The organism is Luteibacter sp. NPDC031894 (assembly GCF_050273135.1).
Taxonomy (GTDB): Bacteria; Pseudomonadota; Gammaproteobacteria; order Xanthomonadales; family Rhodanobacteraceae; genus Luteibacter.
Window position 1 is genome coordinate 55414 of sequence record NZ_JBNNMV010000001.1, and the last position, 57671, is coordinate 113084.

At 65.6% G+C, this 57671-nt stretch carries 47 protein-coding genes, 1 tRNA gene and 1 pseudogene (2 of these 49 only partly in view); 30 read left to right on the forward strand and 19 right to left on the reverse strand.

Annotation, left to right across the window (positions count from 1 at the left end; genetic code table 11):
• The 4 genes from pheT to ACQKIE_RS00325 all read left to right on the forward strand — a co-directional run.
• Window positions 1-121, forward strand: partial view of a phenylalanine--tRNA ligase subunit beta gene (pheT, locus tag ACQKIE_RS00310; RefSeq protein WP_427454890.1) — the 3' portion only. It extends 2261 nt beyond the left edge of the window; the window shows 121 of its 2382 coding nt (coding positions 2262-2382); its start codon lies beyond the left edge, outside the window; it ends in the stop codon at window positions 119-121.
• Window position 122: 1 nt separating this feature from the next.
• Entirely contained in the window at window positions 123-422 is a 300-nt protein-coding gene (gene ihfA / locus ACQKIE_RS00315) for an integration host factor subunit alpha (protein ID WP_036114917.1), read from the forward strand.
• Window positions 403-759 (forward strand): MerR family transcriptional regulator, encoded by a 357-nt coding sequence (locus ACQKIE_RS00320; RefSeq protein ID WP_036114913.1) that lies wholly within the window; start codon window positions 403-405, stop codon window positions 757-759. The genes ihfA and ACQKIE_RS00320 overlap by 20 nt, the downstream gene beginning before the upstream one ends.
• Window positions 760-806: 47 nt before the next feature.
• Window positions 807-883: transfer RNA gene (locus ACQKIE_RS00325), tRNA-Pro, on the forward strand.
• Here the strand turns inward: ACQKIE_RS00325 and ACQKIE_RS00330 are convergent.
• From ACQKIE_RS00330 to serA, 3 genes are all read right to left on the reverse strand, one after another.
• Window positions 884-2335, reverse strand: coding sequence for a nitrilase-related carbon-nitrogen hydrolase (locus tag ACQKIE_RS00330; RefSeq protein WP_427454891.1), 1452 nt, complete (start codon window positions 2333-2335; stop codon window positions 884-886). It abuts the tRNA gene before it with no gap.
• Window positions 2319-2900 carry a TetR/AcrR family transcriptional regulator gene (locus ACQKIE_RS00335; RefSeq protein ID WP_427454892.1) on the reverse strand — a complete coding sequence of 194 codons (582 nt, stop codon included), beginning with the start codon at window positions 2898-2900 and terminating at the stop codon, window positions 2319-2321. Before ACQKIE_RS00335 ends, ACQKIE_RS00330 begins: the two co-directional genes overlap by 17 nt.
• Window positions 2901-3007: 107 nt before the next feature.
• Window positions 3008-4243 carry a phosphoglycerate dehydrogenase gene (serA, locus tag ACQKIE_RS00340; protein ID WP_427454893.1) on the reverse strand — a complete coding sequence of 412 codons (1236 nt, stop codon included), beginning with the start codon at window positions 4241-4243 and terminating at the stop codon, window positions 3008-3010.
• Between the two features lie 113 nt (window positions 4244-4356).
• Here serA and ACQKIE_RS00345 point away from each other — a divergent pair, with 113 nt between their 5' ends.
• Entirely contained in the window at window positions 4357-5739 is a 1383-nt protein-coding gene (locus ACQKIE_RS00345; RefSeq protein WP_427454894.1) for an FAD-binding oxidoreductase, read from the forward strand.
• A 142-nt stretch (window positions 5740-5881) separates the two neighbouring features.
• Complete coding sequence (gene pip, locus ACQKIE_RS00350; protein ID WP_427454895.1) at window positions 5882-6838, forward strand: prolyl aminopeptidase; 957 nt, start codon at window positions 5882-5884, stop codon at window positions 6836-6838.
• Window positions 6839-6944: 106 nt separating this feature from the next.
• Here pip and ACQKIE_RS00355 read toward each other — a convergent pair whose 3' ends face one another.
• The 4 genes from ACQKIE_RS00355 to ACQKIE_RS00370 form a co-directional block, all read right to left on the reverse strand.
• Window positions 6945-9683, reverse strand: coding sequence for a lamin tail domain-containing protein (locus tag ACQKIE_RS00355; RefSeq protein WP_427454896.1), 2739 nt, complete (start codon window positions 9681-9683; stop codon window positions 6945-6947).
• A 142-nt stretch (window positions 9684-9825) separates the two neighbouring features.
• Window positions 9826-10464 carry a uracil phosphoribosyltransferase gene (gene upp, locus ACQKIE_RS00360; protein WP_427454897.1) on the reverse strand — a complete coding sequence of 213 codons (639 nt, stop codon included), beginning with the start codon at window positions 10462-10464 and terminating at the stop codon, window positions 9826-9828.
• Window positions 10465-10535: 71 nt separating this feature from the next.
• Window positions 10536-10847 (reverse strand): PsiF family protein, encoded by a 312-nt coding sequence (locus tag ACQKIE_RS00365; protein ID WP_427454898.1) that lies wholly within the window; start codon window positions 10845-10847, stop codon window positions 10536-10538.
• A 210-nt stretch (window positions 10848-11057) separates the two neighbouring features.
• Window positions 11058-12554 (reverse strand): aminotransferase class III-fold pyridoxal phosphate-dependent enzyme, encoded by a 1497-nt coding sequence (locus ACQKIE_RS00370; RefSeq protein WP_427454899.1) that lies wholly within the window; start codon window positions 12552-12554, stop codon window positions 11058-11060.
• 213 nt (window positions 12555-12767) lie between these two features.
• Between ACQKIE_RS00370 and ACQKIE_RS00375 the strand changes: the two genes are divergently transcribed.
• From ACQKIE_RS00375 to queA, 5 genes are all read left to right on the forward strand, one after another.
• A complete protein-coding gene (locus ACQKIE_RS00375) occupies window positions 12768-13676 on the forward strand; it encodes an ABC transporter ATP-binding protein (RefSeq protein ID WP_427454900.1) in 909 nt (302 codons plus the stop codon).
• Window positions 13673-14452, forward strand: coding sequence for an ABC transporter permease (locus ACQKIE_RS00380; protein ID WP_427454901.1), 780 nt, complete (start codon window positions 13673-13675; stop codon window positions 14450-14452). The genes ACQKIE_RS00375 and ACQKIE_RS00380 overlap by 4 nt, the downstream gene beginning before the upstream one ends.
• A gap of 36 nt (window positions 14453-14488) precedes the next feature.
• Window positions 14489-15670, forward strand: a complete 1182-nt coding sequence (locus ACQKIE_RS00385) for a sensor histidine kinase (RefSeq protein WP_427454902.1) — start codon at window positions 14489-14491, stop codon at window positions 15668-15670.
• Window positions 15667-16269: a response regulator transcription factor gene (locus ACQKIE_RS00390; RefSeq protein WP_427454903.1), complete on the forward strand. Its 603-nt coding sequence runs from the start codon at window positions 15667-15669 to the stop codon at window positions 16267-16269. Before ACQKIE_RS00385 ends, ACQKIE_RS00390 begins: the two co-directional genes overlap by 4 nt.
• 61 nt (window positions 16270-16330) lie before the next feature.
• Window positions 16331-17362, forward strand: coding sequence for a tRNA preQ1(34) S-adenosylmethionine ribosyltransferase-isomerase QueA (gene queA / locus ACQKIE_RS00395; RefSeq protein ID WP_427454904.1), 1032 nt, complete (start codon window positions 16331-16333; stop codon window positions 17360-17362).
• Between the two features lie 10 nt (window positions 17363-17372).
• Here the strand turns inward: queA and ACQKIE_RS00400 are convergent, their stop codons facing one another.
• Window positions 17373-18152 carry an IclR family transcriptional regulator gene (locus tag ACQKIE_RS00400; RefSeq protein WP_427454905.1) on the reverse strand — a complete coding sequence of 260 codons (780 nt, stop codon included), beginning with the start codon at window positions 18150-18152 and terminating at the stop codon, window positions 17373-17375.
• Window positions 18153-18254: 102 nt separating this feature from the next.
• Here ACQKIE_RS00400 and fucP point away from each other — a divergent pair, with 102 nt between their 5' ends.
• Both fucP and ACQKIE_RS00410 read left to right on the forward strand, forming a co-directional pair.
• On the forward strand, window positions 18255-19553 hold the full coding sequence (gene fucP, locus ACQKIE_RS00405; RefSeq protein ID WP_427454906.1) for an L-fucose:H+ symporter permease: 1299 nt from the start codon (window positions 18255-18257) through the stop codon (window positions 19551-19553).
• Entirely contained in the window at window positions 19550-19900 is a 351-nt protein-coding gene (locus ACQKIE_RS00410; protein ID WP_427454907.1) for an L-rhamnose mutarotase, read from the forward strand. The genes fucP and ACQKIE_RS00410 overlap by 4 nt, the downstream gene beginning before the upstream one ends.
• 141 nt (window positions 19901-20041) lie before the next feature.
• Here the strand turns inward: ACQKIE_RS00410 and ACQKIE_RS00415 are convergent, their stop codons facing one another.
• From ACQKIE_RS00415 to ACQKIE_RS00440, 6 genes are read right to left on the reverse strand one after another with little or no spacing between them, the layout of a single operon-like run.
• Complete coding sequence (locus ACQKIE_RS00415; protein WP_427454908.1) at window positions 20042-21184, reverse strand: alpha-hydroxy acid oxidase; 1143 nt, start codon at window positions 21182-21184, stop codon at window positions 20042-20044.
• Window positions 21185-21188: 4 nt separating this feature from the next.
• Window positions 21189-22508, reverse strand: a complete 1320-nt coding sequence (locus ACQKIE_RS00420) for an enolase C-terminal domain-like protein (RefSeq protein WP_427454909.1) — start codon at window positions 22506-22508, stop codon at window positions 21189-21191.
• Complete coding sequence (locus ACQKIE_RS00425; RefSeq protein ID WP_427454910.1) at window positions 22502-23362, reverse strand: fumarylacetoacetate hydrolase family protein; 861 nt, start codon at window positions 23360-23362, stop codon at window positions 22502-22504. The genes ACQKIE_RS00420 and ACQKIE_RS00425 overlap by 7 nt, the downstream gene beginning before the upstream one ends.
• A gap of 12 nt (window positions 23363-23374) precedes the next feature.
• Entirely contained in the window at window positions 23375-24136 is a 762-nt protein-coding gene (locus ACQKIE_RS00430) for an SDR family oxidoreductase (RefSeq protein ID WP_427454911.1), read from the reverse strand.
• The gene (locus ACQKIE_RS00435; protein ID WP_427454912.1) at window positions 24133-24957 is read right to left on the reverse strand and encodes an amidohydrolase family protein; all 825 of its coding nucleotides are present in this window, start codon (window positions 24955-24957) and stop codon (window positions 24133-24135) included. Before ACQKIE_RS00435 ends, ACQKIE_RS00430 begins: the two co-directional genes overlap by 4 nt.
• Complete coding sequence (locus tag ACQKIE_RS00440) at window positions 24954-25979, reverse strand: aldo/keto reductase (protein ID WP_427454913.1); 1026 nt, start codon at window positions 25977-25979, stop codon at window positions 24954-24956. The genes ACQKIE_RS00435 and ACQKIE_RS00440 overlap by 4 nt, the downstream gene beginning before the upstream one ends.
• A gap of 346 nt (window positions 25980-26325) precedes the next feature.
• Between ACQKIE_RS00440 and ACQKIE_RS00445 the strand changes: the two genes are divergently transcribed.
• The 3 genes from ACQKIE_RS00445 (at window position 26326) to ACQKIE_RS00455 (ending at window position 31772) form a co-directional block, all read left to right on the forward strand.
• On the forward strand, window positions 26326-29025 hold the full coding sequence (locus ACQKIE_RS00445; RefSeq protein ID WP_427454914.1) for a TonB-dependent receptor: 2700 nt from the start codon (window positions 26326-26328) through the stop codon (window positions 29023-29025).
• A 72-nt stretch (window positions 29026-29097) separates the two neighbouring features.
• Complete coding sequence (locus ACQKIE_RS00450) at window positions 29098-30720, forward strand: alpha-L-fucosidase (RefSeq protein WP_427454915.1); 1623 nt, start codon at window positions 29098-29100, stop codon at window positions 30718-30720.
• The gene (locus tag ACQKIE_RS00455) at window positions 30717-31772 is read left to right on the forward strand and encodes a glycosyl hydrolase family 18 protein (RefSeq protein ID WP_427454916.1); all 1056 of its coding nucleotides are present in this window, start codon (window positions 30717-30719) and stop codon (window positions 31770-31772) included. The genes ACQKIE_RS00450 and ACQKIE_RS00455 overlap by 4 nt, the downstream gene beginning before the upstream one ends.
• A gap of 84 nt (window positions 31773-31856) precedes the next feature.
• On the opposite strand, the gene ACQKIE_RS00460 is transcribed toward ACQKIE_RS00455, so the two are convergent.
• The 5 genes and pseudogenes from ACQKIE_RS00460 to ACQKIE_RS00480 all read right to left on the reverse strand — a co-directional run bounded on the left by ACQKIE_RS00460 (window position 31857) and on the right by ACQKIE_RS00480 (window position 43083).
• Window positions 31857-33227, reverse strand: coding sequence for an alpha-L-fucosidase (locus ACQKIE_RS00460; protein ID WP_427454917.1), 1371 nt, complete (start codon window positions 33225-33227; stop codon window positions 31857-31859).
• 27 nt (window positions 33228-33254) lie between these two features.
• Window positions 33255-35090 (reverse strand): glycoside hydrolase family 35 protein, encoded by a 1836-nt coding sequence (locus ACQKIE_RS00465; RefSeq protein WP_427454918.1) that lies wholly within the window; start codon window positions 35088-35090, stop codon window positions 33255-33257.
• Between the two features lie 40 nt (window positions 35091-35130).
• A complete protein-coding gene (locus tag ACQKIE_RS00470; protein WP_427454919.1) occupies window positions 35131-37719 on the reverse strand; it encodes a glycoside hydrolase family 3 C-terminal domain-containing protein in 2589 nt (862 codons plus the stop codon).
• Window positions 37716-40001 (reverse strand): annotated as a pseudogene (locus tag ACQKIE_RS00475) (beta-N-acetylhexosaminidase); the annotation flags it as partial. The gene ACQKIE_RS00470 and the pseudogene ACQKIE_RS00475, both read right to left, overlap by 4 nt.
• 61 nt (window positions 40002-40062) lie before the next feature.
• Entirely contained in the window at window positions 40063-43083 is a 3021-nt protein-coding gene (locus ACQKIE_RS00480) for a TonB-dependent receptor (RefSeq protein ID WP_427454920.1), read from the reverse strand.
• A gap of 745 nt (window positions 43084-43828) precedes the next feature.
• Here ACQKIE_RS00480 and ACQKIE_RS00485 point away from each other — a divergent pair.
• From ACQKIE_RS00485 to ACQKIE_RS00550, 14 genes are all read left to right on the forward strand, one after another.
• Entirely contained in the window at window positions 43829-44575 is a 747-nt protein-coding gene (locus ACQKIE_RS00485; protein WP_427454921.1) for a hypothetical protein, read from the forward strand.
• A gap of 335 nt (window positions 44576-44910) precedes the next feature.
• Window positions 44911-45201 (forward strand): hypothetical protein, encoded by a 291-nt coding sequence (locus tag ACQKIE_RS00490; RefSeq protein WP_427454922.1) that lies wholly within the window; start codon window positions 44911-44913, stop codon window positions 45199-45201.
• A gap of 144 nt (window positions 45202-45345) precedes the next feature.
• Entirely contained in the window at window positions 45346-45663 is a 318-nt protein-coding gene (locus tag ACQKIE_RS00495) for an STAS domain-containing protein (RefSeq protein WP_427454923.1), read from the forward strand.
• A 10-nt stretch (window positions 45664-45673) separates the two neighbouring features.
• Window positions 45674-46036: a response regulator gene (locus ACQKIE_RS00500; protein WP_331544887.1), complete on the forward strand. Its 363-nt coding sequence runs from the start codon at window positions 45674-45676 to the stop codon at window positions 46034-46036.
• A 39-nt stretch (window positions 46037-46075) separates the two neighbouring features.
• Window positions 46076-48043, forward strand: coding sequence for a chemotaxis protein CheA (locus ACQKIE_RS00505; protein WP_427454924.1), 1968 nt, complete (start codon window positions 46076-46078; stop codon window positions 48041-48043).
• Between the two features lie 228 nt (window positions 48044-48271).
• Entirely contained in the window at window positions 48272-48787 is a 516-nt protein-coding gene (locus ACQKIE_RS00510) for a chemotaxis protein CheW (protein ID WP_427454925.1), read from the forward strand.
• Window positions 48788-48871: 84 nt separating this feature from the next.
• A complete protein-coding gene (locus ACQKIE_RS00515; protein ID WP_427454926.1) occupies window positions 48872-50584 on the forward strand; it encodes a methyl-accepting chemotaxis protein in 1713 nt (570 codons plus the stop codon).
• 3 nt (window positions 50585-50587) lie between these two features.
• Window positions 50588-51463 carry a CheR family methyltransferase gene (locus tag ACQKIE_RS00520; RefSeq protein ID WP_427454927.1) on the forward strand — a complete coding sequence of 292 codons (876 nt, stop codon included), beginning with the start codon at window positions 50588-50590 and terminating at the stop codon, window positions 51461-51463.
• Window positions 51460-52119, forward strand: coding sequence for a chemoreceptor glutamine deamidase CheD (gene cheD / locus ACQKIE_RS00525; RefSeq protein WP_427454928.1), 660 nt, complete (start codon window positions 51460-51462; stop codon window positions 52117-52119). Before ACQKIE_RS00520 ends, cheD begins: the two co-directional genes overlap by 4 nt.
• Before the next feature lie 81 nt (window positions 52120-52200).
• The gene (locus ACQKIE_RS00530) at window positions 52201-53298 is read left to right on the forward strand and encodes a protein-glutamate methylesterase/protein-glutamine glutaminase (protein WP_427454929.1); all 1098 of its coding nucleotides are present in this window, start codon (window positions 52201-52203) and stop codon (window positions 53296-53298) included.
• A gap of 16 nt (window positions 53299-53314) precedes the next feature.
• Entirely contained in the window at window positions 53315-54493 is a 1179-nt protein-coding gene (locus ACQKIE_RS00535; RefSeq protein ID WP_427454930.1) for a methyl-accepting chemotaxis protein, read from the forward strand.
• Between the two features lie 10 nt (window positions 54494-54503).
• Window positions 54504-54809: an STAS domain-containing protein gene (locus ACQKIE_RS00540; protein ID WP_427454931.1), complete on the forward strand. Its 306-nt coding sequence runs from the start codon at window positions 54504-54506 to the stop codon at window positions 54807-54809.
• Window positions 54810-55112: 303 nt separating this feature from the next.
• The gene (locus ACQKIE_RS00545; protein WP_427454932.1) at window positions 55113-56639 is read left to right on the forward strand and encodes a collagen-like triple helix repeat-containing protein; all 1527 of its coding nucleotides are present in this window, start codon (window positions 55113-55115) and stop codon (window positions 56637-56639) included.
• A 68-nt stretch (window positions 56640-56707) separates the two neighbouring features.
• Window positions 56708-57671, forward strand: the 5' portion of a protein-coding gene (locus ACQKIE_RS00550) for a ShlB/FhaC/HecB family hemolysin secretion/activation protein (RefSeq protein ID WP_427454933.1). It continues 701 nt past the right edge of the window; only the first 964 of its 1665 coding nucleotides appear in the window; it begins with the start codon at window positions 56708-56710; its stop codon lies beyond the right edge, outside the window.

Genomic DNA, 57671 nt, shown 5'->3' on the forward strand with positions numbered 1-57671 from the left:
CGCTATGGGCTTGATTTTACAGGACGCTTCACGCACCCTTACCGACGACGATGCCGACGCTCGCGTGGCAGATGCGGTGGGGGCATTGGAGAAATCATGCAAGGCGAAACTGCGAGGATAAGATGGCGCTGACCAAGGCGGAAATGGCCGAGCGGCTTTTCCTCGACGTGGGCCTCAACAAGCGTGAGGCCAAGGAATTCGTTGACGCGTATTTCGAAGTCGTGCGCGAGGCACTGGAGCGAGGCGAGCAGGTGAAGTTGTCGGGCTTCGGCAATTTCGACCTGAGGCAGAAGAATCAGCGGCCCGGTCGCAATCCGAAGACCGGCGAAGAAATTCCGATCTCTGCCCGGCGGGTGGTCACCTTCCGTCCCGGCCAGAAACTCAAGGTAAGAGTCGAGGGTTATGCTGGATCCAGGGAATAACACCGAACTTCCCGCCATTCCGGCGAAGCGCTACTTCACCATCGGTGAGGTCAGCGAGCTGTGTGGCGTGAAGCCGCATGTCCTTCGTTACTGGGAGCAGGAATTTCCCGCCCTCAAGCCCGTCAAGCGCCGCGGTAACCGCCGCTATTACCAGCGCCACGACGTGCTCATGATTCGCCAGATCCGCTCCTTGCTGTACGACGAGGGCTTCACCATCACGGGCGCCCGCGCCCGTCTGGAAGGTCCGCAGGCGCGCATGGAAGCCAGCATGTCTCACCAGATCGTCCGCCAGGTCCGCCTGGAACTGGAAGAAGTCCTGACCCTCCTTCGTCGCTGATCCGCCTTCCGCAGATCGCGGCGATGCTGTTACAATCGTTCGCTCGTCGGGGTGTAGCGCAGCCTGGTAGCGCACTACGCTGGGGGTGTAGTGGTCGCGAGTTCGAATCTCGCCACCCCGACCATTATTTCGAAAAGCGTCCTTCGGGGCGCTTTTTTTGTGCCGCAGGCGCCAACACCAGCCCGACCAGCGCCAGCCATGCCGCGCCATCGAGCCAGGCGAACCAGTTGCCCCAGCGCGCATAGAGCGTGCTCGTCTCGCGCAGCGGGACATTGCCGACCAGTTCCGCATCGTCCTGCTCGCTCGAGGCCTCCGCCAGCACGCGGCCGCGGTCGTCGCTCAGGGTGAGGCGGCCGGAGCGCGCCACGCGCGCGATGGCGAATCCGCCTTCGACACCCCGCATGATCGCCATGCGGCTGTGCAGCCAGCCATCGGCGACGAAGTCCCAGGCCGGTACCAGGAGCAACTGCGCGTGACGGCGACCGTACGCGACGGCGATGTCCTGGAAATCCATGTCCTTGCAGATCGCGAGGCCGACACGTGGCGTGCCGGAAAGCATGCGATCTTCCGTACCCGGGGTGAAGCGATCTTCGAATCCGGGGATGAGATGACGCTTGTTGTAGGTCGTGGGTGCGTTGATGCCGGGCTGGAAGGCCATCGCCATATTGCGCTCCAGGCCCGGTTCGCCCTGAAAGTCCACGCCGACGTCCACGACGATGCCCTCGCGCTCCGCCCATGCCGCGAGCCCCGGCAGGGAGTGGGTGGTGGCGAACGTACCTTCCGGCAATACGACGGCCTGGGCACCTTTGGCAGCGAGGCGCGACAAGGCCTCGAGGTAGCGATCCTGCCGCGCCCTGCCTTCCGGCGTCTCGATCGACACGAGGCGGCCCGTTTGCTCGAGGGCAACGAGCCCGGCACGAAGGGTCGACTCGGCCGGCGCATGCAGGCGCCAGAAGCCGTAGGTGAGGCTGGCTATCAGCAGCAGTGACGATGCCGTGGCGATGGCGATCCGTGACGCGATGGGAACCTGGGCGGCGCCCGACATGGCCACCGCTGTCGCGACGAGCATCAGCAACGCGCCGACGCCCCAGATACCGGTGATCGCCGCCACCTGGATCACCGGCAGCGCGTCCATCTGCGTATAGGCGATATCGAAGAACGTCCCGTGCGGAGAGAGCAGGTTGTTCGCGTACGCCGCCGCCACCCAGGTCACCGGAACCGCCAGCGCCGCCGCGATCGGGCGCCCGCGAAGCAGCAGGCGTTTATGGAACAAGACGCACAACGCGAAGATCGCGCCCGGCAGGACCATCGCATAGACGACGATCGGTAGCGGAAGCCGGATGTGATCGTGCAGGTAAGCCCAGAGGTTGCCCGACCCAAGGCTCATCGCGACGAACGCGGCGGCGACGGCCCAGGCGGTGCGCACCCGCGAGGCCAGCCATAGCACGGGAATGGGTGCCAGCCACGTAGCCCACCATACGGGGTGGGTGCCGCTTCCCAGCCACCAGCCGGTTGCCGTGAAGACGGTGGCCACTAGCCAGCCCAGGACGAAGGAACGCTCAGTTCGCGACGGCATCGATCAACCTTCCTATGGATGCGAGGTAAAAGGTGCGGAACCGCTTTTCGTCGTAACTGAAGCGGCCTGCGCGATAGAGGACGATGAGGCCATGGGCATGCGCCCACACGTCCATCGCCAGGTCCCATTCGTCCACCTTGCGCAACTGGCCCTTCGCGATGCCTTCCACGATCGCATCGGCGATGAGGTTCAGCGTGGGCGACCGGCGTGCGCGGAAATCCTCGGGGAAGCGACGTGCGCCATCACGAGGCAGCCCGAAGGCGTGGTCGAACAGATGCGGATGGAGGAGGGCGTAATCGAGGTAGGAGCCAAGCATGGCCAGCAGGCGTCGACGAGGGTCGCGCTGGCGCGCGTGGCTCGCCCAATGGCGGGCGGCCTCCTCGAAACTGTCGTTGGACAGCCGTTCGAGGAGAGCCTCGCGGCTGGGAAAGTGGCGGTAGATCGCCATTGCCGAGAGGCCGATCTCGGCAGCGACGCGGCGCATGGTCACGGCGTCGGCTCCCTCGGCGTCGAAGAGCGCGTGTGCGGCGGCGAGGATGCGGCTGGCGGTGTTGTCGGACGACATGTTTACACTGTAAACATGATCGGCGGCCGAAGGCAATCCCCTTTTTCCGGGGAGTGGTCCGCCGGGAACGGAAGGGCGGCAGGCAAGTGCCCTGCCGACAGGCGACCCTAGTAGAGGACGCGCGCCCTCAGGGTGCCGTCGATGGCCGCCAGTTCGTTACGCAGGGCCACGGCCTGTTCCTCGCTGCTGGTCACGTCGATCACCACGTAACCCACCTGGGCCGACGTCTGCAGGTACTGGCCGTCGATGTTCACCGCCGCGCGCGAGAACACCTCGTTCACGCGCGAGAGCACACCGGGGATGTTGCGATGGATGTGCAGCAAACGGCGGCTGGTGGGGTGCCCGGGCAGGGATACTTCGGGGAAATTGACCGCCGAGAGCGTGCCTCCGTTATCGCTGTAGCGGACCAGCTTCGAGGCGACCTCGATGCCGATGTTCTCCTGTGCCTCGGCCGTGCTGCCGCCCACGTGCGGCGTGAGGATCACGTTGTCCATGCCGACCAGCGGCGACACGAAGGGATCGTCGTTGCCTTTCGGTTCCACCGGAAAGACGTCGATCGCCGCGCCGGCGAGGTGCTTCGTGCGCAGTGCGTCGGCCAAGGCGTCGATGTCGACGACGGTACCGCGCGAGGCATTCACCAGCATCGCGTCGGGACGCATGCGGGCGATCTCGGCGGCACCGATGAGGTTCTTCGTCTGCGCTGTTTCCGGTACGTGGAGGGTGACCACGTCGGCGCGTTCGAGCAGGTCCTCGAGACTGGCGGCCGCCCGCGCGTTACCCAGCGAGAGTTTGGCCTCGATGTCGTGGAAGATGACGCGCATGCCGAGCGATTCGGCCAGCACGCCCACCTGCGTGCCGATGTGCCCGTAGCCGACGATGCCGAGTACCTTGTCGCGCACCTCGAAACTGCCGGCGGCGGACTTGGACCAGCCGCCACGATGGCACTGAGCATTCTTTTCCGGGATGCGCCGCACCAGCAGGATCGTTTCGGCGATGACCAGTTCAGCCACGCTGCGGGTATTCGAATAGGGCGCATTGAACACCGGGATCCCGAGGCGTTCCGCTTCCACCGTGTCCACCTGGTTCGTGCCGATGCAGAAGCATCCCACCGCGATCAGGCGACGCGCCTCGGCGAGTACCGGCGCAGTGAGTTGGGTGCGGGAGCGGATGCCGACGATGTGCGCGTCCGCGATGCGCTCGAGCAATTCCTCCTCGGGCAGCGACTTTTCATGGAACTCGATCTGGGAATAGCCGGCCTGGCGGAAGGTATCCAGGGCACTACGGCTCACGCCTTCGAGCAGCAGGACCTTGATGTCTTCCTTCGGGTACGAGGTACGCGTCATGGCCGGAGCTTCTGTTCCACGGGAGGGAAGGCCACTATGCCAGAACGCCGGGGCCATGTTGCGGCGCACCCAAAGGGCTGGCACCCTCGGCGTGACCCCCAAACGAGCTGCCCATGACCGACCCGCGCCTGGACGAGCTGACCCGCCAGTTTCCCGACCTCAAGGTATCGGTGGAGCCCGGCGACCTGGAGCACCATGGCCGTGACTGGACGCGGCGCTGGACGCCGGCGCCACGTTGCATCGCCTGGCCCGCGACTGTCGAAGAAGTCCAGGGGATCGTACGGTGGGCGAACCGCCATCAGGTGGGGATCGTTCCGTCGGGTGGGCGAACGGGGTTATCGGGCGGGGCCGTCGCGACGGATGGCGAGGTCGTACTGAGTCTCGACCGGATGAACCGCGTACTCGCTTTCGACCCGATCGACCGAACGCTCACCGTCCAGGCCGGCATCGCACTGGAGGCGGTGCAGGGCGCGGCACGCGAACGGGGATTGCTGTATCCCGTGGATTTCGCGGCGCGCGGCTCCTGCCAGATCGGCGGGAACATCGCGACGAATGCGGGAGGCATCCGCGTCATCCGCTACGGCAATACGCGGCAATGGGTGGCCGGGCTCAAGGTGGTCACGGGGACGGGCGACCTGCTCGACCTCAACCGCGGTCTGGTGAAGAACGCGTCGGGTTATGACTTCCGTCACCTCGTGGTGGGTTCCGAAGGAACGCTCGGCATCGTCGTCGAGGCCACGCTCTCGCTTACCTCGCCGCCGCCGCCCTCGCAGGTCATGCTGCTGGCGGTACCGGCAATGGATGCATTGATGAAAGTCTTTGCGGAGGCACGGCATCGCCTGTCACTGGAGGCGTTCGAGTTCTTCACCGACCGGGCGTTGCGCCATGTGCTCGCGCACGGCGCGCAGCGACCGTTCGAAGGCGACCATCCGTTTTACGTGGTGACCGAGTTCGATGCCGCCGATGCCCGGGCCGAAGCCGCCGCGCTGGCGTTTTTCGAGTCGTGCATGGACGAGGGCTGGGTGGTGGACGGCGCGATCGCGTCGAGCGAAGCACAGGCCGCCGCGCTGTGGCGGTTGCGCGAAGGCATCACCGAAAGCCTCGCTCCCCATAAGCCTTACAAGAACGACATCTCCGTGCGTATCTCCGCCGTCCCCGCCTTCATGGAAGAGATGCAGCAATTGCTGACGACGGGCTACCCGGACTTCGAGGTCGTGTGGTTTGGCCATATCGGCGACGGCAACCTGCACATCAACGTGCTCAAGCCCGCCGACCTGGACAACGCGCTGTTCGTCGAGCAGTGCGAGCACGTCACGTCGCTTCTGGTGGACACGCTGGCTCGGCACGGCGGCAGTATTTCGGCGGAACACGGCATTGGCCTGGTCAAGAAGCCGTGGCTTGGGAGCGTGCGCAGCGAGGCGGAAATCACGCTCATGCGGGGCATCAAGGCGGTGTGGGACCCCAACGGCATCATGAACCCGGGAAAGCTGTTGTGACCGATGTTGCTGTCACCAGTGTAGGAGCCGCTATAGCGGGGAGAAGACCCTTGCCACGGCGTTTCGAGGTTTCCTCGCCGCTATAGCGGCTCCTACAATGGCGGCCGCCATCCTTCCCTTCCCCCGCCTATAGGACCCTCCCATGGCCCAGGAATCCCCCGACCTCTACCCGCCGATCGAGCCGTACAACAGCGGCATGCTGCGGGTCTCGCCGCTGCATACCCTTTATTTCGAGGAGAGCGGGAATCCCAAGGGCAAGCCGGTGGTCTTCCTCCATGGCGGTCCCGGCGCGGGCACGAACCCGCGCTGCCGTCGCTTCTTCGACCCGAAGAAGTACCGCATCGTCCTGTTCGACCAGCGCGGTTGCGGCAAGTCCACGCCGCATGCGGAACTGGCCGAGAACACCACGTGGGACCTCGTGGCGGACATCGAGCGCCTACGCGAGCACCTGCGCATCGATAGCTGGCAGGTCTTCGGTGGATCCTGGGGCTCGACCCTGGCGCTGTCCTACGCCGAAACTCATCCCGACCGCGTGACCGAGCTGGTGCTCCGCGGCATCTTCCTGCTCCGTCGCTCGGAATTGGAATGGTTCTACCAGGCTGGCTGCGACGCGCTTTATCCGGACGCGTGGGAGAGCTACCTCGCCGCGATCCCGCAGGCCGAGCATGGCGACCTGATCAGCGCTTACCACCGTCGCCTGACCAGCACCGATCCGGCGGTACGTGTCGCCGCGGCGCGTGCGTGGTCGGTCTGGGAGGCCGCGACCAGTTACCTCTACCAGGACGAAGGCCATATGGCGTCCAACGGCGAGAACGAGTTCGCGCTCGCCTTCGCGCGCATCGAATGCCATTACTTCGTCAACGCGGGATTCTTCGACGCCGATGGTCAACTGCTACGCGACGTGCACACGATCCGGCACATCCCGACGGTGATCGTGCAAGGCCGCTACGACGTGGTCTGCCCCGCACGCAGTGCGTGGGACTTGCACCGTGCGTTCCCGGAAGCGGAGCTGCGCATCGTGCAGGACGCCGGGCATTCGGCGTTCGAACCCGGCATCACGAAGGAACTCGTCAAAGCCACCGACCGCTTCGCCGGCTGAGCGAGCGCATCGCCGACAGGGTCGGCTCGCACCAGGCAGCGAGAACCTGCTTGGTGGGAGCGGACCCTGTCCGCGGTCCGGGGTGCCTTAGGCACCCCGGCCTACCTCAGAACAACCCCAGCGGCAGAGCCAGCATGTCCACCACGAAGCCGTCGTGGTCGGACGAGCCGATCGCTTTCTGCACGCCAGTCGCCGACGCCGAATCGTCGAGCGTCTGCACCGGCGCGTCGAGATTCCCGCGTCCGTACTGCATCTTCAGGAACAGGCCGCGCGCGACGCTGTTCAGTAGCGCGTGGTCGAGCACCTGGTGCGTCGGGACCTGGCGTGGCGCCTGGCCCTGGATGTTGCCGAAGTTCTCCGTGAACAGGAACGAGTAACGATCCTGCGCGGGCACCGAATCCACGGCATTCCACAGCGTCGGTTTCACCAGGTTCTTGCCCAGCTTCAGCAGGTTATTGCTGTCGTCGTATTTGCCGGAGATGAGCCCCACCACGTCGGTGAAGCCGTCGCTGAACTGGTACGCATTGAAGTCGCCCACGACCAGCAGCGGCGCGAGCAGGTTCTTCCGGTCCGTCTGGATGGCCTGCACCTGGGTTGCCAGCGACCGGGCCTGGAGGAAGCGCTTTTCACGATCGCGCTCGGCCGTGCTGCCCGTCTTGTCGACGTTCTGCCGCGCCTTCGGATGCACCGAGATCACGTTGATCCGCATGCGTCCGACGATCGATGGGACATCGGCCGTCAGCAGCAGCGGCGGGTGGTCGTGCACGAAGGCCGTCGCACCTCCGTCCTGCCACGTCTCGTCGGCGCCGAGCTGGCGCACGTCCAGCACTCGCACGCGGTCGGTCCGCACCAGGAAGCCCACGTTGATGCCACTGGGATCGTGGCCCGGCTGCAGGATCGCCTCGTACTGCGCCGGGTAGTCGTCACCCAGTTGCTTCGCGAGCCCCTGGAGCACCTGCAGGCTCTTCACTTCCTCGACGGACAGGATGTCCGGCAGCTTCAGCACGCTGCCGATATACGCCGACAGCCGCTGCGTTTTGAGCTTCACTTCGTCCGCGGTGGGCTCGCTGTCGCCGCCACTGCAGGTAAAGGTGGTGTTGAAGTCGGTGTCGCAGAACCGCTCCGTGTTCAGCGCGCCAACTCGCACGGCATAGAACGGGCGCGCATCGACCGCACGCGGCAGCGTCGCCGCCTTCTTGATGTCGATCTTCGTCGGGATGAACGTGTACATGCCGAACGCGTACGACATCACGCCTTCCGCGCGGAACGTCGTGCCGGCGTTGAACGGCGTGTTCGCAGGGACCGCGCCGAAGTCGGCGGTGTTCATCTTGAACACCTGCGGATTGCCGGACCAGTTCGGCAGGTTTACGCCATCCGGTACCGGCACGGTGTAACGCACGCCCGGCTCGCGCAGGGACCGTTTGCCGTTGGCGGTGATGTACACCTCGGCGAAGGGTTCGTTGCTGAAGCGCAGGTTGCCGGTGGTGATCATGCCGTTGTCGATCGACACGCGCATGCCCACGTAGCACTGGAAGTTCGTGTCGCCGCAGGAGAGCGTGTTGGGGTCGGAGGAGGGCACGTTGTCGCCGAACAGCACGGCCTTCGGCAGGCGTACGCCACGCCTTGTGGTGGCGACGGTGGCGTTCTTCAGTTCCGGCAGATTGAAGTAGTTGTCGACGGTCGCTTCGACATCGACCATGTCGCCTGGCTTCACCGACGGCGCCGTGCTGGTGAACACGTAGATGCCGTTCGAGGTGAGGCGATCGTCGTCGGCGCGGTCGTCCGGCGTCTGCATCGTAAAGCCCGCGGGCCCGACGGCAGTGACGATATTGCCGTGCGTCGACACCCGCTTGCCGAGCAACGGCGAGACTTGCCCGCGCCCGGTGACCTGCCAGATCTCGGCGGCAACCGGGATCTCGTTGAGGATGGCGCCGACTGCCGAACCCTTGGCGATCGTGACGTCGCCGCCGCTGGCGTCGCTGAGGTTGACGCGGAACGCCTCGTCCGGACCGGCGTCCTTCGCGCCGTGCACGCTGACGTTGAGCGTCGTGCCCGTGGCACCTGCCGGGATGGTCAACGTGGTGTCGACGGCATCGTAGTCGCCGGCGGCCACGGTCGCGGTGTCGTCGGCCGTTGCTGCATGGACGGTGACGTCGGCCGAGGCAGGTTCGCTCAAGGTGATCGCGAACGGCATCGACTGGTCGTCGCCGTTGCGCACGCTGACGGTTGCATCGGCGATCGAGAGGCTCAGCCCCTGCACGGTACACGGCGAGGTGCTGGCGCGCGGTGCCGTCGGGGCGACCTTCACCCAGTCGGCCGCGTTGTCGCCGCTGTTCTGCGGCAGGCCAGCCCCATTCACTTTTCTGCCGTAGCCCTGGTCGGCGTTCGCGCTGCCCAGGCTGGCAAGCGGGGTGCCTTGCTTATAGGCCGAGCCGGCGCTCAAGCCGACCTGGTCGACGATCGCACCCGAGGCATTCAGGAGGGCGAGGCCACCATCGTCCGTGATGCCCGTCGCGTACTTGAGGTCTGGCGCGACGCTGCCGGAGTAGCCGGAGGAAGCACCATTCGCCACCAGGAGGAAGCACCCCGGGGCCACGGATGTGCCGGCCGGGAACGTGAAGCGGGTTCCCGTCGTGCCGCTGGCATTGGAGGCATTCAACCTGTAGCCGGAAACGTCCAGGGCCGCGGTGCCGGTGTTCTGCACTTCGACGAATTCGTCGTTGCCGCCGCCGGGGCCGCGCACGCGGAACTGGGTGATGGAAAGGTCCGCCGCTTGCAACGGCAGGACGGCCATGAGGCTTGCCAGCGCCGCCCATGAGGCGCGCCGTGAGGTCGTCAAACGCATTCGAATGTCCCTCGAGTCGTTAGGGTTGTGTGCGACCCGAAGCACCCCGCATCCCCTGCGCGGCGTATCCCCCTGTCGGGCCCACCCGCCGAGTGTGCCCCGATTTTATGACAGCGGGATGTGACGGAACCGGCGCCTTCGATCAGCCCGCCTTCTGCTTCGTCCCAAAGATCTTGTCCCCGGCGTCCCCAAGCCCAGGCAGGATGTACCCAAGTTCATTCAGTCGGTCGTCGATCGAAGCGACGTAAATCTCGATGTCCGGATGCGCCGCCTCGATACGCTTCAGGCCCTCGGGCGCGGCCACGAGGAACAACCCCTTGATCCGTCGCGCGCCGGCGGCCTTCAGCATGTCTACCGTGGCCACGAGCGTGCCGGCCGTCGCGAGCATGGGATCGACGATGATCGCGGTGCGCTCGTCCATGCCGCCGCTCAGCTTTTCGTAATACGCCACGGGTTCGAGCGTCGCCTCGTCACGCTGCAGGCCCACGACACTCACCTTCGCCGCGGGGATCATCTCCAGCACGCCGGTCAGCATGCCCAACCCCGCACGCAGGATCGGCACGATGGTCACCTTCTTTCCCTTGATGTGCGTGACCTCGACGGGGCCGGCCCAGCCGTCGATCGTCTTCCTCTCCGTCTCCATGTCCGCCGTCGCCTCGTAGGTCAGCAGCGCGGCGACTTCGGACGCGAGCTCGCGGAATTCCTTGGTGCTGATCCCGGCCCGGCGCATCAGGCCGAGCTTGTGCTGGATGAGGGGATGGCGAACTTCGACGATCTTCATGGGGTGAGGGCTTCGGCTGGCGACGACGGGTCCATTGTCGCAACCTTCGTACGGGAGCGCAGCCCGAACGATCAGTTCTTGAGACAGTTGCTCATGAAGCTCTTCCGCTCGTCTCCCTTCAGGCTCTTCGCGGATGCGTCCTTGTTGCAGGACTTCATCTTGTCCTGCTGGGACATTTTCGCCGGCGAGTCACCCTTGAGGCAGCTGCTCATGAAGGCTTTTCGTTCGTCGCCCACCTTGCCCGACGCCTGCGAGTTGCAGGTGCTCATCCGCTGCTGCTGCGGTGTGAGGTCCTTGTGGGGAGGCATCTGCTGCGCCGCGACCGTGCCGGCGGCGAAAACGGAGAAAGTGGCGAGGGCAAGGACACGAAGCTGCGTACGCATGGCGAACCCCAACGTGACGCCGGGCGAATCCGGCTGGTGGAGCTTACCGCAAGCATCCATCGCCGACAGGGTCGGCTCCCACCGAGCCGGCCAGCGCACCGGGGACGGATTCTTCCCCAAACCAGTGAGACCTCATCACCTGCGGGCGGGAAGCGGCCTGGTGGGAGCCGACCCTGTCGGCGATGCCGGCCGGGGGCCGGCGCCTCCTAGTCAGGCAGCCTTGGTCGAGGCCCGGCGGGGGCCTTCCTTCAGCGCGTGCCGGATTTCTTCCACGATCAGGTCCACCTCGGCGCTGGTCACGCGGAAGTGCGGCGTGAAGCGCAGCGAATTCGCGCCGCCGTGGATCACGCCGATGCCGCGTTCGCGCATGTATTCCTCGGTGGACCCTTCGCCGTAGCACTTGAACTCGGGGGCCAGTTCGCAGGAGAACAGCAGGCCCGTACCCTGGACCTTCGTGATGAGGCCGCCGAGTTCGCCCTTCAGCGCCTCGATCTTCTTCAGGAATTCCTGGCCCTTCTCGCGGATGTTGGCGCGGACATCGTCGGTCAGCTCGGCCAGCGTGGCGACGGCCACGTCGAGTGCGCGCGGGTTCGCCGTCATGGTGTTGCCGTAGATGCCCTTGCGGTACAACCCGGCCACGCGATCGGTCACCGCCAGCACGGACAGCGGGTACTGGCCGGCGTTGAGCGCCTTCGAGAAGGTTTCCATGTCCGGCGCTTCCATCGCTTCGAAGCCCGGGTAATCCACGATGGACAGCACGCCGTGCGCGCGCAGGCCGGCCTGGATCGAATCGACGAGCAGCAACGTGCCGTGCTCACGGGTGAGTTCGCGCGCGGCGGCGTAGAACTCCGGCGTGAGCGCGCGGCCCGGGTCGCCTTCGCCCATCACCGGCTCGAGGAACATCGCCTCGATGAACCAGCCCTGGCGATCCGCTTCGGCGAACGCGGCCTTCAACTGGGCCACGTTGTACGGTTCCACCGTGATCAGGCTGTCCTCGTTGCGGAAGCTGGCGAGGTGTTGCTGGTAATTGCGACGCGACGAATCCGAGTAGAGGGCGGGGCGCTCGGTGCGGCCGTGGAACGCGCCCTTCACGGCGAGCCGCTTGATCGTGCGCCCGGCATGTCGTGCGCCCGGGTCCGTCATCAGGCGCGCATTGACGTCCGCAATGCGGCCGGCCAGCGTCACCGACTCCGACCCGGAATTCAGGCACAGGAAATGGGAGTAGGGACTACCGCCGCGGTTATGACCGAGCTCCTTGCGCAGTGCCTCCGAAAGGCGCAGCTGCGAAACGTTGGCCGTCATCACGTTGGCCATCACCTGCGGCCGCGACATCGCCTCGAGCACCTGCTCCGGATTGTGGCCGAAGCCGAGCATGCCGTAGCCGCCGTCGTCGTGCAGCACGGCACCCTTGAGCGTGACGATCCACGGGCCGCGCGCGGCGGCGGGAAGATACGGATTCACGCCGTCGTCGGGATAGAAGTTGACCAGACCCGACTGCACGCGATGGATTTGTTCGGACTCGTCCAGGCGAAGGAGGTCTGCCATGTCCTCGCGCAGGGCACGGTGGTAGGCGACGGCGTCTTCGATGGCCTTGACCAGTGACGCGTCCGTCGCGGCGAAGCGCGCAATGGTGGCGTCCGGCAGGCCGCGAGTACGCGGTGCACCGCCGAAATCGCGCAACTCACGCAAAAGACCGATGACGTCCATAAACCCACTCCTCGCACTGGTGACGCGGCATTGACTGAAACGATCCCTTAAGAGGCCGCTAAGTATCTATATGTAAAGGGATTATCAGGCCAGCATAGCACGCGTATTTTGGCCGCGTAACCCCCGGGTGACGCTTGTCACATCCGCACAATGACGCAAGCGACTGCCGCCAATGGGTTGCGAAGGAATATGTTGCGCTGCAAGGAGGGGACCATGAACGACACTCGCATCGCAGGCCTCGTAAAGGCCCGGAAAAACTATGGGACGGTGACCGCGCTCGACGGCATCGACCTCGACATCCATCGTGGCGAGATCCTCGCCTTGCTCGGGCCGAATGGCGCCGGCAAAAGCACCTGCATCGGCCTGTTGCTCGGCCTGCACCGACCGGACGGCGGCACGGCCACGCTTTTCGACAAGGATCCCCAGGACATCGCCGCGCGCCGTCGCATCGGGGTGATGCTGCAGTCCGCCACCCTGCCGGCCACGCTCAAGGTGGGCGAGTTGCTGCGGTTGACGGCGAGCTATTACCCGGAACCGCGTCCTGTCGTGGAATGCGCCGGCATCGCCGGCATCACCGATCTGCTCGGCCGTCGCTATGGCGCGCTTTCGGGCGGGCAGCAACGGCGCGTGCAGTTCGCGCTCGCCATGGCGGGTCGCCCGGACATCCTGTTCCTCGACGAGCCGACCGTCGGCATGGACATCGACGCGCGGCAATCGTTGTGGACCGCCATTCGGAAGCTGGTCTCGGAGGGCACCGCGGTGGTGCTCACCACGCATTACCTCGAGGAAGCCGAGGCACTGGCCGATCGGGTCTGCGTCGTCGCGAAAGGACGCGTCGTGTCGGAAGGCAGCGTCGACGCATTGCGTGCCCACGTATCGCTGAAGCGGATCCGCTGCATCACCGCCATCGACGTCTCGATCGTACGGGGCTGGCCGGAGGTCGTATCGGCCGAGTCGAGGCAGGAACGCACCGTCATTGCGACGGCACAGGCCGAGGACGTCGTGCGGCGCTTGCTCGACGCGGACCCCGGCTTGAACGAACTCGAAGTCCAGCGCGCCGGCCTCGCCGAAGCGTTGCAGGAAATCACCCGCAACACCGACGTTGTTCCGGAGGCCGCATGAGCACGATCGAAGGTACCGCCACACCCGTCATGACGACGGGTCGCGTGGTCAACGCCTATCGGGAAGAAGCACGGGCGGAATGCCTGCGCTACCTGCGCAACCCTGGATTCCTGCTGCCGACGCTTCTTTTCCCGTCGGTGTTCTACCTCATGTTCGGCATCTTCCTTGGCCATGCCAACAGCGTCGATGCGCCGCGCTACCTGTTGGCCTCGTACGGCACCTTCGGCGTCATGGCACCTGGGCTGTTCGGCTTCGGTGTGTCGCTGGCGCTCGAGCGGGACACCGGCTTGCTCACGCTCAAGCGCGCGTTGCCGATGCCGCCGGGCGCGTACCTCCTCGGCAAGATGTGCATGGCCTTGCTGGTGGCGGCGATCGTCTCGGTGATCCTGCTTTGCCTCGCCATCTTCCTCGCCGGAGTGAGCCTGCCGCCGTCGCGCATCGCGGCATTTTTCGCGGTCGAAGTGCTCGGCGTGCTGCCCTTCGCGGCACTCGGGTTGTTGGTCGGCACGCTCGTGAAAGGACAGGGCGCGCCGGGCATCGTCAACCTCATCTACCTGCCCATGGCCTTCCTCTCGGGGCTCTGGTTCCCACTCTCGGTCATGCCGGCTTTCCTGCAATCGATCGCGCCCCTGTGGCCGGCATACCACCTCAACCGGCTCGCGCTCTCCGCGCTGGGCCTGGGGCAGGGTGGCGACGCTTTGCACGTCATGGTCCTTGCCGGCTTTACGATCGCCTTCGTCCTGCTCGCGACGCGTCGCCTGCGTCGCCACGGTTGAAGTAGCATGACCGCACGTCTTTCAAGGGATAGCTACATGCCCGGATCGTGGTTCCGTCCCACCCCCGATTCGCTCTGGAATCGCTTCCGGGAACGGCCGCGACTGCGCGTGGCGAGCCTGTTCAACCTGGTTTGGGCGGTGTACGTCTTCGGCGACCTGATCTTCGCCGAGCAGCTGGGGCCGCACTGGGGCCTGGCCACGGCGATCTCGTTCCCGATCTTCCTCCTGCTCTACGCGGCCGCGTACATACGTCCTTTGCGGCACGTGCCGTGGTACGCGGGCGGCGTCGCCTTGCTGGCGTATGCCACCCTCGACTTCAACCACAGCGGCGGTGCGTCGTATGTGATCTACGCATGCGCCATGTTGGGATTCGAAGGCGACCCGAAGAAGTGCATCGCCGGCATGGCCATCACCATCGGCGGCTTCCTCGGTGTCGCGTATCTGCTTGCCGGATGGCCCCTCGCCATCATCGCGACCATCGCGTTCATCGCGATGTCCGTCGGCACGATCAACGTCGTCTATCGCTTCAACGCGCAACGCGACGTGGAACTGAAGCTCTCGCACGACGAGGTTCGCCGTCTCGCCGCCACGGCGGAACGCGAGCGCATTGGCCGCGACTTGCACGACCTGCTTGGTCACACTTTGTCGTTGATCACGCTCAAGCTGGAATTATCGCGCCGCCTGATCGATCGCGACACGGCAGCGGCTCGCCGCGAGATCGAGGAAGCCGAGCAGGTCGCGCGGCATGCGTTGGCGGAAGTTCGCTCGGCCGTCACCGGCATCCGCGCCTCTGGGGTGGTGGCCGAGTTGGCCGCCGCGCGTCTGTTGCTGAACACTTCGATGATCGATTTCGTCTACGGCGCCGAGGTGCCTGCACTCCCTGCGCGTCTCGACAACGAGCTCGCGCTTGTCTTGCGCGAGGCGGTGACGAACATCCACCGCCACGCTGGCGCCTCTTTCGCCGAGGTGAACATCTCCATGGAAGACCGCACCTGCATCATGACCATCGTCGACAACGGACGCGGTCTCGTCGGCGGTGAAGGCAACGGTATCTGCGGCATGCGTGAGCGCGTCCGCGCCTTGGGTGGCATGGTGAGCTTCGCGTCCACTGCACAGAAGGGTACGGTCGTACGGATCGAGGTACCCGTGACACCGGAAGATCGCTTGCCGGCACCCGGCGTGCCTGTTCCACCCGGCCGCCTGGAGGGCCTCGCATGATCCGTGTGTTGCTTGCTGAAGACCAGGCCATGGTGCGGGGCGCGCTGACCGCGTTGCTGAACCTGGAGTCGGATATCGAGGTGCTGGGATCGGCCGCCGATGGCGAGAGCGCCTGGCGAGAACTCCAACGGCTGAAGCCCGACGTCCTGGTTACCGACATCGAGATGTCCGGACTCACCGGGTTGGAAATTGCGCAGCGCGTGCGTCGGCACGAGTTGCCGGTGAAGGTCATCATCGTCACTACCTTCGCCCGCCCAGGCTTCCTGCGTCGTGCACTCGATGCGGGTGTCGGGGGCTACCTGTTGAAGGACGCCCCGGCTGAGAACCTGGCGGAAGCACTGCGTACCGTGCATCGCGGCGGGCGCGCCATCGACCCGCAACTTGCGCTGGAAGCCTGGTCCGACGCCGACCCGCTCAACGACCGCGAGCGCCAGGTCCTCCGTCTGGCCGGCGAGGGGCATTCCGCCAGCGACATCGGCACGCAGTTGAACCTCTCGCACGGTACCGTCCGCAACTACCTGTCCGAGGCCATCGGCAAGCTTGGCGCGGCCAATCGCATCGAGGCATACCGCCTGGCCCGGCAGAAGGGTTGGCTCTGAGAGGAGGATGGATCGCTCGCGATAGGCGATAATCGCCGCATCGATCCATCCGGCCGTACCTGTGAAGAAATCCGACTTCGACTTCGACCTTCCGCCTGAACTCATCGCGCAGGTGCCGCTTGCCCGCCGGTCGGGCAGTCGGCTGCTCGTCGTCGACGTCGCGGCGCATACGAAGAAAGACCGCAAGTTCTACGACCTGCCGGAGATGCTCCGCCCCGGCGACCTGCTGGTGTTCAACGACACGCGCGTGCTTCCCGCGCGCCTCTACGGTCGCAAGGAGTCCGGCGGCGCGGTCGAAATCCTGATCGAGCGCGTTACGGGCGCCCACGAGGCGCGTGCGCAGCTCGGCGTGAGCAAGAAACCGAAGGAGGGCGGCCGGATCGAGCTCGCCGACGGCAGCATGGTCACCGTGCTTGGCCGCGATGGCGAGTTCTTCGTGCTCCGCTTCGACACCGAGGAACCGCTGGAACGCCTTCTCTCCCGCCTGGGCGAGATGCCGTTGCCGCCCTACATCGAGCGCGGCGCGGATACGTCGGACAACGAGCGCTACCAGACGGTGTTCGCTCGCGAGCCCGGTGCCGTCGCGGCGCCCACGGCGGGACTCCATTTCGACGAAGAGCTGCTCGACCGTCTGCGCGAGCGCGGCGTGGACATGGGCTACGTCACCTTGCACGTCGGCGCCGGCACGTTCCAGCCGATGCGGGCCGACGACGTCCGCGACCATGTGATGCATCGCGAGTGGCTCAATGTCGGCGCGGGGCTGGTCGAAAAGATCCGGGCCACGCGTGCCGCCGGTGGGCGTGTCGTGGCCGTGGGTACGACCGTGGTCCGCGCGCTTGAAAGCGCCACCGTGGATGGCGTGCTGCGGCCCTTCGCCGGCGAAACGCAGATCTTCATCTTCCCCGGCTACAAGATCACGAGCGTCGACGCGCTGGTCACCAATTTCCACCTGCCGCAGTCGACGCTGCTGATGCTGGTCTCCGCGCTGGCGGGCAAGGAAGTGATCCTGGATGCGTACCGGTACGCGGTGCTACAGCGTTATCGCTTCTTTTCGTACGGCGACGCGATGTTGATCGTACCGCCGAAGCACTGAAGCCGCGAACTCAAACCATCGCGCCGCCAGGCGCTCCGTGCGAAAGCTCCCGCGATACATCCGCCGCCGCAGCGATGAGACGTTTCGCCGTGCCCTTCATGTCGATCTTCGCCCCGCGTCGTTCGATGAAGGGCACGGTCAGGGCGCAGACCGCATGGTTCCCTTCGATGACCGGTGCCGAGAGATCGGTCACGCCGTCCACCACTTCGCTGGGGATCGTCGCGAGGCCCGCCTCACGGATCTCCTTGACCGAGGCCTCGACCCGTGCGCGCTTCAGCGTCGGTTCGTGCTCCAGCATCGTGCGGAACCAGCGTTCCCGCGTTTCGTCCGTCTGCCAGGCGAGCAGCACGTAACCTGAGGCGGAGTGCGACATGGGCCGGCGATGGCCGACGCGCACCACCAGTCCGGTCTCGCCCGGTGGGTCGACGCGCGCGATCACCACGATCTGTTCCTGCGAGGGCACCACGAGGTGACAGGACTGGTCGATGTCGTCGGCCAGCCGGTGCATCACGGGCATCGCCGTTTCGACGAGGTTCCGCACCGGCGGTTGTTCCATGCCGAGACGGAAGAGGCGGGGCGTGATGGAGTAGGCCCCGTCGCCGTCCGCACGCGCGATGTAATCCCGTTCCTCGAGCACCTGGAGCATCCGGAAGATCTCGCCGCGCGAGCGGCCGACGCCGTCGGAGATCTCGGCGATCGACAGCGGCTGGGTTGCCCGGGCGAGCAACTCCAGGATGTCGAGGCCCTTGTCGAGGGCGGGAGCGCGATACTTCGGCGAATCGGACGGCATGGCATTCCTTTATGCTGCACCGCAGCTTGTTATGCTGGTGAATATTGAGTTCATATTTGTACACGACGAGGCGGGGTCGTGTCACGGTAGAGGAGGGCAAGCATGCAGCAATACACGCCGCTCGCGGCACCAGCCACGCGCGCACTCGCGCGCACTCCCCTTGTGCCCCTGGTGCTGATCGTAAGCCTGTTTTTCCTCTGGGGCGTGGCGAACAACCTCAACGACGTGCTGGTCGCGCAGTTCAAGAAGGCCTTCACACTCTCCGACCTCCAGGCTGGCCTTGTCCAGAGCGCGTTCTACCTCGGTTATTTCATTCTTGCCATCCCCGCCGGCATCTTCATGCGCCGCTTCGGTTACAAGTCCGCGGTGGTCCTCGGCTTGATGCTCTACGGCGCCGGCGCGCTGTTGTTCTGGCCCGCGGCCGCGACCGCCACATACGCCACCTTCCTCGTCGGGCTCTTCGTTATCGCCGCAGGCCTCGCTTTCCTCGAGACATCCGCCAATCCCTGGGTCACCTTGCTTGGCCCTCGCGAGTCGGCCGCGTCCCGCCTGAACCTGGCGCAGGCGTTCAATCCCCTGGGCTCGATCACGGGTGTGCTGATCGGGCAGCACTTCATCTTTACGGGCGTGGAGCGCACGCCGGCCGAACTGGCGGCCATGGACGCCGTGGCACGCACTGTCTACATGAGGAGCGAAGCGTCGGCTGTGCAGATGCCGTACCTCGTGATCGGACTCGGAGTGATTGCCTGGGCGGTCATCATCGTCGCGACGCGTTTCCCGCGCACGACGGCGGAAGACGACGGCAGCGACGCGGCGGAGCGTGGCGTGCTGGGCCATCTCCTACGCGATGGCCGCTTCATGTCGGCGGTGCTGGCGCAGTTCTTTTATGTCGGTGCGCAGGTCGCGATCTTCAGTTACATGATCCGCTATGCGCAGGCGACGATGCCGGGAACAACGGACAAGGTCGCCGCGAATTTCATCACGGCCGGGCTGCTGTGCTTCATGGCGGGCCGCTTCGCCGGCGCCGCATTGATGAAATACCTGCGTCCGGCGCACGTGCTGCGCACCTTCGCCCTGGTGAATGTGGCATTGGCCGCCGTCGCGGCTTTTGTGCCGGGCAACGTGGGCATCTACGCACTCGTCGCCTCGAGCTTCTTCATGTCCATCATGTACCCCACCATCTTCGCTTTGGGTGTGGAAGGACGAAGCGACGCGGAGCGCAAGCTTGGTGCCTCGCTGCTGGTGATGTCGATCGTTGGCGGCGCGGTGCTCACCGCGGCGATGGGGGCGACGTCCGACCGCTTCGGCATCGCGCACGCGATGTCGGTCCCGATGCTCTGCTTCGTGGCCATCTTCCTTTTCGCGTGGCGTCGGTCGGCGGGCAGGGAGGCTGTCGCATGAGCTGGCAGTGCCTTGCCCTGGACCTGCGCGACGATCCCGCACTCATCGCCGAATACGAACGCTGGCATCGCAGTGAGTTCATCTGGCCGGACGTGGTGCGCTCTATCCGCGAGGCAGGCATCCTCGACATGCAGATCTTCCGGACGGGTAACCGCCTGGTGATGCTGATGCGCGTGGCACCGGAATTCGACCCCGCGGCCAAGGCGAGGACGGATGCGGCGAACGAGCGCGTGCAAGCGTGGGAGGCGTTGATGTCGACGTTCCAGCAATCCCTGCCTTGGGCGGAAGCGGGGCAGAAGTGGGTGCCGATGCAGCGGATCTTCGATCTGGCGGGCTGTCCGGGCTGACACGTTTATCGCCGACAGGGTCGGCTCCCACCGTGCTGCCTTTGCATGCTGCTCAATAAGAGTGTGGGGAGCGCGCTGGTGCGCGGAGGGATAACGGCAAGGCCGTTCGCACGCCAGCGCGCTTCCCACAGCAAACGGTGCTCATCCTCTCCATAGGATGTCGGGCGATACATGGGTGGCATCGAGGGCGCCGGTGAGGGCCATCGACACGCTGAGTTCCTTGCGGATCAGTTCGATGGCCTGGGTGACGCCGGCTTCCCCGTTCGCACCCAGGCCGTAAAGGAACGCCTTACCGATGAGGCCGGCGCGCGCGCCGAGCGCGAGGGCCTTGAGCAGGTCCTGCCCGCTGGTGATCCCGCTGTCGAACAGGACCTCGGTGCCGCCGGCAACGGCGTCGACGACGGCGGGCAGCACGTCGATGCTCGCCGGAGCACCGTCGAGTTGGCGGCCGCCGTGGTTGGAAACGACGATGGCGTCCACGCCATGCGCGACGGCCAGCTTCGCGTCTTCGGGGTCGAGGATGCCTTTGACGATGAGCTTTCCCGGCCATAGATCGCGAATCCACGCGAGGTCGTCCCAGGTGATGGTCGGATCGAATTGGGCGGCGATCCATTGTGCGAGGGTGGTCAGGCTGTCCGCACCCTTGATGTGGCCGTCGAGGTTGCCGAACGAGCGACTGGGCGCGCGCAGGACGTTCCAGGCCCAGCGCGGCTTGCTGGCGATGTCGAACAGGTTGTGCAGCGTGATTTTCGGCGGCACCGACAAGCCGTTCTTGATCTCGCGGTGCCGTTGGCCCTGGACGGTCAGGTCGGCGGTAAGCATCAGCGCGGAGCAATCGGCCGCTCGCGCGCGTTGGATCAGTTCGCGCGTGAAGCCGCGGTCGCGCATCACGTACACCTGGAACCAGAAAGGCGTGTCGCTCGCCGCGCGCACCTGCTCGATCGAGCAAATGGAAACCGTGCTCAGGCAGAACGGAATGCCGGCCCTCGCGGCGGCGCGTGCGCCGTGGATTTCGCCACTGCCGTGCTGGAGGCCGGCCATGCCGGTCGGCGCGATCGCCAGCGGCATGCTGGTGGGCTGGCCGACGATCGTGGTGGCGAGTGAACGGCGATCCACGTCCCGCATCACGCGCTGGCGGAAGCGCAGGCGCTCGAAGGCGCGGCGGTTCTCTCGCAGGGTCACTTCGTCGTAGGAGCCCCGGTCGGCGTACTCGAAGAAGGCACGCGGCACGCGGCGCCGCGCGAGTTCGCGCAGGTCGGCAATGTTCGTGACCGGTGCGGCCATCGTGTCAGCCGCCTTCCGCCAGTGCTACACCTTGCCAGACGATGCCATCCGGGTAGAGGTGGTCGCGTATCGACGCCTGATGCATCTGCGCGGAGAAGCCCGGCGCCGTGGGCGCCCGGTAACGACCCTTCACGATGCGCACGGGATCGACGAAGTGTTCGTGCAGATGATCCACGAATTCGATGGCGCGGTCTTCTTTCCTGCCGGTGATGGCCACGAAGTCGGCCATGGCGAGGTGCTGCACGAGTTCGCACAAGCCCACGCCGCCCGCATGCGGAAACACCCGCACCCCGAAGTGCGCGGCGAGCAGCAGGATGGCGAGGTTCTCGTTGACGCCGCCGACGCGCGCGGCGTCGATCTGGACCAGGTCCACCGCACCGGCCTGGAAGAGCTGCTTGAACAGCACCCGGTTCTGCCCATGTTCGCCGGTGGAAATAGGGGTGGGGGCGACGGCGCGGCGAATGGCCGCGTGGCCGAGCACGTCGTCCGGGCTGGTGGGTTCTTCCACCCAGGCGAGGCCCACGCTCTCGAGCGGCTTCAGCCATTCGATGGCGCTGCCCACGTCCCAACGCTGGTTCGCATCCACGGCGATGGCGATGTCCGGACCCACGGTGTCGCGAGCCAGGCGGCAGCGCCGGATATCGTCTTCCAGGCGAAGGCCGACCTTGAGCTTGATGGTGCGGAAGCCGTCGTCGACCGCCTGGCGGGCGAGGCGCTGCATTTTTTCGTCGGTGTAGCCGAGCCAGCCCGGCGACGTCGTATAGGCTGGGTAGCCCTCCGCTTCCATCTGTGCGATGCGCCGGGCCTTGTGCGGCTCGGCGGCGCGGAGGATTTCCAGCGCGCGCTCGGGTGTGAGCGCGTCCGTGAGGTATCGGAAGTCCACCTGCGCGACGATCTGCTCCGGCGTCATGTCCGCGATGAGGCGCCACACGGGTTTGCCGGCACGACGCGCGGCCAGGTCCCAGGCGGCGTTGATGACCGCGCCGATGGCCATGTGCATCACGCCCTTCTCGGGACCGAGCCAACGCAGCTGCGAATCGCCGTTGAGCTCGCGCGCGAAATCGCCGAGGTGGTCGACGATGTCGTCGACGCGGCGCCCGATCACCATCGGTTCCAGCGCGGCCAGCGCCGCGGTCTGCACGTCGTTCCCGCGCCCGATGGTGAACACCAGGCCGTACCCGGCCAGCCCGTCGGGGCTGTCCGTGCGCATCACCACGTACGCCGCGGAATAATCCGGATCGGGGTTCATCGCGTCGGACCCATCGTGGTCGAGCGACGTGGGAAAGCGAACGTCGAATGTTTCGAGCGCGGTGATCGTCACCATTCCTTGCGGTCTCCGTAAGCGACGACGTCCTGGCGTTGGCGGCCCAGTCCGTCGATCCCCAACTCGATCACGTCGCCTGGCTTGAGGTAGACCGGCGGCTTGAGCCCGAGGCCGACGCCGGCGGGGGTGCCGGTGCTGATGACGTCGCCCGGCATCAACGTCATATAGCGGCTGATATAGCTCACCAGCTGCGCCACGCCGAACACCATCGTGCGCGTATTGCCGTTCTGGTAGCGATGGCCGTTCACTTCGAGCCAGAGGGACAGGTCTTGCGGATCGGCGACTTCATCGCGCGTGACCAGCCAGGGGCCGATCGGCCCGAAGGTGTCGCAACTCTTGCCCTTCACCCACTGGCCCCCGTGCTCGAGCTGGAAGGCGCGCTCGGAAAGGTCGTTGATGACGGCGTACCCGGCGACGTGCGCCATGGCCTGTTCCACCGATACGTGGCGCGTCACCTCACCGATGACCACGCCGAGCTCCACTTCCCAATCGGTCTTCACCGAATCGAGGGGGATCACCACCGTGTCGTTCGGCCCACCGATGGCGCTGGTGGCTTTCATGAAGAGGACCGGTTGCTCGGGTACGGGTGCTCCGGTTTCCGCGGCATGGTCGGCGTAGTTCATGCCGACGCAGAGCATCTTGCCGATGCCGCCCACCGGTGCGCCGTAGCGCGGTTCGCCCGGCACGAGTGGCAGGCTCGCAGGATCGACGGCGGCGAGGCGGCGCAGGCCTTCGTTGCCGATGACGTCGCCGGCAATGTCCGCGACGACGCCGGAGAGATCGCGCAGGCGGCCTTCGCCATCGATGAGGCCAGGTTTTTCCTTGCCGGGTGCGCCGTAGCGGGCGAGTTTCATCGCGATGCTTCCTTAGTTCGACCAGCCACCGTCCACGACGTGGACGGTGCCAGTGGTAAACGACGATTCGTCGGAGGCCAGGTAGACGGCCAGCGCGGCGATTTCGCGTGGATCACCCAGCCGGCCCATGGGCTGGCGTTCGGTGAACCCGCGCCACACGGCCTCTTCGTCGCCGCCCAGTGCGCGGACGCGGTCGGCGAGCGACGGCGTCTTCACGGTCCCGGGGCAGATGGCGTTGCAACGCACGCCGCGGGCCACGTAGTCGGCGGCGATGGAGCGGGTGAGGCCGATCACCGCGGCCTTGGTGGTGCTGTAAGCGAAGCGGTTGGGCACGCCCTTGATGCTCGATGCCACCGAGGACATGTTCACGATGCTGCCGCCGCCGCGTTCGAGCATGCCAGGGAGCACCGCGCGGCAGGTGTGGAACATGCTGTCCACGTTGATGGTGAAGGAGCGACGCCAGCTCGCTTCGTCGGTGTCGAGGATGGTGCCTGCGTGCACGTAGCCGGCACAGTTGAAGAGGATGTCGACCATGCCGGCTTCGACGACGACGGCTGCGATCGCCGCCGGATCGGTGACGTCGAGCGTGCGCGTCGTGATCGAAGGCTGCTCGGCGACGAGCGAAGCGAGGCTGGCCGTGTCTATGTCGGTTGCCAGCACGGTCGCGCCTTCAGCTGCGAAGGCCAGGGCGGTGGCGCGGCCGATACCGGCTCCGGCCGCGGTGACCATGGCGCGCTTGCCGGCGAGGCGGCCGGCGTGGGAGGGCGACGTCATGACGGATTCCTCGAGTAAACAGTGAGCGCGTTGCCACCGAACACGGCGGCTTCGGCGGCGGGGGCGTGGCGCAGGACCAGGTCGCGCGCGCACGCTTTCCACGCGTCGTAGGTGGCGCGCGTGGAGACCACGGGCCAGTCGCTGCCCCAGATCAGGCGGTCGGCACCGAAAGTTTCGAAGAGATGGGCGACATACGGCTCCAGCACGCGCGCGTCCGCGCCGGCCGCCGTGAGCGTGAGCAGGCCGGAGAACTTGCAGTACACGTCCGGCATCTGCGCGAGGCGGGCGATCGACGTGGCCCAGGCGGCGAACTCGCCGCCGGCAATGTCGGGCTTGGCGGCGTGGTCGATCACCGTGTGCAACCCCGGATGCCTCGCGAGACGATCGGCGAGCACGCGCAAGTGACGGTCGTCGACCAGCGCGTCGAACACCAGTCCGCGATCGCGCACATGCTCGAACGCGACATCCAGCGCCGGTGCAGCCAGCCACTGTGTATCCGCCATGTCCTGCACCATCGGACGGATACCGCAGAGCAGACCACCGCCGTCGGCGACCAGCCAGTCCAGGCGCGACGCGACGTCGATGGCTTCCATGTCCACCCAGCCGACCACGCCCAGTACGCCGGGATCCTTGCGCGCCAGGTCGTACAGGAAGCGCGTCTCGCGCTCGTCCGGCGCGGCCTGCACGAGGATGCACGCCTCCGCCGACTCGGGCAGGTCGTTGGGCAGGAAGGCGCGCCGGAGTGTCGCGGGCGCGGCGGCGAGCCACCCGTACTCGAGTCGCGAGGGATCCCAGTAATGGCGATGGGCGTCGACGATCATGGGGTCGGCACCGTCGGATCGATCAGGCCCGCCTCGCGTAGGGCGACCCACGTTTCCGCGGGTACGGGCGCATGCTGGCGCCGCAGCGCCGCGTCCACTTCGGCCCTGGAGCGAAGGCCGCATACCACGGCGGAAACGGCGGGATGGGCGAGGGGAAACTGCAATGCCGCGGCACCGACGTCCGCGCGGGTGCGAAGGCAGACCTCGTAGTAGCGCCGGGCGCGGGCGAGTATCCCTGGAGATGCCGGTGCGTAGTTGTAGGTGGTGCCAGGCCCGCCTTCGGTACCGAGCAGGCCGGAGTTGTAGGGGCCCGCGACCAGTACCGAGACACCGTTCGCCGCCGCGCGCTCCATCACGCCCTTGCTCCCCTCCTGCTCGAACAACGTGTAGCGGCCCGCGAGCATGATGACGTCGAGCGGAAAACGCGGCATGACCTCGAGGCATACCACTTCCTCGTTCACACCGATGCCGATGGCGCCGACCAGCCCTTCGTCGCGCATGCGGGCCATTTCCGGCAGCGCTTCGTCCAGCGCCTGGGCCAGCACCTGCGGATGACGATCGCCGTGGGTGAGGGAGCCGATATCGTGCAGAAAAAGGATGTCGACGTGCTCGATGCCGAGCCGCCGGAGGCTGGCCTCGAGGCTGCGGCGCACGCCGCTGCGGCTGTAATCGAACCGCGCCGCGCGGCCTTCCACCGCAAAGCCGTCGTCCTGTCCACGATGCCCCTCGGCATCCTCGATCAAGCGTCCTACCTTCGTCGACAACGTGTAACTCGCGCGTGGCAGGCCCGCGAGTGCGTATCCGATGCGCGTCTCGCTGAGTCCGAATCCGTAGTAGGGCGCCGTGTCGAAGTGGCGAATGCCGCCGTCCCAAGCGTGGTGGATGGCGGAAAGCGCTTCCGCCTCGTCCACGGCGCTATAGAGGTTGCCCACCGGCGCGCCGCCGAACGCCAGTGGCGAGCGCGGTCCGGGTGCGGGCACCTGCGGCGGGGCGGCTAACGGGCCGGTGGTCGGCAACGACATCGAAGCTCCAGGATGCGCCGCACTCCCCGCGCGGCATCGAACAGATATGGATATTACGTTTATAGGTGAACTTGTCCAGCGTCAAGACGAGGTTTTTCCTCATGTTGCGGCGCAACTTGAACCGGCGCAGACATATGTGAATACTCGGTTCGCCAGTGAACGGGTGCCGGAAACGCGCATCCACAAGGGCGGAACGGCCGGCGAGGGGTCGGCAATCCATCCTCCACGGGTGCCTAGCGCCAAAGTGCCCGTGCCGCCGCCAACGGCACGGTTCCATACACGCCAAGCATGCGCCGCCCGGCCGGGCGAGTGCCTGCATCCGGAACAAAGGTTTGGGGAGACCATCATGACGATCAGCAAGACCTTGCTGTGCGCGAGCATCCTTTGCGGGCTCGCCGCGGCGGCACAGGCGCAGGACGCGGCACCCGCGCAAGCGGATAAACCGAAGACCGCGCAGCAGAAAGCTGCCGAGAAGCAGGTCCAGCAGCTGCAGGAGGTGACCGTCACCGGCTACCGCGGCAGCCTCGAGAAGGCGATCGACATCAAGCGCAACGCCAATGCGGTCGTGGACGCCATCAGTGCCACCGACATCGGCAAGTTTCCCGACACCAATGCGGCGGAGTCGCTCTCGCACCTCCCCGGCATCACCGTCGACCGTCAGTTCGGCGAAGGCGAGAAGATCAGCGTCAACGGCACCGACGCCGCGCTGAATCGCGTGTTGCTCAACGGCCAGACCATCGCCTCGGGCGACTGGGGCGGCAATCCCACAGATACCAGCGGGCGCACCTTCAATTACTCACTGCTTTCGCCCGAGATCATCGGCCGGATGGAAGTGTACAAGTCGCCCGAGGCGCGGATCGACGAGGGCAGCATCGGCGGCACCGTGATCATCCACACGCGCAAGCCGTTGGACCTGCCGGCGAACACGCTGCGCGGTTCGCTCGGTTACAACTACAACGACCGGTCGCAGGAAGGCAATCCCCGCGGTTCCGCGTTGTGGAGCTGGAAGAACGCGGACAGCACGTTCGGCTTCCTGACCAGCGTCACGCATGACAAGGAAGACCTGTCGCGTGCGGGCATCGAATTCTTCGGCTACACCACGGGCGCGAACATCACCGGGAATCCGAACGTCACCGGCGATCCGAACTACGCCAATGCGAAGATCCCGGTAGGCATCAACAGCGCGTACTTCCAGCAGGAGCGCGAGCGCAACGGCATCCAGTCGGCATTGCAGTGGCGTCCGGACGAGAAGAACGAGTTCAACCTGACCGGCCTCTACGTCAAGGGCAAGTACAACAATTTCAGCGAATCGCGCTACGTCTGTCCGGGGTGCGGCGACCTCAACAAGTTGACTGACATCAACGTCAACAACGGTTACATCACCTCGGGCACGGTCTCGTCCACCACCGGCAACGGACAGCCCTATGCCGAGCTGGACGCGAACTACCGCAAGACGGAGGTCTCCACCAAGAGCATCAACCTGCGCCACGATTTCAACGGCGACGCCTGGGTGTTCACCAGCCAGGTGGGTTACACCAGCGCCAGCGGCGGCAAGGATCCCGAGTACCTCATGAAGTACCTGCTGCAGAACGGCGGGTACAACTTCGGCTACGACGGCCGCAACACCAGTGTGAACTACCAGAACGGCTCGGCCGCCAATTGGGGCCTGTCCGGTTCGCCAGCGAACTCGCCCCCGGGCGATACCTCGCTGCCGGGCCAGAACCAGGCGGGTGGCATCTACTACGAGACCACCACGGATCGCGAGCGCTACGCTCAGTTCGATGCGTCCCGTGACGTGGACTGGGGCCCGATCAAGCAGGTCCAGATGGGCGTGAAGTACACCAACCACTTCAATGGCACGGATTCGCGGGGCAATCGCATCAACACCACCGACCCGGTCTCGCTGGTGGACTTCGACCCGGGCAGCACGCCGGGCGGCCTGTTCGACGGCTTGCACGCCAGCGGCGACCTCACCGACTGGCCGACGGCCAGCAAGGGTGCCGTGGTCTCCTACCTGAACGCGCAGCCGCAGGGACCGTACACGCTGAACTACCCGTCGATGTTCGGCGTCGCGGAAGTCACGAAGGACGCCTACCTCCAGGTGAATTACGAGTCCGGCAAGTGGCGCGGCAACGTCGGCGTGCGCTATGTGGATACCAAGGACACGTCGAACTATTACGTGAACAGCGACAACGTTCCCGGCACGTACAACCGCGTGTCGACCACGACGCATTACTACAAGCCGTTGCCGACCTTCAACCTGGCCTACGACCTCGACGACGACAAGGTGCTACGCATGTCGGTCGCCAAGGTGATCGCGCGCCCCCGTTACGGCGACCTGGCCGGTGCTACCTCCCTAAGCGGCGCGAGCACGGGCAACTTCACGGCGAGCGCGGGCAATCCGGACCTGAAGCCCTACCAGTCCACCAACTTCGACGCATCGGCGGAGTGGTACTTCGCTCCGGCCAGCCTGCTGTCGCTGGAAGGCTTCGTACGTAAGATCGACAGCTACATCGTCACCACGACGTCGGAGCGCTCGATCACGGATCCGACGACCGGTCAGACCAATACGTATTCGGTGACGTCGCCGGTGAATGCGTCCAACGCCAAGGTGTCGGGACTCTCGCTGATCTACCAGCAGGACATCGGCCTCGGCTTCGGTATCCAGACGAACTACACGTACAGCAAGGCGACGACGCAGACCAACGCGGCCGGCGACAAGCTCAACCTGCCGTACCTGTCGAAGAACACCATCAACATCATCCCGTACTACGAGCACGGCCCGTGGTCGGCTCGCATCAACTATAGCCGTCGCTCGCCGTACTTCACCCAGGTCGGACGGCTCAACTCCAACGTCTTCGCGGATGCGTACAAGGAACTGGACCTCAGTGCCTCGTACCAGATCACCCCGTGGGCGGGCATCACGCTCAGCGCCACCAACCTGCTGGACTCCACGTACTACCAGTACGCGGACATCAAGTACGCGCCCATCGGCGAGTACAAGAGTGGCCGCACGTACTCGATGACGTTGAACTTCAAGTTGTAAGCTTGCGCGCGACCGGCGGTGCGTCCCTCCCTGTGGCGCCGCCGGTCCTTTTTTTTCCGGAAGGAGCGATCCATGCTGCGACCATTGGTCTTTCTCGCCATCGGACTGCTGGCGGGTGTCGCCGTCCACGCCGGAGAGCCGACGGCGCCCACCGCGGGCAAGCTGGCGCCGGAAGCGCAGGACATGGCTTGGCAGAAGGCGGCGGCGAAATTCGCTCCCGAGCGCAAGGCGATCCTCGATCACGTGCGCGGGAGCGCCGCCGAGGGGCCGTTCCGCCCCGATTGGGCGTCGTTGAAGGGTTACCGGTCACCCGCGTGGTACGACGATGCGAAGTTCGGCATCTTCATCCACTGGGGCGTCTATTCGGTGCCGGCATTCGGCAGCGAGTGGTACTCACGCAACATGTACAAGCAGGGCACGAAAGAATTCGCACACCACGTCGCGACCTATGGGCCGCAATGCCGCTTCGGCTACAAGGACTTCGTGCCGATGTTCAAGGCCGAGCGGTTCGACCCCGACGCCTGGGCCGCGCTGTTCCGGGAGGCCGGTGCGCGCTATGTCGTGCCCGTGGCGGAGCACCATGACGGCTTCGCCATGTACGACTCCAAGCTGTCCGACTGGACAGCGGTGAAGAAGGGCCCGCATCGCGACATCATCGGCCAGCTGGCCAAGGCGATCCGTGGGCAGGGCATGCATTTCGGCCTGTCCTCGCATCGTGCGGAACATGACTGGTTCTTCGACGGCGGAAGGCACTTCGATTCCGACGTGAACGACCCCGCCAACGCGGAGCTCTATGGGCCGGCGGTGGACCACCTCAGCGTGCATGACGAGAACCTGGCCGACGATTGGACCTACGTATCGCAGGCGTGGCTCGACGACTGGCTGGCGCGCACGGCGGAACTGATCGACGACTACCACCCGGACTTGATCTACTTCGACTGGTGGATCGGTCACCCCACCTTCCGCAACACCTTGCCGACCCTGTTGTCGTACTACTACAACGATGGCGCCAGGCGCGACGGCGTGGTGGTGAACTACAAGCTGGGCGACCTCCCGGAAGGCGCGGGCACCCTGGATATCGAGCGAGGACAACTCACCGGCATCCACGGCACGCACTGGCAGACCGATACCTCGATCAGCAACGATTCCTGGGGCTACGTGGAGCACGACACGTACAAGTCGCCCACCTTCATCATTCACCTGCTGGTCGACGTCGTCAGCAAGAACGGCAACCTGATGCTCAATATCGGGCCACGTTCCGACGGCACGATTCCGCAGGGCGCGCAGGACACCCTGCGCAGCATCGGTGGCTGGCTGAAGACCAATGGCGAGGCGATCTACGGAAGCCGCCCATGGCGGGTGTACGGCGAGGGCCCCACCGAGGTCGTCGGCGGCACATTCCAGGACACCAAGACCAAGCCCTATACGGCAGCGGATTTCCGTTTTACCAGCGGCAACGGGAAGCTGTATGCGATCGAATTGGGCTGGCCCGCGAAAGGCCGCGCTACCGTTCGCTCGATCAAGCCCGCCGACAAGGTGACCCGGGTCGAGCTGCTCGCCGACGGTAGCAACGTGCCCTTCACCCAGGACGCAAGCGGATTGCACCTGCGCCTGCCCGGCAAGCCCGTCGGCAGCGATGCGTATGTGTTCCGAATCACGCTCGCTTCGGCGAGCTCCACCAAGGCCCCTCGATGAAACGTTGGTTACTCCTGCTGCTCGCCTGCCTCCTCTGGCTGCCGTTTGGCGCCATCGCCAAGGCGCCGGTCGCGCTGTTCTACATGATGAATACGCAGAAATCGATCGCCTCCCTCGAGGCCCATGCGGACAAGATCGACCTGCTGGTTCCGACGTGGTACGGCGTCGACGAGCACGGCCTCGTTTCCGGCGGGCCGAACGATTACGTGCTCGACCTGGCGAAGAAGCACCGTCTTCCCGTCATGCCCATCATCTCGGCAGGCGGCGACCGGGCGAAGTTCCACGCGCTGCTCGGTGACGAGACGGCGAAGAAGCACATGATCGACGCGATGATCGACGAGGCGAAGGAGCATGGCTACACGGGGTTCCAGTTCGACTTCGAGAACATCGCGTGGACGGACCGCGACGCGCTTACGCTGTTGACCAAACAGACTTACGAGGCGCTGCACAAACATGGCCTGCAGCTATCCATGGCCGTGGTACCGAACGCGCCCGGACACGCCGGCCAAGGCGCGTTCGGTAAGTGGATGTGGGAATACTGGCGTGGCGCGTACGACCTGAAGGCGCTGGCGAAGGTCCTCGACCTGGTCTGCTTGATGACGTACGACCAGCACACGCGCTGGACCACGCCCGGCCCTGTCGCGGGCATGCCCTGGGTCATGGAGCACCTCCAGTACGCGCTGAAGGTAGTGCCGAAGGAGAAGTTGTCGCTCGGCATCGGCCTGTATGGCTATCACTGGTTTGCGGGTAACCCGGTGGGTGAGGACGGCAAGGAGAAGTCGAACATCTCCGGGACGTACATCGATGCCGACGAGTCCTTCCCGCTGGCGAAGCAGTTCAATGTCACGATGCAGTGGGACCCGGTGGAACACGAGTCCTGGTTCTACTTCTATCGCGACCAGATGCGCGAATGGGTGTTCCTGCCGGACGCACGGGCCTTTCGCGACCGTTATGAAGTAACAAGGCAGTATGGCTTGCAGGGGTTCTGCGCCTGGGTGCTGGGCGCCGAAGATCCGAAGATATGGGACGAACTGCCCGACGCGGTGCGGTGAGGTAGCATTTTCTCGCCGCTGTACGGCTCCTACAGTGGAACCGTGTAGGAGCCGCTACAGCGGCGAGACCAACTCGCGATAACGTCAGTGCCCGACGTCGAACAGCTTGAACTCGCGGATGCGCGCGGTGCCCACCGACGAGAGGATGTTCAAGCGCACCTTTCTCGCCGTCACTGCCGGGAAGCGATCGATCTTCATATGACCCAGCGCCTCCGCCTGCGCGACGGTCTTCCAGGCGTGCCCGTCCCAAACCTGCACGGCGTAGCCGCGCACGTTCTGTCCATCGTCGAGCCGCTCCATGCTCATCGCATGGTCGAAGGTCACGTCGCGGCCAAGATCGACTTCCAGCGTGGCGTTGGCGGACCCGGCGGGCGCCGACCAGAACGTCGTCGGATCGTTGTCCAGGGCCGCCGCCACATTTTCGTCCGTCGCCTCGTGCTTCGCGGCCAGGTTGGCCTCGTCGCCATAACGCGCCTTCAGCGCTTTGCCGAACTCCGCAAGGCGTTTCACGTCCGCGTCGGGCAACAGGCCATGCCGGTCCGGCGCGACGCCGAGCATGAGCTGGCCGCCCTTGCCGACGCTGCTCTCCCAGTTGTCCATGATCTCGTCCACGCTTTTCAGCGAGGTGGCGAAATCGGGCTTCGAGCTGTAGAACCAGTGCAGCTTGTGCAGCGGCGTATCCACTTCCAGCGGGCGCCAGCGCAGCTGTCCGTGGCGATCGATGACATTCCAGTTTTCGCCCTGTACCACGCCTTTCTCGTTGCCCACCCAGCGGATATCGCCGTAGTCGAACAGGGCCACGTCGGCGAAGACCATGGTGTTGGGCTGGTAGGTGCGCAGCGTCTCGATGTACTTGGCGAAGTCGTAGACATGCCCCGCGCTGCCGGCACCGTCGAGCCACCACTCGGTGAGAGGGCCGTAGTTCTGCACCAGCTCTTCCATCATCGCCAGGTAGTACTTGTCGTAGGCCGCGCTGTCCTTGTAGCGGGGATCGTGGCGGTCCCAAGGCGACAGGTATACGCCAAAGCCCAGACCGTTCTTCTTCGCCGCCTCGGACGCCATCCGCACGAGGTCGCCCTTGCCGCCCTTCCACGGGCTGGCCTTCACCGAATAATCGGTCTGCCCCGTGGGCCACAGCGCGAAACCGTCGTGGTGTTTCGCCACCAGCACCATGTAGCGCACGCCAGCCGCCTTGACTGCGCGGGCCCACTGGTCCGGATCGACCTTATCCGGGTTGAACACCGCCGGCGGCGCGGTGCCATCGCCCCATTCGCGGTCGAGGAAGGTGTTGGTGCCGAAATGCACGATCACGCCGAACTCGAGGTCCTGCCACGCTACCTGCTGCGGAGAAGGCTTCACGTCGGCGAAGGATTCGGCCTGCGTAACGGCGGGCAGCGCGACCAGGAGGGCGGCGGCGAGGACAGTCTTCAAGCGGCGGAAGGCGGGTTGCGACATCGACGAAAATCCTTTGGAGAGGGAGGGTCAGGGAGCCGGCGAGGGGTCGGACCACAGCCGTTGGTCGACGCCGCGCATCGTCGGCGCGTCACGCGTCTCGAGATCGAACATCACCACGTTGTTTTCTCCTCGATGGAACCAGGGCGCCGGCGCGTAGAGATCGTGTTGCGGCCCAATCGACCAGATCCGGCCGAGGTTCACGCCATTGAGCCAGGCGGCGCCCTTGCCGAAGGCGCGCACGTCGAGGAAGGTATCCGCGGGCGTGTCGATCGTGATCCTGCCGCGATGGAAGGCAGGACCTTCGACCTTGGCGGTCGTCCATCCACGCAGCGACTCGGGCGACGTCATCGGCAGGGGAAACACCTGCCAGCCGCGCAAGATCGTTGGACCGAGCATGACGGGATCGACGATGCCGGCGCGACCGTCTTGCATGTGCGGCCCGTAGTTCACGCGACCGGTATTTTCCACGAGCACGTCGAGCGTGTGCTCGCCGGGTCCGATGTCCACGGCGGCGGACACTTGCTTGAGGCGGCGGTCCACGGTGCCACTCGGTTTGCGATCGACGTAGACGACCGCATAGTCACGTACCTCGCCGAGGTAGAGCGTGCCACGGAACGGGCCCCGCACCTTCGTGCGATAGAGGACGTAACCGTAGGCCTGGCCATAAGCCTCCATCGGCTGTGGCTGGTCCGATGCCTGCGGCGCTGGCAGGTTGTCCCACAAGGATGCCGATTCCTTCAGCGTGAAGGCAGGCAGCGTACGCACCGGTGCCGACGACGGCACGGGCCGCGGCATCTGATGGGTCGCCTTGGCGATCGCATCGCGGAACAAGGTGTACTTGGCGGTCGGTCGGCCCGCTTCGTCCAGCGCCGCGTCGTAGTCGTAGCTCGTCGTCTGCGGCGCGTAATGGTCCGAGGGATTGCCCTGGTAGTTGGCGCCATTCATGAAGCCGAAGCTGGTGCCGCCGTGCACGAGGTACACGTTCACCGAATACCCTTGCCCGAGCATCCAGGCGATCTCATCGGCCTCGCGCTTTGCATCGGTCTTGGCGTGCTTGCCACCCCATGGATCGAACCAGCCTGCCCAGTACTCGCCAGCCATGCGCGGGGCGCCGGGGCGGAAGCGCGCGAGCAGGTCGAAGCTCTTCTTCGCTTCCCCAGGGGCGAAATCGATCACGGCGGTCACGCCGGGCAGGGTACCGTTGGCAAGGAGATCGGGACCGTCGTAGGTCAATAGCAGGTCGTCAGCCAGCCCCGCGTGCTGCAACTGCTCGCGGATGGCCTCCAGGTAATCCTTGTCGTTGTCGTATGAGCCGTATTCGTTCTCCAGCTCGGTGGCGATGATCGGGCCACCATGGCTGGCCATCAGAGGCGCAAGCTCCTTGCCGAGGCGCTGCAGGTAGCGATCCGACGCCGCGAGGAAGCGCGGGTCGCGTGAGCGGACACGCATACCGGGCTCGGCGAACAACCATGCCGGATAGCCGCCCGCATCCCATTCGCCACAGATATAAGGCCCCGGACGCAGGATCACATCCAGTCCTTCGGCCTGGGCGGCCTTCACGAAGGCGGCCACATCGTTGTTGCCGCCGAAGTCGAATGTGCCCGGCTTGGGTTCGAGCAGGTTCCAGAAGACATAGGTGGTGACGGTGTTCAGTCCCATCGCCCGCGCCTTGCGCAATCGGTCCGTCCAGTACGCGCGCGGCACGCGCTGGAAGTGCATGTCGCCGGAGACGATCTGGTAGGCCTTGCCATCACGCATGAACTGCGCGCCGGACACGGTCACCGGCGCACTGGCGAAAGCCGCGGGCACTGCGACGAGCATGGCGAGGCCGAACGCGACGGAAGCGAGGGTAAGACGTGTCATGCCGTCTCCTGACTGATGCCGGGGCGAACGCGTGTAGTGATCATCGCGGCAACGCCTGCTCGCCATGGATCGTGAAGTCGATCCCCTGGCCGGGGGCGTCGCCGGTCTGGCCGCCGCCGATGAAGAGGCCGTAGGCGCCGGCAGTCACCGCGCGCTTGCCGGCCGCATCCACCGAACTGAGGCGCCTCGCGTCAAGTAAGAAATGCACGGCGCGGGATTCGCCCGGCGCGAGATGCACGCGCTGCATTCCGACGAGGCTGCGCACCGGCGCCAGCTTATCGGCCGTCGGGTAGCTCAAATAGGCCTGCACCACCTCATCGCCGGCCCGCTTGCCGTCGTTGCGCACGGTCACGCTCGCGGTGAGCGTTTGCCCCGCTTCCAGCGTGGGCGCCGACGCCTGCGCATGGTCGTAGGCAAAGGTCGTGTAGCTCAGGCCGTGACCGAAGGGGTAAAGCGGGGAGCCCTTGAAGTAGCGGTAGGTGCGCCCCTTCATCTGGTAGCTCGTGAACGGTGGCAAGTCGCGCACCGACCGATAGAACGTCACCGGGAGGCGTCCGGCGGGGTTGTAGTCACCTGCGAGCACCTGAGCGATGGCCGTGCCGCCGTACTCGCCCGGATACCACGCGGCGACGATCGCCGACGCGTGCGCCTGTGCCCAGTTCAGCGCCACGGCGCTGCCGGACATCAACACAACCACCAGCGGTTTCCCGCTCGCGGCCGCGCGTTCGAGTAATGCCTGCTGCGCGGCGGGGAGGCCGATGTCGGTGCGGTCGCCCCCGTCGAAGCCGGGAACGTCCACGTGCAGTTCCTCGCCCTCCACGTCGGGAGAGAGACCGACGAACGCCACGGTCACGTCGGACGACGCCATGGCTCGTGCGGCCTCGGCCAACTGGGTGTCGGCGGGCGGCAGCCACTGGAGGCGGACACCCTGGTCTTCCCCGCTATGCACATACTCCAGGCGCAGATCGTGCGGGCGCGCATCATCGAAGTGCAGGGTTGCCTGCATGTGCGTGTCGTCGCCCTTGTCGTCGATGACCGCCTTGCCGTCGACCAAGAGACGTACCGGGTCGTGGCCTGCACAGTCGAAGCATCGCTCCACATGCACGGCCAGGTTGTAATCGCCGGGGCCAGGAGGCAGCAGCGAGCCCGTCCAGCGTACGGCGTAGCGACCGGATGGAAGACCGGCGGGCGTGACGTGGTCCCAGTCGAAGTCGACCGTGCGATCGACGCGCGTGGTGCGCGGTTTTCCCTCGACGTCCGTGCCGGCGAAGTAGTGGCCGGTGAGGCCGACGGTCGCGTCGGCGCCCTCGTTGGTGCGCAGGGCGGTTTCCGGTACCGGCACGGGCACGGCAGCGGCGATCGGCGAGCCCTGCGCGTAGCTCACGCGATCCGCGCCGAAGCGCGCACGCAGACCCTGCAATGGCGTGACCGGTGCCCGCGGCGTGGCGTGGTAATTGGCTTCAAGGGTTTCGACCGTATCGGCATTCGGTCCGATAACGGCGATGCGCGGCTTGCCTTGCAGCGGCAGGGTGCGGTTCTCGTTCTTCAGCAACACCACCGATTCGAGCGCGGCCCGCAGCGAGAGAGCGCCGTGCGCCTTTCCGTCCATGGGCTTCGGCTTCACCGTGGCTGCGCCGAGCTCACCGAGGCGATAGCGCGCGGCGAAGAGTCGAACGAGCGAGGTGTCCAGCACGGATTCGGCGACATCACCGCGATGCACCGCCTCGACGAGGTCGGCATAGGCGAAGCCACAGTCGAGGTCGGTACCGGCGCGAATCGCTGCTGCGGAGGAACCGGCATTGTCAGGCCGGTAATAGTGGAACTTCGTCATGTCGTCGATGGCGTCGCAATCGGAGACGACGTAGCCGGTGAATCCCCAGTCCTTGCGCAGGATGTCGCCGAGCAAGCCGCCATCGGCGCAGACCGGGGTGCCGTGCAGCGCGTTGTACGCACACATCACCGAGCTGGCGTGCCCTTCGGTGACCGCCGCGCGGAAGGCTGGCAGGAACGTGGCCTCCAGATCATGGGGCGATACATCGATGTCGAACCCGTGACGCCCCGCTTCGGGGCCGCTATGCACGGCGAAGTGCTTCGGCGTGGCGATCGCGCGCGGGTGCGCCGGGTCCGGCCCCTGGATGCCCTGCACGAACCCGACGGCAAGCCGCCCGGAAAGATAGGGATCCTCCCCATACGTTTCCTGCCCGCGCCCCCATCGGGGGTCCCGGAAAATATTCACGTTCGGCGACCAGATGGTCAGCCCTTCGTAGCGGCCGTGGTCATGCCCCGCGCCAATGGCATCGAAACGAGCGCGTGCTTCCTTCGACACCACGTCGCCCACTTGGCGCAGCAGCTCCGGATTCCACGTGGCCGCGAGGCCGATGGCCTGCGGGAACACGCTGGCGTAACCGGCGCGTGCCGCACCGTGCAGGCCCTCGTTCCACCATTCATACGCCGGGATACCGAGTCGAGGCAGGGCAGGGGCGGCGCTTTGCAACTGGGCCACTTTCTCCTCGAGGCTCATGTGCGCCACGAGGTCCTTCGCCTTCTGATCCGGCGTGAGAGGCACCGCGGCGTTGGCGGCACCCACCAGGGCGAAGGCAAGGGGAAGGAAGAGCTGCCTGTACGTCATCGGGTCGTCTTTGTGGCCGTATCGATGAGCTGTACTTTACCGAGGCCGTATAGGGGCCCGTCGATCGGCGCGGTCACACGCAGGCAAAGGTCGTGCTCTCCGACGGAACGGGGCAGAGCGCCATCGAGCGCGAAGCGTTCGCCGAGCGCCTTGCCGGGGGGGAGCGGCAGGCTGGCGAGCAGCGGTCCGGTGCACGTGTCCTGGTGGACCTCCAGTTCGCCCTGCGCGTTCTTGGACGGATACGAGACGACCTTCGCCTGGTCATGTGCCAGTCCGTAATTGCGCGCCAGTCGTGCCATATCGACACGAACGCCGGAGGTGCCGTCCAAGGGAGCCTTGGGATACAGCCAGCAGGAGTGGAACAGGTCCACGTCGTAGACGGGCGTGTCCATGGCGCCGAGATCCGGGAGCAGTGGCATGCGCAGGCCGAGGCTTCCGTCGGGGCACTTGCTGAGCTCGCCATTGCGACGCGAGAGCAGGTTCGGGCGGTCGATGACGCGAGAGCGCACCGCGGCCAGCGGCGTGCCATCCGGCGCGAACGTGATTGCGCGCACGGTCGTCGGAAGGGTCACCGGGAACGCCCCGCTGTAGACGGCGGCCTTCGCGCCGGGCGTGCTGCCATCCGTCGTGTAGCGCACGGTGCCGAACCCGGCCTGGGTATCGATCCGCACCGTGGCCTTGCCCGAGGCCAGGATAGCCGGCACGGTCTCGTCCACGTGGATGGCCGGTGCGAACGCGGTATCCGAGGCGGCGATGCCGAGCGCCTCGTAGCGCCGGAACTGTGCGGGCAGCCGCTGGAGGAAACCCTTCCATTGCCTAGCGTCCTTCGGCGACCAGGCGATTTCCGCCATGGCGTCCACGCGGGGAAACAGGGCGTGCTGGACATGTGCGGCGGATGGGATGAACTCAGCCCACAGCGTCGCCTCGGTGCCGAGCACGTGCCTTGCCTGATCCGGTGTAAGCGATGGGTCGACGGGTTCGAAACCGTAGACGCGCTCCAGCGCGAGGACGGAGAGCCGCCCGTTCGGCTCGTCGGCACGGTCGCTTTGCTGGTTGTCGAAATACATCCAACCGGCGGGGGCGAGCACCACGTCGTGATCTTTTTTCGCCGCGTCGATCGCGCCTTGCACGCCACGCCACGACATCACGGAGGCCGTGCGCGGCAGACCGCCTTCGAGGATCTCGTCCCACCCGATGAGTCGACGGCCGTGCTTTCCTAGGTAATCGCCCAACCGATCCATGAACCAGCTCTGCAGTGCGTTCTCGTCGGCGATGCCTAGCGACTTCATCTTCGCCTGCACGGCCGGCGAACGCTCCCATTGGTCCTTGACCGCCTCGTCCCCGCCGAGGTGGATGTACGTGGACGGGAACAAGGCCATCACTTCGTCGAGCACGTTCTCGATGAAGGTGAAGCTCTTTTCATCGACGTTGTACAGGTAGGGGTTCACGCCCCAGTCCACGGACACCTTGGGATGTTCGGCGGTGACGCCGACAATGTCGGGATAGGAGGCCACCGCGGCCTGCGCATGGCCTGGCATGTCCAGCTCGGGCACCACCGTGATGTGGCGTGCGGCCGCATAAGCGACTACCTCGCGAATCTGCGCCTGCGTATAGAAACCACCATAGCGTTCGGGCTCGCCGTGCGTGCCGGCCCCTGGCGGCGTACGCCAAGCGCCGACGCTGGTGAGTTTCGGATAGCGTCTGATCTCGATACGCCAGCCCTGGTCGTCGCTGAGGTGCCAGTGGAAAACGTTGAGCTTGTGCTCGGCCATCGTGTCGAGGACCTGCTTCACCGTCGCCACGTCGTGGAAATGCCGGACCACGTCGAGCATCAGCCCGCGCCACGCGAAGCGTGGCCAGTCGCGGATCGCCACCTCGGGAATGCGCGTGGCGCCGTGCCTGCCGTCGGCGGTCGCCAGTTGCCAGAGGGTGACCGCGCCGTAGAACAATCCTGCATCGTCTCGCGCCGCGATACGAACGCCGTCGGCACCAACGTCCAGCGTATAACCCTCGGGCTTGTCCATGCCGGCTTTGGGGTCGATCCGCAGCGAGATCGCCCCGCGGGGCGGTTGCGCGGACGACGTCACCGCCAGCGACAAGCCACGGCTGCGGTTGAGCTCGGCGGCGAGGTATTCCGCCGAGGCCTTCGCTGCCTTATCGCCCGGCGGATAGGCGATGACGGTATGGGCGTCGATGGCCAGCGACCCGGTCGCTGGCCGCACCTCCGCCGGCAAGGGAATCAACGGCAAGTCCGTTGCCGCATGCGCTGTCGGCGCCGCCGCGAGACAGGAAACCGCTTGCAGGCACAGGCCTGCGACGAGCCAACGCTTCATCGAAACTCCTTCACTGGAACGTGTACCGCAGCACCATGCTCGTCGTGCGCGGGATCTGCCAGGTGGCGGCGTGGTAGTTCACGCTCTGGGTCGTGCTGTCGCCGATGAGCGACCCCGTATCGTAAGCCTGGTTGATGTCGATCGTGCCCTGGCGATTGGTGACGTTGGTCATCCTGAGTTGCAGGCTGAGGTCGTTGGCCGCGTTGATCGTCCAGTGGTACGTGGCCGAGAGATCGAGCTGCCAGAAGAACGGCAGCCGACGATCGGTGCCCTGCTTGTCGACGACGCCATCGCAATAATGCGTGGCCGCGCCGAGGGGATACGCGGGGTCGTTGCTGTCGGGCACCGTGCCGATGCAACTGGTCGGCGCGCCGGTGTGCGCCGTGAACACGCCGCCCAACGACAAGCCATTGGCGAAGTCATAGGTCCCCGTGGCGGTGAGGCTGTGGCGAATGTCGCCGGCGAGGTTGCCGTTGCTGCCGGCCATCACGGCGGGATAGTTGAAAGCGGTGGTCTGGCCGATCCAGCCGGCGTTGCGGCGCTCCTCGTCGATCAACCCATTGGTATTGCCGTACTCACGGGCGTAGGTGTAGCTCAGGTTGAGGAAGTACGGTTCCGCCGGTGACGACGCATGCGTCAGGCCGAGCTTGAGGTTGTAGTACTTGTGCTTCGGCCGGGGTATGCCGATCGCGGCGCCCGGGATATCGAGGGCCTCGACCTGGCCGTCGCCGTCATAGTCGCGCTTCAGGGTGAACTTCTCGCCCGGGTTCACCAGCCAACAGGTGGTGTCGTTCTGCTCGTAGCCGGGGTAGCCGTGCGACTGCGCGTAAGCCTGCACCCCGCCGCCGTAACAGGTGTCCTCGACGACACGGCGCAGATCGGTCCAGCCCAGCTGCACCAGGCCCGACCACTCGGGCGTGAGCTGCTTCTGCACGTAGAGCTGGGCCTCGTACTGGTAAGGCGCCTTGACGTTCGTGGCGGCGATCTGTGCGGGTGTCGGCACACCCTGGTTGTAGTAGTAGGTGCTGCCGATCTGGCTGAGTCCGATGGGGGCCTGCGTGTTCGGGTCGACGCCGGTGTAGGTGTAGTAGTTGGTATACGTGGTGCGCGGCTCCGCGACGCCGAAGCTGAAGGAAGACGGGAGCGGGATGGAATATTTGCCGAGGCTGCCGCCGACCTTGAGCGTACTGTCGCCATTCACGTCCCAGGAGAAGCCAAGCCGCGGCGACGTGGTGGGCAGCCGCATGAACTGGTTGCCCACGCCGTCCTTGTAGATGTAGTTGTCCCAGCGCAAGGCGCCGTAGAGCAGCATGCGATCCGTGGCCTGCCAGTAATCCTCCACATAGGCGCCCTTGTTGATCGTCTCGAATGAGCCACCTTCAAGGTCCACATATTGGCTTACATAGCGCCCTTCGGCAGGCGACAGCGAACCATTGAGCAAGGCGACGTTGGCCTGGTTGTAGTAAGTGAACCAGCCAGCCGGCACCGAGTTGGTGGTGCTGGCGAGGGAGTGCTTGTAGTACTCGCCGCCGAACACCAGCTTGTGATCGCCCAGCTGCCAAGTGAGGTCGCCTTTCCAGCCACGGCGCCAATAGTCGGACGGCGAGTACACGTATGCGGCGTTATTGCGTCCGATGTTGGTCTGCACCTGGGTGGCGGTGTCATAGGACGTGACGTAGGGGAAGGCGGTGTCCTGCTCGCCGGAGCTTGGCGAATACACGATGGAGCCGAGGTAACCGCCCATCAGGCGTAACGCCAGGTCGTCGTTGATCTGCCAGTGGTAGTTGCCGATGAGGAAGCGGCTGTCCGTGCGAGTCTGGCTCCAGGCGCGATACGCGCCCACGGATCTGGGGTCGTAGTCTTCGTCGAGATCGTAGAAATTATTGAAGGTCTGCGAGTAGTCGCGATGTGCGAGGACGTTCAGCGACTGGTTGCCCGTGATGTTCCAGGTCAGGTTGAGCAGGTAATTCTTGTCGCGGTCGCTGGAGACCTGCTTCTGCGTCTGGTTGTAAGCCTGACTCTTGCTCGCCGGATCGTTACCCAGCAGCGCGAAGAAAAAGAGCTTGTCTTTCACCAGGGCGCCGGAGGCCCAGAGATATTGCTGGGCCACGCCGTCGTGATTGTTGGCCGAGGTGTAGCTGGTGTAGTCGCCGATCGCGTTCAGCGTGTTGTGGCCGCGCGGGTTCAACCAGCGCGAGGTCGGCGGCGTGAAGTACAACGAATAGCCGGCACGGAACTGGTTGCTACCCTGCTTGATCGTCGAGGAGAGCACGCCGCCGGTGGCGTTCGTCCAGGAAGCGCTGGCGCCTCCGGTGATCAGTTGGGTGTCGCTGATAGCCTCGGCAGGCAGCGTCGTGGAACCTAGCGAGGTCTTGTCGTTGGTGACGTCGAACTCGTTGTAGTAGTAACGATTCTCCGCCGGACTGGCGCCACCGATGGAGACGAAACCGGTGTTGTGCTGGTCGAAGCGGACGCTGGAATCCAGCCTCGCCACGCTTTCCGGGCTGCGGTCGACGGGCAGGGCATCGATTAGCTTGTAGTTGTAGCTGGTGCTGAGTTCGGGCGTGCTGACGTCGATCGGCATGATGTTCGTCGCCATCGCCGTGGCCGAGACCTGCACGCCGGCCAGGTCGCTTGCGTCGGCGTCCGCTGGTGTCGCTGCCGTGGCCGCGCCGAGGTCCGGTACGGATGCGTTGCGGTTCGGGTTGACGACCACGTCGTAGGTGCCGAGCGGCTGGTCGTTGCGGATGAGGGTCACCTGGTACGTTCCGGGATTGAGCCCGGCGACCGAGTACCGGCCGTCGGCGTCGGGCGTTACGTCCCGATGAAAGCCCGTGGCCGAGCTCGCGACGCGGACTGTCACCCCCGTGCCGGCGGATTCATGTCCATAGAGCCCGCCAGTCAACGACTGCGCCGTTGCCACGTGGGCGCACGCCAGCAAGACCGAAGTCGCAAGAGCGCGGCGCGCGAATCGGTGCAGGCCTACATGACGGCGCGTCCCCGCGCGCTGGAACCGATCGACATTCTTCATTGAAATTGCTCCCCGCAACGGCCACAGGCCAAAGCCCCGCGCGCGGATCGGATGCGCGTGGACACACGCGTCTCGTCGAGCGCTAACGAAGGTCGAGTCTTTCCCGCTCATGACAGTGTGTCGATATGAATACGACGTTTACTGGTGAAATTAAGAAAAAATCATAATTCGCTTCAGGAAATTTCGTAATCGTCGGGCGGCCCTAAAGTTTGGGGGTTGCCTGCCGAAATCGAGCGATGAAGAGCCGGGCCGCGGCACTCGAGAGAGTTCCCGCGCGCCCTTGAACCAGGACGGTTTGGAGTAGCAGGAAAATGAGGTTTTCAGGGGAAGGCCGTTGGCGCACAACGGCATACGGGCTGATTTCCCTGCTTGCGATCGGGGCCGGCGGTAACGCCTCGGCGCAGCAGACCACGCTGGACAAACAAGAGCAGCTGCGTCGCGCACAGCAGCGGCGGATGCTCAGGTTGCCCTGCGCCGGGCGATCTACGGGGTTCAGTGAACGATATTTGACCCGCCCACAGTTGCCGCACTGGTGGTGTCGCACCACGGCAGTGGCATATGCCAGCCATGACGGGAACTGTTGTGCTCCATCATTCTGCGTCTTTACGTGCGCCCCTTACCCGGCTTTCGCCCTAACACTTCAAGCTCCTTCGACCCGACGTTAAGGAGAAGGAATACGGTTGGTCGGGTAACGCAAAAACTCCTATCAGGTCCGCTACTGCGGCGGCAAGGTTTGCAACTCTTCATGAAGTTCGATGAAAAGCTGATTACGAAGAGCATGAAGGAATTCACGATTTCCTTCGTGAACGAAGCGAGATTCCGTCCTGACAGGCCAATGGGAAATGTGGCTCGGAGCCTCGTTGAGTTCATCGCCCTGGCAGGTTTTGTGGGTTTGCTCAACGATGTTCGAGATTCGATTCCAAAGTGTCGCGAGTGGCTTCGTGGTGCGATTGACCTCAGGGAAGACTTCGGTACCGCTCCGGAATTTCACATCTATAGGCTCAATGAGGCACTAGGGGTGGCGGAATGGCTATCGGGCGATGCGATCGATGTTGGCGTCTGGAAGGCGGCGCTCCGATCGGAGCTAGTGGCGGCGTATGACGAGCATGCCTATCTACCGGCACATATGAAGGGACTTAGATTCGATCAATTTATGCCTGTGGCTCTGCTCGCAGGCGAGCCCGGTCGCGCGACATCTGAATACGAAACGCTCGTCGGTACCGGTGCCGTTAAACGAGGTAGTGCGGCTTCACCGAGGAAGTTTGGCTACGCCGTGGCGTCGTCCTGGGAGAACCTCAGTGAAGAGCGGGAAGAGATTTTCGCTTGGGGTCGAAAGGTCCTCGCAAAAAGTCTTGACGGCTGGATATCCCGAGGGCACTACATTGACGCAGCGACATGGGTATGTCTCATATATACGGTGATCGGTGGGCAACGCGATGCGGCCGAAGCGTTGGCGCTCGCTCTGAACGACGCAAAATCCGCTTCCTTGTGACGCGACGTGGCGAACTCGATCTTGGCGCGGCATCTGAAGGAGGCCGGGAGGATGTTTGGGCGGTCTAGGACCTGGTTTGAGAGCTGCTTCAGCTCGCAACCGAGGTCGCTGGAGATCTAAGAGACTCGTTGGATATTCTTCCTATCCTTGTTGAGGATTCTTGATGTCGCTTCATTTTGCTCTCGAGATAGATTCGGAGTCTGGTGGGATTGAATTTCTCTGAGAGTTTGATCACCAATTACTAAGAAGTCGCTTCTAGACGATCTGTGGAGTGGGGAGGCTGAGTCGCTGAAGAGTAGCAACATTAGGGTCATGCGCTATTTCATTCTTTACGGATGTCAAAACAAGTCTCTTCTCGAAGCAAGAACGAGGTTGAACTGTCTTTGGACGTGGCTATGGAGGAGAGGGAGAGTGACTATCAGGGCGGCGTGTATTACTCCCATAAATACGAAGGTGAAGAAGTCGCGGTGCTTAAAGTGAATTTTGACCTGTTCGATGAAGAGCCGGCTGAGCAGGGATTCCCTGAATTTCCGGTTCTCCTGTACCTGAGCTACGTCCGGGATCCTCTTTTGCTTGAGGGACTTTTGTCGTCACAGTTCAAGCTTCTTCGGCAGAATCATCAGTAAGGTTCGTGCTTCCCTGGGTCCGGGAGGTGCGTGCCGGAACAAACGAGGGGCAACCCACACCCCTAAAGCTTTCCCCCACCAAGCCGATAAGCCCATCGAACGACCCCCGGGCGATGCGCGCCAAGGGTCCCAACGGTACGGACGATGGCGAAGAAATCCTCCAAAGACGCCCCCCGCGATCCGCTGGCGCTGGATGCCGACCTGCGTATCGCCGCGGCGCCCGCGCTGCGCGATACGCTGCTGGCTGTCCTGGCCGCCGGCGGGCCCGTCGAACTCGACGGCACGGCCGTGGCCCAGGTCGACACGGCGGCCCTGCAAGTGCTCGCGGCGTTCTCCCGCGACGCCCGTGCGGCCGGCCTTCCGGTCGCCTGGACCGGTGTCAGTGACAGCCTCCGGCGCGGCGTGTCCGTGCTGGGTCTTGATGCTTTGATCGAACTGCCGGCCCACGCCGGCGTGAACTGAAGGTGCTCCGATGGCAAAGATTCTTGCGGTAGACGACTCGGCCTCCATGCGCAGCATGGTGGCCTTCACCCTGCGTGGCGCGGGCCACGACGTGGACGAGGCCGATAACGGCCAGGTTGCGCTGGATACGGCGCGCGGCACCAAGTTCGACCTGGTGCTGGCGGACGTGAACATGCCGGTGATGGACGGCATCTCCATGGTCCGCGAGATGCGCACGATGGCCGGTTACAGCGGCGTGCCCATCCTCATGCTCACGACCGAGTCGAACCCGGAAAAGAAGATGGAAGGCAAGGCGGCCGGTGCCACCGGCTGGCTGGTGAAGCCGTTCGACCCCGACCAGCTGCTGGCCACCGTGGCCCGCGTGCTCGGTTAATCCGCTCCAAGACGTTCCGGTAATCCAGGATCCACCCTCATGTCCAAAGTCGATCTGGCGCAATTCCACAAGGCGTTCCACGAGGAGAGCCTCGACGGCCTCGACGCCATGGAGCAGGCGCTCCTCGCGCTGGATGAGGGTGCGGACGACCCGGAACTGATCAATGTCGTGTTCCGTGCCGCCCACTCGATCAAGGGTGGCGCGGCCACGTTCGGATTCACCGACGTGGCAGCCTTCACCCACGTGGCCGAGAACCTGATGGACGAGGTCCGTAGCGGCCGCCGTCCCATGGAAAAGGCCGTGGTGGAGCTGTTGCTCCGCTCCGGCGACACCGTGCGCGACATGCTCGCGCTGTCGATGGCGGGCAAGCCCGCGGCGACGGCCGAGAGCCAGGCGCTGCTGGCCGAGCTCTCGGCGATGGTATCGGGCGGTAGCGTCGCCGCACCGGCGGCAGCAAAGGTCGCCGCGCCCGTCGAGGCGATCGAGGGCTGGGACATCGCGTTCCGCCCATTCGATTACCTGCTGAAGACCGGCAACGACCCGGCACGCATGTTCCGCGAACTCGGCGCCATGGGTCCGCTGCGCGTCGAGTGCGACGTCAGCAAGCTTCCCGCGCTGGCCGATATGGATGCCTCGTCGTCCTACCTTGGCTGGACGCTCCACCTCGATGCCGGCGGCAAGCGCGCCGCTGTCGAAGGTGTGTTCGACTGGGTCGACGGCGATTGCGACCTCAGCCTGACACCGCGTATCGCCGCGCCGGCGCCGGTTGCTGCCGCTCCGGCGGCGCCGTCCGCGCCGCGTGCCGTGCGTGACGTGGCCGCTAACAGCGAATCCAGTTCCGTCCGCGTCGGCATCGAGAAGATCGACACCCTGATCAACCTCGTGGGTGAACTGGTCATCACGCAGTCGATGCTCAGCCAGTTTCATGACGGCGTCGATGCGTCGCAGCTGGAAATGCTGCGCCATGGCCTCGCCCAGCTGGGCCGCCATACGCGCGAGCTGCAGGAAAGCGTCATGAGCATCCGCATGCTGCCCATCAGCACGGTGTTCAACCGCTTTCCGCGCCTGGTCCGCGATCTGGCGCAGAAGCTCGAGAAGAAAGTGGTGCTCGACCTGCGCGGCGAGACCACCGAGCTCGACAAGACCGTGCTCGAGAAGATTGGCGATCCGCTGGTCCACCTCGTGCGCAACGCCATCGACCATGGCCTGGAAGGCCCCGCGAGGCGTCTCGCCGCAGGCAAGTCCGACACAGGCACCCTGCGCCTGGAAGCCTTCCATCGTGGCGGTTCCATCGTGGTGGAAGTCGCCGACGATGGCGCCGGCCTGAACCGCGACGCCATCGTGGCGAAGGCCGTGCAGCGCGGCATCATCGCCTCCGGTGACGGCATGACCGACGAGGCCGTGGCCGACCTGATCTTCGAAGCCGGGTTCTCCACCGCCGCCGCCACCACCGACCTCTCGGGACGTGGCGTGGGCATGGACGTCGTCCGTCGCAACGTCATGGACCTCGGCGGCACCGTCGGTATCCGCAGCACACAGGGCAGCGGTACGACCTTCACGATCACGCTGCCGCTCACGCTCGCCATCATCGACGGCCTCACCGCCGCGGTGGGCGAGGAGACCTACATCGTCCCGCTGGTTTCCATCGTGGAATCGGTGCAGGTGAAGCCGGACGCCGTGCGCAGCGTGGCGGGCGGCGGCGAGCTATTCCGCTTCCGCGACCACTGGCTGCCGATCGTTCGTCTCTTCGACGTGTTCGGCTGCGATGGCCGTCGCCGGGCGATCGACGAAGGCATTGTCATCGTCGTGGAAGGCGAGGGCACGCGCATCGGTCTTTTCGTCGACGAACTCATCGGCCAGCAGCAGGCGGTGGTGAAGTCGCTGGAAGCCAACTACCGCCGCGTGGCGGGGATTTCCGGCGCGACGATCCTGGCCGATGGCTCCGTGGCGCTCATTGCCGACGTGGCTGGGCTGGTTCGCATGCAGGGCCGCAAGAAGGCTGCCTGAGGCTGCCTGCGAGCCCCTGGTGATGTAGGAGCCGCTATAGCGGCGAGAAGACCTTGCGACATAGCGGCAAGGATGCTCTCGCCGCTATAGCGGCTCCTACACCAGATGACCGCAATACCTCTCCTGGGGCCAGCAGTCACGGATTTCCCCCTCAAGTCCCAACGGCCGCGGCCGATACCCCTTGGGAAGGGGTCCCGAACCGCCGATCCGATCCGCCGTGGGAACGACATGAACGAGCAAGCCAATTCCGCCACCGCCGCGTCCGACGAGGCCGCGCAGTACCTCACCGTCAACCTCGGGAACGAGGAGTACGGCGTCGACATCCTCGCCGTCCGTGAAATCCGTGGCTGGACGCCCGTCACGCGCATTCCGCAGGCTCCGTCCTACGTGCTCGGCGTGCTCAACCTGCGCGGCGCGATCGTTCCCGTGCTGGACCTGCGCCTGCGCTTCGGTCTTGCCCGCGAGGAGTACACCGCCACCACCGTCTGCGTGATCGTGATGGTCGCGGGCCGCCAGTTCGGCGTGGTGGTCGACGCAGTCTCGGACGTGGTCGATGTCGTGCCGGGCGCCGTGCGCCCCGTGCCGGACATGGGCACCACCGTCGACACCGAATACCTGAAGGGCCTGACCTCGGTCGGCGAGCGCATGGTGCTGCTCCTCGATGTGGATCGCCTGCTCCAGCCCCAGGATGCGCAGATGCTCGAGGCCGCGCTGGCCTCGTCGGATGTGAAAGCCGTCGCCTGAGCGTATGAACACCGGGAGGCCATCCAGGCTTGCCCACCGTGATGCCTGGTTTGCCCTTGCCGCACCTTGCCGATTGGAACCGCAATGAAGAAGTTCAAGTTCAAAATGCCTGCCATGACCATCCGCGGACGCCTCTACGGCGTGCTCGGCCTGCTCACGCTCATGCTGATCGGCGGCGCGATCGTCGGCCTCGGCGCCATGCACTTCCAGAACGAAGGCATGCGCCAGATCTACGAGGAAGAGCTGGCACCGTCGGAGATGCTTGCGCGCATCAACACCAATTCGCTCATGTCGTTCGTGGTCATGGGCGAGGCCGCGGCCAAGGTCGGCAAGCCGGACCAGGTGAAGCAGAAGGTCGCGGAGTTCCAGAAGTACCAGACCGAGATGAACGCGGTGAAGCAGCAGTTCAGCAAGGTCCCGATGTCGCCCGACATCAAGAAGTACTACGACAAGTGGCAGTCCACCAACGCCGACTACGACCAGAGCAAGAGCGACATGCTCGACGCGCTGAACCAGGGTGACGAGGGCGCCAGCGACGTGCTCGAGCTGCAGGTGCGTCCGCTGATGATGGACCGCCAGAGCCAGTTGCAGAAGCTCATGGAGGGCAAGCGCCTCGAGGCGCAAGCGATCTTCGCGAAGGAGTCCGCGCAGTACGCGACGATCCGTATGCTGAGCATCGTTGCGCTGGCGTTGGGCCTCGGCATCAGCCTGCTCATCGCGGTGCTCGTCATCCGTTCGATCATCCGCACGCTGTCGCAGACGGTTTCCGTCGCCCACCTCATCGCCGAGGGCAAGCTCGGCCATGACGTGAAGGTGACCCGCAACGACGAACTGGGCCAGCTGCAGGCGGCTTTCCGCGCGATGGACGAGCGCCTGAGCGCGATCGTCTCCGAAGTTCGCCACGGTGCCGGTTCCGTCAGCACCGCCGCGCAGCAGATCTCGCGCGGCAACGACGACCTGTCGCAGCGTACGCAGGAACAGGCGTCGAGCCTCGAGGAAACGGCGTCGTCGATGGAGGAAATGACCTCCACGGTGAAGCAGAACGCCGAGAATGCCAGCCACGCGAACCAGCTCGCTCGCGGCGCGCGCGAGCAGGCCGAGAAGGGCGGCGACGTGGTCGCTCAGACGGTCGTCGCCATGCGCGAGATCAATTCGTCGAGCAAGAAGATTTCCGACATCGTCAGCCTCATCGACGAGATCGCGTTCCAGACCAACCTGCTGGCGCTCAATGCGGCGGTGGAAGCGGCGCGTGCCGGTGAGCAGGGTCGCGGCTTCGCCGTGGTGGCGACCGAGGTCCGCAACCTCGCGGGCCGCTCCGCCAACGCGGCCAAGGAGATCAAGGGCCTCATCAACGACAGCGCCGACAAGGTGCGCACCGGTTCCGAACTGGTCGACCAGTCGGGCAAGGCGCTGGCCGAAATCGTCGACAGCGTGAAGAAGGTGACGGACATCGTCGCCGAGATCGCCGCTGCCAGCTCGGAGCAGTCGGCCGGCATCGACCAGGTGAACCACGCGGTGCTGCAGATGGACGAGATGACCCAGCAGAACGCCGCGCTGGTCGAGGAATCGGCCGCGGCCGCGCGTGCCATGCACGAGCAGGCCACTGAGCTCAGCCGCCAGGTCGCCTTCTTCCAGATCGCCGGCAACACCTCCGCCACGCCCGCTGGCAAGGCGAAGAAGAAGGACCCGGCGCAGGAAGAGATGGAGACCGTGTTCGCCGCCGTGCGCAGCGCACCGGCTCCTCGTGCCACCCGCTCGGCGGAACCCGCCGACGCCGGGGTGTGGAAGGAGTTCTGATCGATGAACGCGCTCGTCGACAGCGGTGATGCCGTCGGCCCGGCGGGCGCGACGGGGCCGAGCCTTGGAGAAGCCGATTTCGCGTTCCTCCGTGACTTCGTGCTGCAGCATTGTGGTATCTCCCTGGGTGACCATAAGCGCCAGTTGGTGCAGGGGCGCCTGCTGCGCCGCCTGCGCGCGTTGGGGCTGACGGGTTTCGGCGCCTATTGCGAACTGCTGCGGCGCGACCCGGAGTCCGAACTGGGCGAACTGGCCAGCTGCATCAGCACGAACGTCACGTCGTTCTTCCGCGAGATGCACCATTACGACATGCTCGTGGACGAGCTGCTGCCGCGCTGGCTGGCGGAGAAGCGCGGCGGTGGCCGCCTGCGGATCTGGTCGGCCGGCTGTTCCAGCGGCGAAGAACCGTATGCCATCGCGATGGTCCTGGCCGAGGCGTTGGAACGCACGGGCGCGGACGTGGACGCCAAGATCCTCGCTACCGACCTTTCGCCCCAGGCGCTGGCGGCGGCACGTAAGGGGGTCTACCCCGTCGATCGGCTGGGCGGCGTCAGCGATGCGCGGCGCAAGCGCTGGTTCCTGCGCGGCGAGGGCGGTTACGACGGTTACGCGCAGGTCCATCCGCGCTTGCGCGAACTGGTCACCATTCAGCCCTTGAACCTGCTGCACGACTGGCCCATGCAGGGCCGCTTCGACGCGATCTTCTGCCGCAACGTCGTGATCTATTTCGACAAGCCCACGAAGCAGCGCCTGTTCTCCCGTTACGCCGGCATGCTGGAAAGCCGCGGCTACCTTTTCCTTGGTCATTCGGAGTCCATGTACGGACTGTCGGAGGACTTCGACCTGATCGGCCGCACGGTCTACCGGAAGCGTTCATGAGCGATGCGTTCGTCCTGCAACCGAGGACCTTCGTAGGTTTCGATCCAAAAAGCGTGTTGCCCGGCTTCGAGCACGTGCGCCGCTTCTGGGATCCGGCCCAGGAAGTGGTCACGGTGAAAATCCTGCCCGGCGAGTACTACGTCAGCGTGCAGGAAGAGATGATTTCGACGGTGCTGGGCTCGTGCGTATCCGCCTGTGTGCGGGACGCACGGCGCCGCATCGGCGGCATGAACCACTTCATGCTTCCGGAGCCGGCTGGCGAGCGCGACGGCTGGAGCTCCACGGTGGGGCGCGCGGCGCGCTATGGCAACGACGCCATGGAGCAGCTGATCAACGCGATCCTCAAGGCGGGCGGTCGGCGCGAGGACCTGGAGGTCAAGATCTTCGGCGGCGGCCGCGTGCTGGCCACGATGACCGACATCGGACAGCGCAACATCGCCTTCGTGCAGCGGTACATCGCCACCGAAAAGCTGAAGCTCTGCGCGGCCGACGTGGGCGACATCTACCCCCGCCAGGTGCAGTTCTTCCCCGTGAGCGGCAAGGTGCGCGTGCGCCAGATGCGCTCCATGCACGACCACAGCCTGGCCGATCGCGAGAAGCGGTACCTCAAGCGATTGGCAGATGATCCGATAAAGGGAGAGGTCGAGCTTTTCTGACGTCCGTCAGGAGCCTGCCTCGTTACCGTATCCGGTCGGTTCGCCGACAGGGACGTCAAGCCACCCGAGTTGCCAGAACCCATGCAGAAAGTACGCGTTCTTATCGTCGACGATTCGGCCCTGGTACGTAAGGTGCTGACCGCCATGCTCGAGTCCGATCCGGGCATCGAGGTGGTGGGCACCGCCGCGGACCCGCTGATCGCGCGCGACAAGATCAAGCAGCTCGATCCCGACGTGCTCACGCTCGACGTCGAGATGCCGCGCATGGACGGCCTGACCTTCCTCGACAACCTCATGCGCCTGCGCCCGATGCCGGTGGTGATGGTGTCCACCCTCACGGAAAAGGGCGCCGACGTCACGCTGCGCGCCCTCGAGCTCGGCGCCGTGGACTTCTTCACCAAGCCCTCGGCCGACCTCGCCAACACCTTCATGGAGCACGCGCCGGAGATCTGCGCCAAGGTGCGCCTCGCCGCGGGCGCCAAGCCGCGCGAGCGCGCCACGGTGACGAAGCTGGACGTGGCCCCGCGCCTGTCCGCCGATGCCGTGCTGCCGCGCGCGCAGACGGCAGGGAGCCGCGGCGGTACGCGGATCATCGCGATCGGTGCGTCCACCGGCGGTACGGAAGCCATCCGCGTGGTCCTCGAGGCGATGCCGCCCACGGCGCCACCCATCGTCATCACCCAACATATCCCCGCCGCCTTCAGTGGTCCGTTCGCCGCGCGCATGGACTCCTGCTCGGCCATGCGCGTGTGTGAAGCGCGCGACGGCCAACCGATCCAGCCGGGCCATGCGTACATCGCGCCCGGTAGCCAGCACCTGCTGGTGATGTGGGACGGTGCCCGGCACGTCTGCCGCCTCCACGACGGCCCGCCGGTGAACCGCCACAAGCCCGCGGTCGACGTGCTTTTCCGTTCCATGGCCGCCAGCGTGGGCGCCGCCACCATCGGTTGCCTGCTTACCGGCATGGGTGACGACGGCGCGCGCGGACTCGGTGAACTGAAGGAAATCGGCGCCCACACCCTGGTGCAGGACGAAGCCAGCTCCGTCGTCTGGGGCATGCCCGGTGCCGCGTGGAAGGCCGGTGCCGCCGGCGAAATGCTCCCCCTCGACGCCATCGCGGCTCGCCTGCTCGCGCTTGCTTCTACCCCCGTGCCCGCCGCCGCGCGCGTCGGCACCTGATTAACGAGACGTCATCATGCTGATCCCAAAAAACGAACACAGCGTCGCCTTCACCGCCAGCGCGATCGCGCTGGTGCTGGTGCTGGTGTTCCACTCGGCCTGGGTCGCCCCGGTCGTGGTGGTCCTGCTGACGGCGACCTGGATCGCGGTCAACCTGCGCACCAAGCCGCTGCCCGAGGTGGAGGTGGTGCTGAGTTCCGCCACCAGCGACGAAGCGTCGGTACGCGAGGCGATGGAAGACGTCCGCAGTGCCATCGTCGACGAACTCGGTCATGCCAGCCGCGAACTGAACCAGGCACTGGAACTCCTGCGCGATGCGGTCGCGGAACTCGGCGGCGGCTTCAACGGCCTGTCGCACAAGACGGGCAAGCAGCAGAAGCTGCTCAGCGAGATCATCGAGGCTGGCGGCAAGGGCATTTCGGTACAGGATTTCGCCGATCGCACGGCAAGCCTGCTCGAGCACTTCGTGGGCCTGATCGTGCAGCTCTCCCGCGAGAGCCTGCGCATCGTCTATCGCATCGATGGCATGGCGAAAGAGATGGATGCCGTGTTCGCGCTGCTGAAGAACGTGAATACCATCGCCGAGGAAACCAACCTGCTGGCGTTGAATGCGGCCATCGAAGCCGCCCGTGCCGGCGAGTCCGGTCGTGGCTTCGCGGTGGTGGCGGGCGAGATCCGCAACCTCGCCCAGCACAGCAACCAGTTCAACGAGAAGATCGGCACCCACGTGGAGCGTTCGCGCACCGCGATGGAACAGCTGCGCGAACTGGTCGGTCACATGGCCTCGCAAGACATGAACGTCGCGCTGTCCACCAAGGGCGGCATTGACGAAATGATGTCGACGATCACCGAGTCCAACGCGCGCACCAGCGCCGCGGCCGACGAAGCCGCCTCCATCAACCGCGGCCTGGGCAACGATGTGTCCACCACGATCCGCTCGCTGCAGTTCGAGGACATCCTGAGCCAGTTGCTGCACCAGACGCGTTCGCGCCTGGTGGAACTGCAGGAAATCACCGCCGACTGCACCCGCGACATCGAGGAGCTGGCTTGCGCGCCGTCCGATGCGTCGGAGCTCGGCGCCCGTGCCCAGCGCGTCCGCTCGCGACTGGCCGAGCAACGCGAGCGTGCCCGCCTCCGTTCGCGCGGCCCCGCCCTCCAGCAGTCCATGGCTGCCGGCGACATCGACCTGTTCTAAGGAAGCTCCCATGGCCATCAACGTCCACCACGATTCGGAGCAAGGCTGCCTCACCCTCCACCTGGGCGAGCGCTTCGACTTCTCGATCCATCGCGCCTTTCACGACGCCTGCCTCGGTGACGTGCCCGCCGCGCGCAGCTATGTGCTCGACCTGGAGCAGGTCACCGGCATGGACAGCTCGGCGCTTGGCATGCTGATGCTCCTGCGCGAACACGCTGGCGGCGAACGGGCGGAGATCCGCATCGTCAACGCCAGCGCCGACCTGCGCAACACGCTCCGCATCGCCGGCTTCGACAAGCTTTTCACCGTGCACTGAAACGGCGTCTCGACCGATACGGTTTCGCGGAACGCCCCGGCCCACCGGGGCGTTTTTTTTTGCGCAAGGCCCTCCCGCACGATTCGCGACCGGCGTTCAAACGCCACTCACGCCGTTTTGTGACTCGCCGCACATTCCGCCGCAATTGCGCACCTGCCACGGCAGTGGTTGCCATTTTTGCGCAGTCACACCGCGCATCTCCGCGTCTCATGAGACTGCGGCCGCCGCTCAACGCGGGGCCGAGGTTTCGGCTCCCACTGGCAGGGGGCATTGCCCACGGGCATCGTCGGAGGAGTGTTGATCATGAGTGAACAGCGAATCGGAAACGTCCTTACCCGCACCTTGTTGGCGACCTGTATCGCCGCGGCGGCAGTGTCGGTCACCGCGTGCAGCGGCCACGGTTCCACCCATTCGGGCGGTGGCTCCGGTGGCACGGTGCATCCCGGCGGCGCGGGAGATACGGGGGGTGGTGGCACCGGTGGGGGTACCGGAGGCGATAGCGGCGGCACCGGTGGTAACGGTGGCACGGGTTCCGGCGGTGGTACCGGTGGCGGCACGGGTGGCGGCAACGGCGGCGGGAATGGCGGTGGCGATAACGGTGGTGGTGGTGGCAACGGCGGTGGCGACAATGGCGGCGGGGACGGTGGTGGCGGGACGCCGACGCCCACCGGCGCCGTCGGCGCTGCTGCCACGGGCGCGGGCAATATCGTTTCCGCGGTGGGCGGCGCCGTCTCGGGCATCGGAACGCAGCTGCCGGCGACGACCGTGCTCGGCGGTACGAGCGGCCTGACCAATGCGACCGGCAACGCCGTCGATGGTCTCGGCAAGGCGGTGACCACGCTGGGCAACGGCATCAGCGACGGTCTGGGCCAGACCGGGAATATCGACAATCCGGTCGGCACCACCACCGACAGCTTGGGCAATGTCGTGACCCAGGTCGGCGGCGCGGTGAACGACCTCGGCGGCGGCGTCAGCACCGTCGGCGCCGGCACGCCGATCACGCCCATCACCGCTGCCGTTGGCACCACGGTGTCGCTGGTGGGGTCGGGCGTCGAGCAGGTAGGGCAGCGCCTGGACGGCGTCCTCGCATCCTCGGGCGCGGATGCGCTGACCCAGGCCGTGAGCGATGTGGTCACGCCGCTCGCGGGGGCGCTGGGTGACAGCTCGTCGCCGATCGCCTCGGGCAACCTCGTCGCGGCGGCCGGCAACGCGGCGGGAGGCCTCGTGGGTGGCGGTAGCGGCGCGGTCGCAGGCCTCGGCGCGGATATCGCGGGCGCGCAGTTGCCGGGTGCAGCCGGTGGCCTCACCGCATCCCTCGGCGGCACGGTACAGAACGCGGGCAATGCCCTCGCTCCATTGAGTTCCGGCTTGCACAGCGGCCTCGGCACGGCCGCTCCGGGCGCCGGCAACACGGTAGGCACGACCCTGGTCGGCGCGACCACGACGGTTGCCGCGCTCGGCAACACGGTCGTCGGCGCAGGCTCGGGTTCCCTCGCGCCTCTCTCGCCGCTGACCTCGGCAGTCGGCAATACGGTGTCCGGCATCGGCAACGGTGCGACCGCGGCAGTGGGTAGCGGCGGCGCCCTGTCGGGTGTGACGAACACCGTCAGCACGGTGGTGAACGGCGTGGCCGGCGCGACTGGAACGGGAGGTGCCACCAGTGGCGGTAGCGGCGGCGGTGCGGGCGTCGGCGGTGTCGTCGCTGGCGTGACCAACACGGTCGGTGGCGTCGTCGGCGGGCTGGTGGGTGGACTCACCGGCGGTGTGGTCGGCGGCGGGGCCGAGGCGGATAGCGGCTCGGTGAAGGGCCTCTTCCCCTCGCGTCGCTAAGACGGTACAGGCCAGGACGGCGTCGTTCGCCGTCCTGGCGCTTCCCGCGCCACCCACAAGGAGAGTCCATGAATCGATGGCTCGGTTGCCTCCTGGGCATGACTGTCGTTTGTTCCGCCCCGGCGCAGGTTCGCGCCCCTGCCAATCCCCTGCAGACCCTTCCCCGTACTGAAGCCCCGCGGCAGGCGCCGTCGGTGAACGTCAACGTACAGGCGCCGAATCCGGCGCTGGAAGCCTTACTCGCGACGCACCTCACGCCATCGCGATTCGATGTCGCCGGCGTGACGTCCATACCGTTCGCGGAGGTCGCGGCCGTTTTCGCGCCCATGCGCGGCAAAGACACGACCGTCCGCGAACTCGTCGCAGCCGCGGACCGCGTGACTGCGCTCTACAAGTCGCGCGGCTACGCGCTCTCGTTCGCCTTCGTGCCCAACCAATCGCTGGCCGACGGCGTGGTCAAGATCCAGGTCGTGGAAGGCTATGTCGCCGAGGTCGGCGTGCGCGGGGACGCGGGCAACCTGGAGCCGCGCATACGTGCGATGGCGGCACACATCGTCGGCGAGCGCCCGCTGAGGCAGGCGACGTTCGAGCGGTACACGCAACTGCTCGGCCAACTACCGGGACTCAAAGTGGCGGCGAACGTACCGCCCCCCACCACCACGGACGGCGCGACGAGGCTCGACCTCGATGTGTCACGGCAGCGGTACGACATGAGCTATGGGCTGGACCTCAACCATCCCGGTGCGCAAGGCGTGTTCACGCTGCTGGAGAACGGTGCCACGCCGATGGGCGAGCAGGTGAGCCTGTCGACGCTTTATCCCAATGGCGGCGGTCAGCGCTTCTACTCGGCGGGTTACGTGCAGCCGATCGGTTCCCGTGGCTGGCAAGGCAAGCTCGACGCTAGCCGGTATTGGGGCCAGCCTTCCACTGACGAGCAACTGCCGTCCTATCTCGACCACCGGCTGACCCAGGAACGCCTGGCGCTCACGGCGACCTACCCGCTGGTCCTTGGCAACACGCGGCGGACCAACC

Bases quoted from the DNA above. Each gene is read 5' to 3' on its own strand.
- ihfA (WP_036114917.1), top strand. From the start codon at position 123: ATGGCGCTGACCAAGGCGGAAATGGCCGAGCGGCTTTTCCTCGACGTG.
- ACQKIE_RS00320 (WP_036114913.1), top strand. From the start codon at position 403: ATGCTGGATCCAGGGAATAACACCGAACTTCCCGCCATTCCGGCGAAG.
- ACQKIE_RS00330 (WP_427454891.1), bottom strand. From the start codon at position 2,335: ATGCCGTCGCGAACTGAGCGTTCCTTCGTCCTGGGCTGGCTAGTGGCC.
- ACQKIE_RS00335 (WP_427454892.1), bottom strand. From the start codon at position 2,900: ATGTCGTCCGACAACACCGCCAGCCGCATCCTCGCCGCCGCACACGCG.
- serA (WP_427454893.1), bottom strand. From the start codon at position 4,243: ATGACGCGTACCTCGTACCCGAAGGAAGACATCAAGGTCCTGCTGCTC.
- ACQKIE_RS00345 (WP_427454894.1), top strand. From the start codon at position 4,357: ATGACCGACCCGCGCCTGGACGAGCTGACCCGCCAGTTTCCCGACCTC.
- pip (WP_427454895.1), top strand. From the start codon at position 5,882: ATGGCCCAGGAATCCCCCGACCTCTACCCGCCGATCGAGCCGTACAAC.
- ACQKIE_RS00355 (WP_427454896.1), bottom strand. From the start codon at position 9,683: ATGCGTTTGACGACCTCACGGCGCGCCTCATGGGCGGCGCTGGCAAGC.
- upp (WP_427454897.1), bottom strand. From the start codon at position 10,464: ATGAAGATCGTCGAAGTTCGCCATCCCCTCATCCAGCACAAGCTCGGC.
- ACQKIE_RS00365 (WP_427454898.1), bottom strand. From the start codon at position 10,847: ATGCGTACGCAGCTTCGTGTCCTTGCCCTCGCCACTTTCTCCGTTTTC.
- ACQKIE_RS00370 (WP_427454899.1), bottom strand. From the start codon at position 12,554: ATGGACGTCATCGGTCTTTTGCGTGAGTTGCGCGATTTCGGCGGTGCA.
- ACQKIE_RS00375 (WP_427454900.1), top strand. From the start codon at position 12,768: ATGAACGACACTCGCATCGCAGGCCTCGTAAAGGCCCGGAAAAACTAT.
- ACQKIE_RS00380 (WP_427454901.1), top strand. From the start codon at position 13,673: ATGAGCACGATCGAAGGTACCGCCACACCCGTCATGACGACGGGTCGC.
- ACQKIE_RS00385 (WP_427454902.1), top strand. From the start codon at position 14,489: ATGCCCGGATCGTGGTTCCGTCCCACCCCCGATTCGCTCTGGAATCGC.
- ACQKIE_RS00390 (WP_427454903.1), top strand. From the start codon at position 15,667: ATGATCCGTGTGTTGCTTGCTGAAGACCAGGCCATGGTGCGGGGCGCG.
- ACQKIE_RS00400 (WP_427454905.1), bottom strand. From the start codon at position 18,152: ATGCCGTCCGATTCGCCGAAGTATCGCGCTCCCGCCCTCGACAAGGGC.
- fucP (WP_427454906.1), top strand. From the start codon at position 18,255: ATGCAGCAATACACGCCGCTCGCGGCACCAGCCACGCGCGCACTCGCG.
- ACQKIE_RS00410 (WP_427454907.1), top strand. From the start codon at position 19,550: ATGAGCTGGCAGTGCCTTGCCCTGGACCTGCGCGACGATCCCGCACTC.
- ACQKIE_RS00415 (WP_427454908.1), bottom strand. From the start codon at position 21,184: ATGGCCGCACCGGTCACGAACATTGCCGACCTGCGCGAACTCGCGCGG.
- ACQKIE_RS00420 (WP_427454909.1), bottom strand. From the start codon at position 22,508: ATGGTGACGATCACCGCGCTCGAAACATTCGACGTTCGCTTTCCCACG.
- ACQKIE_RS00425 (WP_427454910.1), bottom strand. From the start codon at position 23,362: ATGAAACTCGCCCGCTACGGCGCACCCGGCAAGGAAAAACCTGGCCTC.
- ACQKIE_RS00430 (WP_427454911.1), bottom strand. From the start codon at position 24,136: ATGACGTCGCCCTCCCACGCCGGCCGCCTCGCCGGCAAGCGCGCCATG.
- ACQKIE_RS00435 (WP_427454912.1), bottom strand. From the start codon at position 24,957: ATGATCGTCGACGCCCATCGCCATTACTGGGATCCCTCGCGACTCGAG.
- ACQKIE_RS00440 (WP_427454913.1), bottom strand. From the start codon at position 25,979: ATGTCGTTGCCGACCACCGGCCCGTTAGCCGCCCCGCCGCAGGTGCCC.
- ACQKIE_RS00445 (WP_427454914.1), top strand. From the start codon at position 26,326: ATGACGATCAGCAAGACCTTGCTGTGCGCGAGCATCCTTTGCGGGCTC.
- ACQKIE_RS00450 (WP_427454915.1), top strand. From the start codon at position 29,098: ATGCTGCGACCATTGGTCTTTCTCGCCATCGGACTGCTGGCGGGTGTC.
- ACQKIE_RS00455 (WP_427454916.1), top strand. From the start codon at position 30,717: ATGAAACGTTGGTTACTCCTGCTGCTCGCCTGCCTCCTCTGGCTGCCG.
- ACQKIE_RS00460 (WP_427454917.1), bottom strand. From the start codon at position 33,227: ATGTCGCAACCCGCCTTCCGCCGCTTGAAGACTGTCCTCGCCGCCGCC.
- ACQKIE_RS00465 (WP_427454918.1), bottom strand. From the start codon at position 35,090: ATGACACGTCTTACCCTCGCTTCCGTCGCGTTCGGCCTCGCCATGCTC.
- ACQKIE_RS00470 (WP_427454919.1), bottom strand. From the start codon at position 37,719: ATGACGTACAGGCAGCTCTTCCTTCCCCTTGCCTTCGCCCTGGTGGGT.
- ACQKIE_RS00480 (WP_427454920.1), bottom strand. From the start codon at position 43,083: ATGAAGAATGTCGATCGGTTCCAGCGCGCGGGGACGCGCCGTCATGTA.
- ACQKIE_RS00485 (WP_427454921.1), top strand. From the start codon at position 43,829: ATGAAGTTCGATGAAAAGCTGATTACGAAGAGCATGAAGGAATTCACG.
- ACQKIE_RS00490 (WP_427454922.1), top strand. From the start codon at position 44,911: ATGTCAAAACAAGTCTCTTCTCGAAGCAAGAACGAGGTTGAACTGTCT.
- ACQKIE_RS00495 (WP_427454923.1), top strand. From the start codon at position 45,346: ATGGCGAAGAAATCCTCCAAAGACGCCCCCCGCGATCCGCTGGCGCTG.
- ACQKIE_RS00500 (WP_331544887.1), top strand. From the start codon at position 45,674: ATGGCAAAGATTCTTGCGGTAGACGACTCGGCCTCCATGCGCAGCATG.
- ACQKIE_RS00505 (WP_427454924.1), top strand. From the start codon at position 46,076: ATGTCCAAAGTCGATCTGGCGCAATTCCACAAGGCGTTCCACGAGGAG.
- ACQKIE_RS00510 (WP_427454925.1), top strand. From the start codon at position 48,272: ATGAACGAGCAAGCCAATTCCGCCACCGCCGCGTCCGACGAGGCCGCG.
- ACQKIE_RS00515 (WP_427454926.1), top strand. From the start codon at position 48,872: ATGAAGAAGTTCAAGTTCAAAATGCCTGCCATGACCATCCGCGGACGC.
- ACQKIE_RS00520 (WP_427454927.1), top strand. From the start codon at position 50,588: ATGAACGCGCTCGTCGACAGCGGTGATGCCGTCGGCCCGGCGGGCGCG.
- cheD (WP_427454928.1), top strand. From the start codon at position 51,460: ATGAGCGATGCGTTCGTCCTGCAACCGAGGACCTTCGTAGGTTTCGAT.
- ACQKIE_RS00530 (WP_427454929.1), top strand. From the start codon at position 52,201: ATGCAGAAAGTACGCGTTCTTATCGTCGACGATTCGGCCCTGGTACGT.
- ACQKIE_RS00535 (WP_427454930.1), top strand. From the start codon at position 53,315: ATGCTGATCCCAAAAAACGAACACAGCGTCGCCTTCACCGCCAGCGCG.
- ACQKIE_RS00540 (WP_427454931.1), top strand. From the start codon at position 54,504: ATGGCCATCAACGTCCACCACGATTCGGAGCAAGGCTGCCTCACCCTC.
- ACQKIE_RS00545 (WP_427454932.1), top strand. From the start codon at position 55,113: ATGAGTGAACAGCGAATCGGAAACGTCCTTACCCGCACCTTGTTGGCG.